General features: G+C 32.0%; 67 protein-coding genes, 1 tRNA gene and 1 pseudogene (1 of these 69 running past the window's edge). 3 read left to right on the top strand and 66 right to left on the bottom strand.

Annotation, left to right across the window (positions count from 1 at the left end; all coding sequences use genetic code 11):
* From KSU54_RS03435 to KSU54_RS03360, 16 genes are all read right to left on the bottom strand, one after another.
* Positions 1-8,767 carry the 5' portion of a SpaA isopeptide-forming pilin-related protein gene (locus tag KSU54_RS03435; protein ID WP_117792130.1) on the bottom strand. Its footprint begins 3,521 nt before the window's first position, so the window shows 8,767 of its 12,288 coding nt (coding positions 1-8,767); it begins with the start codon at positions 8,765-8,767; the stop codon falls past the left edge of the window.
* 22 nt (positions 8,768-8,789) lie between these two features.
* Entirely contained in the window at positions 8,790-9,971 is a 1,182-nt protein-coding gene (locus KSU54_RS03430) for an AfsR/SARP family transcriptional regulator (RefSeq protein WP_008791375.1), read from the bottom strand.
* A 144-nt stretch (positions 9,972-10,115) separates the two neighbouring features.
* Complete coding sequence (locus KSU54_RS03425; RefSeq protein ID WP_003536378.1) at positions 10,116-11,171, bottom strand: type IV pilus twitching motility protein PilT; 1,056 nt, start codon at positions 11,169-11,171, stop codon at positions 10,116-10,118.
* A 1-nt stretch (position 11,172) separates the two neighbouring features.
* The gene (locus tag KSU54_RS03420) at positions 11,173-11,553 is read right to left on the bottom strand and encodes a hypothetical protein (protein ID WP_003536377.1); all 381 of its coding nucleotides are present in this window, start codon (positions 11,551-11,553) and stop codon (positions 11,173-11,175) included.
* On the bottom strand, positions 11,546-11,914 hold the full coding sequence (locus KSU54_RS03415; RefSeq protein ID WP_003536376.1) for a type IV pilus modification PilV family protein: 369 nt from the start codon (positions 11,912-11,914) through the stop codon (positions 11,546-11,548). The genes KSU54_RS03420 and KSU54_RS03415 overlap by 8 nt, the downstream gene beginning before the upstream one ends.
* 9 nt (positions 11,915-11,923) lie before the next feature.
* The gene (locus KSU54_RS03410; RefSeq protein WP_003536375.1) at positions 11,924-12,373 is read right to left on the bottom strand and encodes a DUF4860 domain-containing protein; all 450 of its coding nucleotides are present in this window, start codon (positions 12,371-12,373) and stop codon (positions 11,924-11,926) included.
* Complete coding sequence (locus KSU54_RS03405; protein WP_003536374.1) at positions 12,366-12,665, bottom strand: hypothetical protein; 300 nt, start codon at positions 12,663-12,665, stop codon at positions 12,366-12,368. The genes KSU54_RS03410 and KSU54_RS03405 overlap by 8 nt, the downstream gene beginning before the upstream one ends.
* A 10-nt stretch (positions 12,666-12,675) precedes the next feature.
* Positions 12,676-13,704: a type II secretion system F family protein gene (locus tag KSU54_RS03400; protein WP_003536373.1), complete on the bottom strand. Its 1,029-nt coding sequence runs from the start codon at positions 13,702-13,704 to the stop codon at positions 12,676-12,678.
* 11 nt (positions 13,705-13,715) lie between these two features.
* Complete coding sequence (locus KSU54_RS03395; RefSeq protein ID WP_008791371.1) at positions 13,716-14,621, bottom strand: transglutaminase-like domain-containing protein; 906 nt, start codon at positions 14,619-14,621, stop codon at positions 13,716-13,718.
* 84 nt (positions 14,622-14,705) lie between these two features.
* On the bottom strand, positions 14,706-15,266 hold the full coding sequence (locus tag KSU54_RS03390) for a chromate transporter (RefSeq protein ID WP_008791370.1): 561 nt from the start codon (positions 15,264-15,266) through the stop codon (positions 14,706-14,708).
* Positions 15,263-15,826, bottom strand: coding sequence for a chromate transporter (locus KSU54_RS03385; protein WP_009009190.1), 564 nt, complete (start codon positions 15,824-15,826; stop codon positions 15,263-15,265). The genes KSU54_RS03390 and KSU54_RS03385 overlap by 4 nt, the downstream gene beginning before the upstream one ends.
* A 113-nt stretch (positions 15,827-15,939) precedes the next feature.
* Positions 15,940-17,127, bottom strand: a complete 1,188-nt coding sequence (locus KSU54_RS03380; RefSeq protein WP_003536362.1) for an aspartate aminotransferase family protein — start codon at positions 17,125-17,127, stop codon at positions 15,940-15,942.
* Positions 17,128-17,129: 2 nt separating this feature from the next.
* Positions 17,130-18,260, bottom strand: coding sequence for a M20 metallopeptidase family protein (locus tag KSU54_RS03375; RefSeq protein WP_003536360.1), 1,131 nt, complete (start codon positions 18,258-18,260; stop codon positions 17,130-17,132).
* Positions 18,261-18,270: 10 nt separating this feature from the next.
* Positions 18,271-18,975, bottom strand: coding sequence for a 2,3,4,5-tetrahydropyridine-2,6-dicarboxylate N-acetyltransferase (gene dapD, locus KSU54_RS03370; protein ID WP_003536358.1), 705 nt, complete (start codon positions 18,973-18,975; stop codon positions 18,271-18,273).
* 14 nt (positions 18,976-18,989) lie between these two features.
* Positions 18,990-19,823 (bottom strand): diaminopimelate epimerase, encoded by an 834-nt coding sequence (dapF, locus tag KSU54_RS03365; RefSeq protein ID WP_008791368.1) that lies wholly within the window; start codon positions 19,821-19,823, stop codon positions 18,990-18,992.
* A gap of 99 nt (positions 19,824-19,922) precedes the next feature.
* The gene (locus KSU54_RS03360) at positions 19,923-20,708 is read right to left on the bottom strand and encodes an HAD family hydrolase (protein WP_003536353.1); all 786 of its coding nucleotides are present in this window, start codon (positions 20,706-20,708) and stop codon (positions 19,923-19,925) included.
* 258 nt (positions 20,709-20,966) lie between these two features.
* Here KSU54_RS03360 and nrdD point away from each other — a divergent pair, with 258 nt between their 5' ends.
* Positions 20,967-21,245, top strand: a complete 279-nt coding sequence (nrdD, locus tag KSU54_RS03355; protein ID WP_003536351.1) for an anaerobic ribonucleoside-triphosphate reductase — start codon at positions 20,967-20,969, stop codon at positions 21,243-21,245.
* A 27-nt stretch (positions 21,246-21,272) separates the two neighbouring features.
* On the opposite strand, the gene KSU54_RS03350 is transcribed toward nrdD, so the two are convergent.
* From KSU54_RS03350 to KSU54_RS03325, 6 genes and pseudogenes are all read right to left on the bottom strand, one after another.
* The gene (locus KSU54_RS03350) at positions 21,273-23,135 is read right to left on the bottom strand and encodes an ABC transporter ATP-binding protein (protein WP_003536348.1); all 1,863 of its coding nucleotides are present in this window, start codon (positions 23,133-23,135) and stop codon (positions 21,273-21,275) included.
* Positions 23,128-24,861, bottom strand: coding sequence for an ABC transporter ATP-binding protein (locus KSU54_RS03345; protein WP_003536346.1), 1,734 nt, complete (start codon positions 24,859-24,861; stop codon positions 23,128-23,130). Before KSU54_RS03345 ends, KSU54_RS03350 begins: the two co-directional genes overlap by 8 nt.
* A 55-nt stretch (positions 24,862-24,916) precedes the next feature.
* Complete coding sequence (locus KSU54_RS03340) at positions 24,917-25,345, bottom strand: MarR family winged helix-turn-helix transcriptional regulator (protein WP_117792712.1); 429 nt, start codon at positions 25,343-25,345, stop codon at positions 24,917-24,919.
* A 127-nt stretch (positions 25,346-25,472) separates the two neighbouring features.
* Positions 25,473-26,234 carry a nitroreductase family protein gene (locus KSU54_RS03335; RefSeq protein ID WP_003536342.1) on the bottom strand — a complete coding sequence of 254 codons (762 nt, stop codon included), beginning with the start codon at positions 26,232-26,234 and terminating at the stop codon, positions 25,473-25,475.
* A gap of 63 nt (positions 26,235-26,297) precedes the next feature.
* Positions 26,298-27,893, bottom strand: a complete 1,596-nt coding sequence (locus KSU54_RS03330; protein WP_117792714.1) for an ABC-F family ATP-binding cassette domain-containing protein — start codon at positions 27,891-27,893, stop codon at positions 26,298-26,300.
* Between the two features lie 742 nt (positions 27,894-28,635).
* Positions 28,636-29,088, bottom strand: a pseudogene (locus KSU54_RS03325) (manganese catalase family protein); the annotation flags it as partial.
* Positions 29,089-29,204: 116 nt separating this feature from the next.
* Between KSU54_RS03325 and KSU54_RS03320 the strand changes: the two are divergent.
* The gene (locus KSU54_RS03320) at positions 29,205-29,381 is read left to right on the top strand and encodes a hypothetical protein (RefSeq protein WP_008791816.1); all 177 of its coding nucleotides are present in this window, start codon (positions 29,205-29,207) and stop codon (positions 29,379-29,381) included.
* Between the two features lie 126 nt (positions 29,382-29,507).
* Here the strand turns inward: KSU54_RS03320 and KSU54_RS03315 are convergent, their stop codons facing one another.
* Positions 29,508-29,729, bottom strand: coding sequence for a helix-turn-helix domain-containing protein (locus KSU54_RS03315; RefSeq protein ID WP_009300138.1), 222 nt, complete (start codon positions 29,727-29,729; stop codon positions 29,508-29,510).
* A gap of 434 nt (positions 29,730-30,163) precedes the next feature.
* Here KSU54_RS03315 and KSU54_RS03310 point away from each other — a divergent pair, with 434 nt between their 5' ends.
* Entirely contained in the window at positions 30,164-30,307 is a 144-nt protein-coding gene (locus KSU54_RS03310) for a hypothetical protein (RefSeq protein ID WP_158561497.1), read from the top strand.
* 425 nt (positions 30,308-30,732) lie between these two features.
* Here the strand turns inward: KSU54_RS03310 and KSU54_RS03305 are convergent, their stop codons facing one another.
* The 43 genes from KSU54_RS03305 to KSU54_RS03100 all read right to left on the bottom strand — a co-directional run bounded on the left by KSU54_RS03305 (position 30,733) and on the right by KSU54_RS03100 (position 57,609).
* On the bottom strand, positions 30,733-30,978 hold the full coding sequence (locus KSU54_RS03305) for a hypothetical protein (protein WP_147333304.1): 246 nt from the start codon (positions 30,976-30,978) through the stop codon (positions 30,733-30,735).
* 2 nt (positions 30,979-30,980) lie between these two features.
* A complete protein-coding gene (locus KSU54_RS03300; protein WP_118249480.1) occupies positions 30,981-31,874 on the bottom strand; it encodes an N-acetylmuramoyl-L-alanine amidase in 894 nt (297 codons plus the stop codon).
* 37 nt (positions 31,875-31,911) lie between these two features.
* On the bottom strand, positions 31,912-32,259 hold the full coding sequence (locus KSU54_RS03295; RefSeq protein ID WP_226814468.1) for a hypothetical protein: 348 nt from the start codon (positions 32,257-32,259) through the stop codon (positions 31,912-31,914).
* 25 nt (positions 32,260-32,284) lie between these two features.
* Complete coding sequence (locus KSU54_RS03290) at positions 32,285-32,551, bottom strand: phage holin family protein (RefSeq protein WP_118144155.1); 267 nt, start codon at positions 32,549-32,551, stop codon at positions 32,285-32,287.
* 71 nt (positions 32,552-32,622) lie between these two features.
* A complete protein-coding gene (locus KSU54_RS03285; RefSeq protein WP_009300133.1) occupies positions 32,623-32,976 on the bottom strand; it encodes a hypothetical protein in 354 nt (117 codons plus the stop codon).
* Positions 32,977-32,996: 20 nt separating this feature from the next.
* Complete coding sequence (locus KSU54_RS03280) at positions 32,997-33,962, bottom strand: hypothetical protein (protein ID WP_199414237.1); 966 nt, start codon at positions 33,960-33,962, stop codon at positions 32,997-32,999.
* Entirely contained in the window at positions 33,963-34,625 is a 663-nt protein-coding gene (locus KSU54_RS03275) for a hypothetical protein (protein ID WP_118249234.1), read from the bottom strand.
* A gap of 24 nt (positions 34,626-34,649) precedes the next feature.
* Positions 34,650-34,877, bottom strand: a complete 228-nt coding sequence (locus tag KSU54_RS03270; RefSeq protein ID WP_118249233.1) for a hypothetical protein — start codon at positions 34,875-34,877, stop codon at positions 34,650-34,652.
* A 23-nt stretch (positions 34,878-34,900) separates the two neighbouring features.
* A complete protein-coding gene (locus tag KSU54_RS03265; RefSeq protein WP_118143922.1) occupies positions 34,901-35,617 on the bottom strand; it encodes a hypothetical protein in 717 nt (238 codons plus the stop codon).
* Complete coding sequence (locus KSU54_RS03260; RefSeq protein ID WP_118249232.1) at positions 35,592-36,098, bottom strand: hypothetical protein; 507 nt, start codon at positions 36,096-36,098, stop codon at positions 35,592-35,594. Before KSU54_RS03260 ends, KSU54_RS03265 begins: the two co-directional genes overlap by 26 nt.
* Positions 36,099-36,108: 10 nt before the next feature.
* Positions 36,109-36,618: a hypothetical protein gene (locus KSU54_RS03255; protein ID WP_118249231.1), complete on the bottom strand. Its 510-nt coding sequence runs from the start codon at positions 36,616-36,618 to the stop codon at positions 36,109-36,111.
* A 3-nt stretch (positions 36,619-36,621) separates the two neighbouring features.
* Entirely contained in the window at positions 36,622-37,674 is a 1,053-nt protein-coding gene (locus KSU54_RS03250; RefSeq protein ID WP_158559017.1) for a Gp37-like protein, read from the bottom strand.
* Positions 37,674-38,501 carry a hypothetical protein gene (locus tag KSU54_RS03245; RefSeq protein ID WP_118143926.1) on the bottom strand — a complete coding sequence of 276 codons (828 nt, stop codon included), beginning with the start codon at positions 38,499-38,501 and terminating at the stop codon, positions 37,674-37,676. Before KSU54_RS03245 ends, KSU54_RS03250 begins: the two co-directional genes overlap by 1 nt.
* A gap of 15 nt (positions 38,502-38,516) precedes the next feature.
* Positions 38,517-41,294, bottom strand: coding sequence for a phage tail protein (locus tag KSU54_RS03240; RefSeq protein ID WP_226814469.1), 2,778 nt, complete (start codon positions 41,292-41,294; stop codon positions 38,517-38,519).
* A gap of 20 nt (positions 41,295-41,314) precedes the next feature.
* Entirely contained in the window at positions 41,315-41,908 is a 594-nt protein-coding gene (locus KSU54_RS03235) for a Gp15 family bacteriophage protein (RefSeq protein ID WP_118249230.1), read from the bottom strand.
* Complete coding sequence (locus KSU54_RS03230; protein ID WP_226814470.1) at positions 41,835-42,332, bottom strand: hypothetical protein; 498 nt, start codon at positions 42,330-42,332, stop codon at positions 41,835-41,837. Before KSU54_RS03230 ends, KSU54_RS03235 begins: the two co-directional genes overlap by 74 nt.
* Before the next feature lie 24 nt (positions 42,333-42,356).
* Positions 42,357-42,920, bottom strand: a complete 564-nt coding sequence (locus KSU54_RS03225; RefSeq protein ID WP_118249229.1) for a hypothetical protein — start codon at positions 42,918-42,920, stop codon at positions 42,357-42,359.
* Positions 42,920-43,276 (bottom strand): hypothetical protein, encoded by a 357-nt coding sequence (locus KSU54_RS03220; RefSeq protein ID WP_217751453.1) that lies wholly within the window; start codon positions 43,274-43,276, stop codon positions 42,920-42,922. Before KSU54_RS03220 ends, KSU54_RS03225 begins: the two co-directional genes overlap by 1 nt.
* Complete coding sequence (locus KSU54_RS19110) at positions 43,273-43,398, bottom strand: hypothetical protein (protein WP_264291943.1); 126 nt, start codon at positions 43,396-43,398, stop codon at positions 43,273-43,275. Before KSU54_RS19110 ends, KSU54_RS03220 begins: the two co-directional genes overlap by 4 nt.
* Entirely contained in the window at positions 43,379-43,732 is a 354-nt protein-coding gene (locus tag KSU54_RS03215; RefSeq protein WP_118143930.1) for a minor capsid protein, read from the bottom strand. The genes KSU54_RS19110 and KSU54_RS03215 overlap by 20 nt, the downstream gene beginning before the upstream one ends.
* Positions 43,729-44,127, bottom strand: a complete 399-nt coding sequence (locus KSU54_RS03210; protein WP_118143931.1) for a hypothetical protein — start codon at positions 44,125-44,127, stop codon at positions 43,729-43,731. The genes KSU54_RS03215 and KSU54_RS03210 overlap by 4 nt, the downstream gene beginning before the upstream one ends.
* Complete coding sequence (locus KSU54_RS03205; protein ID WP_118143932.1) at positions 44,120-44,530, bottom strand: hypothetical protein; 411 nt, start codon at positions 44,528-44,530, stop codon at positions 44,120-44,122. The genes KSU54_RS03210 and KSU54_RS03205 overlap by 8 nt, the downstream gene beginning before the upstream one ends.
* 2 nt (positions 44,531-44,532) lie before the next feature.
* The gene (locus KSU54_RS03200; RefSeq protein ID WP_118143933.1) at positions 44,533-44,868 is read right to left on the bottom strand and encodes a hypothetical protein; all 336 of its coding nucleotides are present in this window, start codon (positions 44,866-44,868) and stop codon (positions 44,533-44,535) included.
* A gap of 2 nt (positions 44,869-44,870) precedes the next feature.
* The gene (locus tag KSU54_RS03195; RefSeq protein WP_118143934.1) at positions 44,871-45,761 is read right to left on the bottom strand and encodes a capsid protein; all 891 of its coding nucleotides are present in this window, start codon (positions 45,759-45,761) and stop codon (positions 44,871-44,873) included.
* 29 nt (positions 45,762-45,790) lie between these two features.
* Positions 45,791-46,405: a phage scaffolding protein gene (locus KSU54_RS03190; RefSeq protein ID WP_118249228.1), complete on the bottom strand. Its 615-nt coding sequence runs from the start codon at positions 46,403-46,405 to the stop codon at positions 45,791-45,793.
* Between the two features lie 422 nt (positions 46,406-46,827).
* Positions 46,828-47,076 (bottom strand): crAss001_48 related protein, encoded by a 249-nt coding sequence (locus tag KSU54_RS03185; protein ID WP_118249227.1) that lies wholly within the window; start codon positions 47,074-47,076, stop codon positions 46,828-46,830.
* 1 nt (position 47,077) lies between these two features.
* Entirely contained in the window at positions 47,078-47,347 is a 270-nt protein-coding gene (locus KSU54_RS03180) for a DUF6275 family protein (protein ID WP_118143937.1), read from the bottom strand.
* A 57-nt stretch (positions 47,348-47,404) separates the two neighbouring features.
* Positions 47,405-47,704, bottom strand: coding sequence for a hypothetical protein (locus tag KSU54_RS03175; RefSeq protein ID WP_147351579.1), 300 nt, complete (start codon positions 47,702-47,704; stop codon positions 47,405-47,407).
* Between the two features lie 67 nt (positions 47,705-47,771).
* Positions 47,772-48,026 (bottom strand): hypothetical protein, encoded by a 255-nt coding sequence (locus tag KSU54_RS03170; RefSeq protein ID WP_118143939.1) that lies wholly within the window; start codon positions 48,024-48,026, stop codon positions 47,772-47,774.
* Positions 47,998-49,737 (bottom strand): phage minor capsid protein, encoded by a 1,740-nt coding sequence (locus tag KSU54_RS03165; RefSeq protein ID WP_118249226.1) that lies wholly within the window; start codon positions 49,735-49,737, stop codon positions 47,998-48,000. The genes KSU54_RS03170 and KSU54_RS03165 overlap by 29 nt, the downstream gene beginning before the upstream one ends.
* Positions 49,738-49,744: 7 nt before the next feature.
* A complete protein-coding gene (locus KSU54_RS03160; RefSeq protein WP_147333324.1) occupies positions 49,745-51,145 on the bottom strand; it encodes a phage capsid protein in 1,401 nt (466 codons plus the stop codon).
* 68 nt (positions 51,146-51,213) lie between these two features.
* Positions 51,214-52,572, bottom strand: a complete 1,359-nt coding sequence (locus KSU54_RS03155) for a PBSX family phage terminase large subunit (RefSeq protein ID WP_118249224.1) — start codon at positions 52,570-52,572, stop codon at positions 51,214-51,216.
* Entirely contained in the window at positions 52,562-53,005 is a 444-nt protein-coding gene (locus KSU54_RS03150) for a hypothetical protein (protein WP_118143943.1), read from the bottom strand. The genes KSU54_RS03155 and KSU54_RS03150 overlap by 11 nt, the downstream gene beginning before the upstream one ends.
* Positions 53,006-53,055: 50 nt before the next feature.
* A complete protein-coding gene (locus KSU54_RS03145; RefSeq protein WP_118143944.1) occupies positions 53,056-53,520 on the bottom strand; it encodes a QueT transporter family protein in 465 nt (154 codons plus the stop codon).
* Positions 53,510-54,289: a hypothetical protein gene (locus tag KSU54_RS03140; RefSeq protein WP_118249223.1), complete on the bottom strand. Its 780-nt coding sequence runs from the start codon at positions 54,287-54,289 to the stop codon at positions 53,510-53,512. The genes KSU54_RS03145 and KSU54_RS03140 overlap by 11 nt, the downstream gene beginning before the upstream one ends.
* Positions 54,286-54,798 (bottom strand): ParB N-terminal domain-containing protein, encoded by a 513-nt coding sequence (locus KSU54_RS03135; protein WP_118249222.1) that lies wholly within the window; start codon positions 54,796-54,798, stop codon positions 54,286-54,288. Before KSU54_RS03135 ends, KSU54_RS03140 begins: the two co-directional genes overlap by 4 nt.
* A gap of 92 nt (positions 54,799-54,890) precedes the next feature.
* A tRNA-Ser gene (locus KSU54_RS03130) sits at positions 54,891-54,980 on the bottom strand.
* Between the two features lie 140 nt (positions 54,981-55,120).
* Positions 55,121-55,642 carry a hypothetical protein gene (locus KSU54_RS03125; RefSeq protein WP_118249221.1) on the bottom strand — a complete coding sequence of 174 codons (522 nt, stop codon included), beginning with the start codon at positions 55,640-55,642 and terminating at the stop codon, positions 55,121-55,123.
* A 74-nt stretch (positions 55,643-55,716) separates the two neighbouring features.
* Entirely contained in the window at positions 55,717-56,199 is a 483-nt protein-coding gene (locus KSU54_RS03120) for a hypothetical protein (protein ID WP_199414236.1), read from the bottom strand.
* Positions 56,200-56,214: 15 nt separating this feature from the next.
* The gene (locus KSU54_RS03115; protein WP_118249220.1) at positions 56,215-56,460 is read right to left on the bottom strand and encodes a hypothetical protein; all 246 of its coding nucleotides are present in this window, start codon (positions 56,458-56,460) and stop codon (positions 56,215-56,217) included.
* Positions 56,450-56,935 (bottom strand): hypothetical protein, encoded by a 486-nt coding sequence (locus KSU54_RS03110; protein WP_118249219.1) that lies wholly within the window; start codon positions 56,933-56,935, stop codon positions 56,450-56,452. The genes KSU54_RS03115 and KSU54_RS03110 overlap by 11 nt, the downstream gene beginning before the upstream one ends.
* Before the next feature lie 133 nt (positions 56,936-57,068).
* On the bottom strand, positions 57,069-57,311 hold the full coding sequence (locus tag KSU54_RS03105) for a hypothetical protein (RefSeq protein ID WP_118249218.1): 243 nt from the start codon (positions 57,309-57,311) through the stop codon (positions 57,069-57,071).
* Entirely contained in the window at positions 57,301-57,609 is a 309-nt protein-coding gene (locus KSU54_RS03100; protein WP_118249217.1) for a hypothetical protein, read from the bottom strand. Before KSU54_RS03100 ends, KSU54_RS03105 begins: the two co-directional genes overlap by 11 nt.
* Between the last annotated feature and the right edge of the window lie 62 nt (positions 57,610-57,671).

The following is a 57,671-nucleotide window of genomic DNA, read 5'->3' as shown; positions in this document are numbered from 1 at the left end:
TAGGTAAATCAAAACTAATAATTGGTTGTTCAATAATTTCATTTTCCTTAGTTGATTCATTTTTAACAGTAATTACACTTTCAATAGTTTCACCTGGCTTATAAGTTTTATCCTTCTCACCAGAAACAATTCCTAGTGAAACTCGAGGAGTTACTGATTCTTTTAAAGGATAATATAGATTTACTATATCTGAAACTTTTGTATACTGCGCATTTTGATCATTACCTTCATTATCTTTAAGTGTATAGTTATATGTTACACTTGTTTGGTTTGAAACTCTTCTAACTTCATGAACAGTCGCATCTGAAGGACGTTTATTAAATGTCACATTCACATCAATTCCTGTAGCATTAAAATTCTCTGCAATTAAGTCCTTGCTAACAACATTTGTATATACTACTTTGATTTTTAATGCATTTAAACCTTCTAAACTAATTCCTTGACTATTCGTTGAGACATCAGCAACTAAACTATTATTAGTCATCCATTCATCACTACCAGCTGTTTGATAGTATACTCGAGCTTGAATCTTATTACCATTTTTATCAGTTGCACTATGAACTGTTACAGTATTAACTACATAAGGTGCATCTGGCATATATTCAACCGAATTACCATTAGCATCATAATAATACATTTTAATTAAACTATCTTCCACTTCAACACTTCTTACTGGTACATCATTTTTAGCTTGAGCATATTCTCTCAATAAGAATGTTTCTGTATCCGCAGCATCTAATAATGGTGTTTCAACAGTCTTTGCAGTTAATAAAGTGTTATTATCACCATCAATATACTTTATGATCTTACCATCAATATCCATAATATCAGATTGCTTTTTATTCTTAAATTCAAGATAGTTTTTACTCTGTTCTGATAAAATAACTGTTTCATCTTGGACTGGATATACTTTTACAGATTGTTCGATGTCATGATACTTGTCATCAAGAGTATAACCATCAGGCGCTTTAATTTCTGTAACTACATAAGTTGTACCTTCTTTATTAGCTGGCAGTAATTCTGTTTTAGCTATTCCATCTTCATTTGTAGTAATAATAATTGGTACAAAACCACTATCGTTAGGATTAGTTATTTTAAATACTGCCCCTGCTAAGTTTTCATTAGCATCACTTGTCTTTTTAACAACTATTTTACCCATATTAGAATGGTTGATTATTTTACCATCTGTATTTGGTAAGTATTCTTTTACTGTACTTTGTCCTGATTCAACAGTAACAGGATACACAATAGTATCAAGTTCAAAACCGTCTAAAGTCGCAACTTCTTTTACATAATAATTTCCAGCAGGAACATCAGTCCATATAATTTTACCATCTTTACCAGTAGTTTTTACTGTTTGAACTAAGTCACCAGATTCTTGGTACAATCCAAATTCAACACCTTCTAAGACTTTATTTCCCACATTTGAATAGTTACTGCGATCATCATATTTAGTAATAACCACTTTACCAAGGGCTTGATTAACCACTGTATTTGCATCTTTAGAAGTAACTGTTGTCACTTTGCCGGCTTCAATCGTAAATTCAATTGGCTGCATAATCTCGAAATTGTCTGGCGCAGTGATTTCTACTAACTGATATTTACCAGTTTCAATTACCGAAGATTCAAATTTACCATCTGTATTTTCTATCGTAAATGAATCCAAATAATTCTCATAATCTCCATCTGTATTCTTTTTCATCAATTGGAAAGTAGCTCCACTTAAACCTTTTCCTTCAGGATCAGTTTTAGTAAATGTAAACTTACCAGCTGTTGTCGTATTAATAATAGGACCATGATTTTGAGCATCATCTGTTTTTCCAGCTTCGGTATAAACAATATTTTGTTCTCCTTCAGTTACCTCAACAGCATATACATCATTCATAACTGTTTCATCATAACCATCAGGAACCTTCGTTTCAACAAATAAATATTTTCCTTTTTCTAAATTATCAAAGATGACAATTCCTAAAGTATCACTATTTTTTACTATTCCATTAACCTTTTCATCATCTTGCAGTTTACTATCACCATTTACATCTTTATATAAAGTAAATTCAGCTCCAGCTAATGGGAAACGTGTAGTCTTACTATCATTTGCTCCATAAATAGACCATTCTGATATCTTTTCGATTTTAATACTTCCTAAAGGTTCATTTTCAACTTCAATAGTTGTTACTTCTCCATTAGTTTTGGTTGTAACTTTAATTCGATTAGAATCTTTGATTACATAACCATTTGGTGATATATCTTCTTGTAAATAATAAGTAGTGTTCGGGCGTAAATTATCAAAAACAATTCCTTTATCTTTTTGATACGTTGCAGTAGCAACTAAATTCCCATCCGTTTGAGCATCATATAAACTAAATGTTGTACCGTCTAACTTATCAATTTCTTTTCCAGTATGACTATCTTTTTTAATTACTTTAAGTGATTGTTTCATCATATTAGTAATTTCAATTTTTCCATCAGTACCAGTAACTTTTAGAGCCTCTACTGTGTAAGGACCATAAAGAGTATCATTTAAGAAATAATCGTTATTAGTAGATTTTTCTTTTAGTGTATATTCCCCAGCCGGTAATAATTTTGTTCTAGCAACACCATTTTTATTTGTTTTAATTGTATCGACTAAGATTCCGGATTCATTAAACACTTCAAAAACAACATCAGCTAATTTCTTTGTTTTATCATAATGATCAACTTTCGTAATTTCTAATTTGCCATAAGATGAAGTATTACTGATAACATTATCGGCTTTACCTGATTCATTACCATTTTCGTCAACTTTGACAATCTCTTTTGTAATATCTCCAGGTGTAATGGTAAACTTACCAAGATATGCATAATCCGCAAAACCATTATTTTTATTTGTAGTACCTACAGTAGTTTCTTGTAAGATATAATCACCTGCTTCTAACCACTTTTTACTAGTAACATCAGTTCCATTAACTTTGAACTGAAGCTTACCATTAGATTGTGATACTGCTGTTCCAACTAAATTAGTAGACGATAAATCTAGGGTACCGTCAGCTAATTTAACTGATTTATATACATTAAAGTTTACTCCACTTAAAGCAACCGGATTAGTTAGACCATTAGCATCTAGATAGGTTCCTTGTTTTGTTAATTCAACACTACCCTTTGGTACATTTGTTACAACCAATGGCTTCTTGACAGCATCTGAAACCGTAGTATAAACGCTACCATCTAAACCAGTAACTTTATCTGCTTCGATTGTAAATTCACGTGGTGTTGGATTCAATACATACCCATCAGTGCTAATCAAACTTTCAACCAGCACATAATTTCCAGGTTTCAAATAGTCTGTCAATACAGCATTTTGATTACCATTTGTCGTGATAGTTGAAATTGGTGTATCTTTACTATAATCATGTCCAGCCTCGTCATTTTTAGCATAAATATTGAATGTCGCTTTTATATAAGTATTTGAATTAGTACTAGACACCTTATTCAATGCTAATTTACCATAATTACTAGTATTAACAATCACATTAGAAGCATCTGCTTGATCTGAATAGAGATCCGTATTATCGGTATCAAAACCTAAATTAACTAAATATTTAGTAGTATCTGGTGCAACGACATGCTCTGGTAATGAAGTTATATCTTCTTCAACTACATATAATCCAGCTGGAGAAGGAGCTGTCATAAAGCTGCCTGTTTTCCCTGAAGAAATAGTACCAGTTGTATAAGTTACTTCTTCTCCCGTTTTAATATACCACTTATCACCTATTTTAAATGCATCAGCAACGCTTTCATTCGATTCTACAACTGGATATACTTTGAAATTAATTCCTGTTAATGCTGATTGTTCACCTGCAAATTTTAAAACTTTACTAACCCAGATCTGACGATATTTATAATTTATAAATGTAACCGTTTCATTAGTATCAGCATCCTTTAAAAAATACACCTTACCATTGACTTCAACAGTCACTTTACGAATATCTGTGTTTTTATTATAGCCAGCTGGCTGTTTTAATTCAGTAACATAATAAGTTTGAGTAGAATCAATATTTTCAAACTTGAAGTACTTATCAGTAGATACAGCTGTACTTACCAAATCATATTCTGCCCATTTTTCTGAATCAGCAATTACCTCATCTATTTCAGTTTGACTTAACTTATTCAATCTATCTGCACCAGTTTCAGTACTAAACAATCCCATGGTAGCACCAGCAAGTAATTTTTCTGCCTCATCGTATTTATAACCGATTGGATTAGTCAATAAATAGTTCTGTACTTCGATTTCGCTAATATGTTGTGCTTTGATTTCACCAACATACCACCATTCGTGGATTATTCCATAATAGTCTGGAGCTCTTACTTCTTGTAATACTACTTCTTTACCTGGATCAAGGAAAACTGAATAACCAACCCCAGGATCTTTTGAGGATTTACCATTTGCATCATATAAAACAGCTGTTCCCGAAATAATCTTTGTTGAAATCCCACTATCACTTACAGTATATTTTTTACCATCATTAGCAGTAATTGTTTGGCTTCCATTGCTATCAACGTAATAAATTTTAAACTCTGCTCCATCTAATAGAACTGTCTTATCTTCATTTGTTTTAGTTAATTTTATTTTTCCTTTTTTAGGTGTGTTTTCAAATGTAACATGCGTTGTTTTACCAGCCTCAAGTTCAACTACTTTTGGTGGTTGTTGTTCATAATCATTTTGCTGCTCAGCAGTTAAATTTTCTTCAACAATATAGAATCCCGGCTCTAATCCTGAAACCGTCTTCTCTACAACATCACTTTCAATCGTTGCTAAAGCATTACCATCTTTAACATACCATTTATCATCTTTACTAATTGCGCCATCTTCATCTGATGATACTTCTTTTGCTTTATAGACACTAAATTTTATTCCTGCTAGCGGTTCACTAACATCTTTATTATCCTTATCTAACCATTTAGCTGTTTTAACTAAACCAAGGCTGCTGTATGGCACATTTTCAATTGGATTTTCAACATAAACTTTATTTGTTTTACCTTCAACAATCTCAAATTCATGTGGAGTTGGATCAATTGTATAGTTTCCAACCACAGCTTTTTCAATTAATACATATTTCCCCGGTGCTAAGAATTCACTAGTAACCACATTACCATCAGCTTTTGTCGTAAGTACATACACTGGATCACCAGTATAAGTTCCTGTTTCATTCCATTTATAAACATTAAATGTCGCTGCTACTCCAGTATCACTGTCAACTGAGCTGACCTTTTTAACTGCCACCTTACCTTTGATCAAACGGTTGACTACATCAACATTTGATACTAATTTATCATCAGTATTTGAGCCAGGCTTTACAGTTACGACCTTTGCATTACCACCTTCAACTTCAAATTCTGATTTAACATTTTTTTCAACAACCCAATATTCTCCAGCATCTACTATTTTTGAAGTAGCGATACCATCATTATTAGTTGTAACTGTTAAAAGCGTCTTATTAGTATCAGCAATTTTACGGTCCTCATCAATATTCGTACTTAACTTAGGAAAATATTCAAACGTTATATTTCCCGCTGGTTTAGCGATAGTTTCATCAATATTAAATGAAGTCTTTGTAATTGTAAACTTACCTTTAGGAACATTTGCAACAATCTCTTTGCTCTCATAAACTAATGAATTATTTGTATCATTAACTTGTGGTGCGGTAAATGAATATTCAGTCGTATTTAATGTATATCCATCCGGTGCTTTGGTTTCAACGTAATAATATGTTGCTCCAGGTGTTAATCCAGTAAAGATTACATACCCTTGACCATTAGATTCAATTCCTTCATCAATTACCTTTTTATCAGCATCTAATAATTTAAATTCCGCTTTATATAAGCCAGTATTATGATCTAAAGATGACACTTTTCTAATCATATATCCAACTAACGGATCGTTAGAAACAGTTTTACTAGTTTCTTTATTATTTTCAATCTTAAAATCAATATTTTTCGTATTAACAGCATAGCCAGTTAACTTCGAAGTTTCCTTTAAGTAGTATTCACCAGCTTCTAAAAACTTAGTTTTAGCTTTACCATCACTATCTGTTTTAATTGTATCAACTTTAGTATCATCATCTTTACGGTAAACATCAAATGTTACATTGGCAAGTGGCTCCTTTGTTTTAGAATCTATTTTAGTCACTTCTAAATATCCTAATGTAGTTGATTCATTCATGATCTCTTTAGTAGCTGTTTTTCCAGATTGAATTTCGACTGTAATTACATCTGTTAATTGATTATAGCCACTAGGCGCTTCAAATTCTTTTAAATAATATGTTCCAGCAGCTAACTCAACTTTATTAGAATTTGAACTACTTGAAACCGAATTGTTAGATTCAATTACAATTGGATTACCCGCATCATCTTTTACAAGGCTATCATCTGTAACATTTTTATTTGTATAAACATGGAATTTAGCTCCAGCTAAATTAACCGTAATAGTTGGATAATCTTTTAATGATCCTTTTTTCAAGATTTGTAAATATCCTAATTCTTCATTTTTTACTGTAACTTCATTTAATGTTTGCGTTTTTAATTCTGTCACATAATAATTTTCATCAAGTTTATAATGATTAGGTGCTTTAGTTTCTTGATATACATAAAAACCTTTAACTAAAGCTTTTGATTCCTCATTACCATTTAAAGTAAAACTGTCCACACTACTGAAATCTTCAGACTCAATAGCTATATTAGCGGTTTCTTTAGATTCAAAAGGCCCATAAACAGTAAACTCAGCACCATTTAATTTTTTTGTTTCTGTCAATGCATCAACTTTATTAATAATTAATTTACCTTTGTTCGAACTATTTACAACATATGGCACCCCAGTATTGTGATCTTGTAACATTAAAGATGGATAGTTTACTTTATTTGCTTCAACTTTAACGTCCCATTTATAAACATCCGGTTTATCATATTCTGCACTTGAAAAATCTTCCTCAACAGTATAATCACCTGCAATAATTCCTTCAAATAAGACTAATCCTTTATCATTTGAAACAGTTTCATATTTATCTCCAGTTACTTTATTGGTCAAAATAAATTTTACTCCCACAAGCGGTCCATGCTGGCTATTCGTTGCACTTGTTCCCACTTTATTAAATGCAACATAACCAAATCCTTGAGCAGTTGTAAGATTATTTATTTCTAATTTTCCATTTTCAATTTTCTTACCATCCAAATAAACTACAGCTTTATTATTTTCATTTTTAACTTCAATTTTATAAATCGTTTCACCATTAGCACTATCAACACCATCTCCAATAAATGGTAAATTGCCAACAGTTTCTTTCAAATAATATGTTCCTTCAGAAATTTTAGCAAAATTTACTTTACCATCCTTATCAATAACTTTGCTATTGCCAACTGTGTTACCATCAATATCAGTCGCAGCATTTTGACACGCTTCATCAGTATACAGTCCAAACGCTATACGTGAATCAGTATTTTGATAATAACAATCTTGTTTTTCTTGATCAAAAATAAATTTATTATCACCAACAATACTGTTGTCACCATTAACAGTAACATATTTGGTAATATCCAAATTTGTTGTTGGCGCATTTTCATCTACCCAGCCAACATTTACAGGAGCATTAGCACTTACATACTTAGGCGTATTTTCTCCCAAAGGAAGATATTTCAACTCAACCTTATTATCCAAAATAAACGGAATATCATCTTTTTCATTTGGTAAGACACGATAAGCATCTTTGCTATAATTCGCATTAATCGTATAAGTAGTTAGCATTGCAGCACCATCTGGTACATAATTAGTATCATCCGGGTTGCTTTCGTAAGTACTTATATAATAAATTTTAATTGCTTTTACAGTACCATTTTCATTTAAAACTAATTCATAATCTTTATCAGCACCTTCTTCTAGTACTTTATCTCCCACTTTGATAGAGATATTAGCAGCTCCCCCATCTTCACGTCCTGCTGGAGCAACCGGTAAAGTATCCACTAATTCAAATGTCGTACAGTTAAGCCGACCATAATTATTACCTAAATCCGTAAGATTACTACCTGGAGCGGCAGTTACTTTGTAATCGACACTATAATAGTCTTTCCCATCTATTGATTTAATCGTGTAATTATTACCATCTGCTTGCTGAATAACATTTTTCCCTACAGTCCATTCTTGACTGGCTTTTGCGGTAACTGAAGCATCAGGTACAGAGACTGGGTTAATTGTATAACTTCCATTTTCATTAACCATAGAACCTGTCATTTTCATATCAACAAACTTAGCAGTTGTGCCATTCTTAGTTGTCATATTCTTAAAATGCATTTTTAAATATAACGTACCTGATTGTCCAGCCGCCAATTCTTTACTTTTAATTGATAGAATATTTTTCCCTAGTGATGTTCTTTGTTCAATTGAATCAAAACCAGTATTACTAATATCTGTTGTTTCATCGAACTCAATATCGTTTGGCAACGTGATACTCAACGTACACTCAGTATACTTGGAAGCATCTGTACTTGCTGAAACAGCATAATAAATTGCCAAAAAGAATGAATCTCCTGAATCAGCTTGTGAAACATCAACATCCTGTCCATTGACTTTTTCTACGATTCGTGAGTTAAATGTAATGTTCGCATCAGCATTACCATCAACCGCATTAATTATGGTTCCATTTGACATCACCCCAATTAACATAGCCAATACTAACGATAAAATTCCAAACTGTTTAACCATTTTGGTTTTCTTGAGTTTTTTCATTAAATTACCCATTCTCTAATTCTCCCCCTTTTATTTATCTGATTTTCTTCAAATCATTTGTTAAAATAATCTCATCGTGTTTCTTCTTTTCATTATAACGATTAGTAATGCGATCAACCGCTATTTTTGCGCCATCTAAATCCGGTGAGGCAAGAATCAATGAATATTGTGTCATATTAAACTTTGAATAAACATCATTTTTTCTCAAACTATTTGAAATCACTTCTCTTAAAATATCTGCTTCTTGGCGAATCGCCTTTTCGTCTAAACAACCACTTGTATCAACGATCGTAAGTAAAGTTAAAATTCGTGCTTTCATCGAACGTCTTGCTGAACGAACATTGATTTGATAAATATTTTTAAAAACGTCAAAATCACAATAAAATGTATTATCATTGTTATCATCAACTGTTAGACTCTTTTCCAATTCTTCAACATCAATTTGTGTCGCAGGAGAAGTATCTAGAATCATTTCATAAATTTCTTTCAGTCGCTGTGACACTTCAATTCCATATTTACTATAGTAATAATCTACGATTTGACGATAAAATGATAATGCAAGATCTGTTTTACCTGTCTTATAATAAGCATAAAGCTTCATTTCATATAATCGTGTATCCATTATTTTTTGACTGTTTTGGTGATTACAAATTTGTAAAACCTGTTCATATAAGTTATTGTTAGCTAAAATCGTTAAAGTTTTTAAAATTGCCTCTAAACAATTACGTTCTAACAAATTATTTATTTCTAAGATCCAGTCATTATAATTAAACTCTGGTAAAACCTCTCCATGATATTTGTTGATCATTTCTAAACAGCGTTCATGCTTGCGGTAAGGATCATCTTCCTGTTCAACACGACGACAAAGTTTCAACATCTCCTCATAATCAACTCGACATTCAACTTCAGGATTCCAATAATAACTTCGTCCCTTAGATTTAATACAATCAACTTCTTTAAAAAACTGTTTCATTTCCTTTCGAGCTCGATAAATCAGATTTCTTAATGCTCCTTCCGGTTTATCAGCATTTCCATCTGGCCAAAGAAAATCAATCAGTTGTGGATTAGTTATATTAGCATTTCGATTAAGAATTAAATATACAATCAACAACTCAACTTGGGCACTTCGTTTCTTTTCTTGAGGAAATTCATTTTCCCCATCAGTGATATGCAGTCTACCTAAGGTCTTGATTTTTAATACTAATTTTTTATCCATAAAAATCACTCCCTTGTTTACATGTTTCAACATCATAATTATACTATATTCCAATTATGATATTTTCTTATTCAAAAAAATAAATCGTCTTTTTTCAAGACTTTAAATAAAATATAACCGTTTTGTAACCAAAATAATATATAATTAAAATTTTCTTTCAATCAAATTCGGATTTGATGCATACATGACTGCTGTCTCTTTTGTAATCTTATTTTGTTTATATAAATCAACGATCGCATCATCCATAGTAACCATACCAATTTGGCGATTAGTAGATATAGCATTATCAATTTGGTGCGTTTTACCATCACGAATCAATGTTCTAATTGCTTGATTACAAATCATGATTTCAAATACGGGTATCATTTTACCATCAATACCTGGTACTAATTGTTGGGAGATGACTGCATTAAGTACCATTGCCAGCTGAACTCGAATTTGCTGCTGCTGTGAAGGAGGAAACACATCAATCATTCGATCAATCGTATTAGCAGCACCAACTGTATGCAAACTTGAAAAAACCAAATGCCCCGTCTCAGCTGCCGTAACTGCAATATCAATAGTTTCTAAGTCACGCATTTCACCAACTAAAATAACTTCTGGCGCCTCCCGTAAAGCTGCTCTTAACGCAGAAACATAGTCATGGGTATCGTGATAAACTTCTCGTTGTGAAACGATACTTTTGTCATGACTATGCAAATATTCAATAGGATCTTCAATTGTAATAATGTGTGTATTTCGATTACGATTGATCTGATCAATAATACAGGCTAATGTCGTAGATTTACCGCTTCCTGCCGGGCCGGTTACTAAGACCATTCCTTTCTTTTGATTAGCTAGGTCAGTAATTACTTTTGGAATATGCATTACTTCAGGATCAGGAAGTTGAAAACTAACAACACGTAATACTGCGGCACAAGAGTTTCTTTGACGATAAGCATTGACCCGAAACCGCCCTACATTAGGAATAGAAAAAGAAAAATCATCATCGCCACTTCTCATAAATTCTTCAATTCCAGCGTTATTAGCAATTTCATAAATATCACGAATCATCCGCTCAGTATCATGTGGTGTCAAACGTTCATCGCTATATTTTGAAATTCTCCCATCTATCTTAATAGCACAAGGCGAACCTGCAACAATAAAGATATCAGAAGCCCCTTTAGTTACTACTTCTTCTAATAATTTTTTTATTTCCATTTTATTCCTCCAGATTAATTGTTTTTAAACTAATTATTTTGAGACTATCATTTTCTTGCACAAATGACAGCTGTAAAACTTGAGAATCATTTATTTTATCTTCAAGCATATATAAATCATCTTCTTTTTGATACTCGATTTGAAGATTTTCTAAACTATATTCTAAATTTTGACTATCTAATTGATAATATTTGGTTAACAGCCGTGACTCACTTTCGTAATATTGACTAGTAATATTAGCTTGGCGAACGCTTGACTCATAATAAGAATTAGCTCGCAAATATGATAATATTGCCAGTACACACATAACTAAAATCACAAAAATCATAAAAATTGATGGCGCCCCAATTCCCAAACGCATTGAAGTATGTTTCTTATTCATCGTGATTACCTCCTAATACAAAAGGCAATTCACTGATAACTTCGTTTTTATTCTTTATCATTATTTTTCCTTGAGTAATCATATCTCTATCTATTTCAATAAAAATATTATCTTTTTGATAATGATTCTCATCGATTTTTTCTACTTCCAATAATTGTTCTAAATCAGCCTGCGGATAAGCTTGCATTCTTTCAATCATACTTTGCGCCTCAATTAATGCATTTTGCAAATTAGTCCCTTGTACTTGTTTATTTTTAGCTTGCACTATAAATGAGGCACATACTGTTGTTGAAGCAGCAAAAAAGAGGATAACTATGATTAATTCCATTAAAAACGAAAATGACTGTACTTTTGATTTCATACTTTCCTCCTATCCATGTAAATAAATTGAAATACTTTTGCTAACTTGATCACGTGTAACTGTAAATTTAAATAAACGGTCTTTTTGTTCTATTTTAAAATCATCTAATGCAAATAACTTACTACCCTCTTGTAACCCCGCATGATAGTCATTACTTGTATATAATTCCTTGAGATAACCATCTTGACAATAAATATAAGTAACCGTCTTAGCAGTTTTAATTTCTAAACATTGCGTATTATCTATTTCAACAATTTTAGTCGAATCGTCACTATCATTTGCTTTTAACTTCGTGTTTAAATAAGCCAAAGGCACAATTAAATCATCTTCTTGTTGACACGTATCATTAATAACTTGATATCCTTTTATTTCATAAGTAACAATAAAGAAAGACCCAATTACAAAAAGCAAGAACAATGACAGCGAAAATAATACATGTATATTACGATGTTTATTCATAGTTCTTCTCCTTTTTAAATACCTTGATTCGTGGTTGTAAATTATCTCCTTCATAATAATAAATAACCTGATAATCTTCATCATTTAAAAGCAACCCATAATTTTCCTTCAAATACTCAATATCTTTAGGATATTTGCCTTCAATACTATAACATTTTAAACTAAGTTGATTAATTGTATCACTAACCCGTTTTAGATCCTCATTTGATGAATATGTTGAAGTAGAATTGAAAGCATAAATGCTTACCATGATTATAACTATCAGTAAGATTATCTTTAACATATTTTTCATAAATAACCTCCTATAAAGAGGACATGATACTAATTAATGGCAACATTACCGACATCAAGACTATTCCCACTACTAAAGATAACAAAGTTACAATCGTTGGTTCTATGATATTTAAAAATTGGTCTATCGCACGACTAACTTCTTCTTGAAAACTATTTGATAATTGTTTCATGATTATATCAACCTGTCCAGTTTTAAAACCGACCTGAATCATATTTAACTGCATTCCTTGATAAATTTGATATTTTTTGATAACTTCAACGAAACTATCACCATTTATGAGATCTTCATTGCATTTTTCTAAATTAGCCCTAAGCTGTTTATCATCAACTAATTTTGGTACAAACTTCATTGCCTCTTGTAAATCATAACCACTAGAAATAAACAATGACAAAGCATAAGTAATTTGAGCTTTATTTAATGCTCTTGACAATTTCCTTGTTAAAAAAGATTTCTGCACTACGTTTGACAAGACATTTACATGGGTAACGCGCTGATATAAATATCCAGCAATAATTACTATCACCAGCACTAACAAGACCGCAAAACATATCAATGAAAAAATTTGACCAAATTCCATAAAACTATTAGCATACGATGATAAATCACTGCCTAGTCCATTTAAAACATCTTTAAAAATTGGTAATACTTTAAATACAATGATTCCTACAACCACCACCATCATAATAATTAAAATGATTGGATAAGTTAAAGCCTGTTTCAGTTTATTTGTTATATCATCAATTCGAGCATAATATTCACTTAATGATTGCATAACATCATCTAAATTACCGCTCGTTTCACCCACTTTGACTAAATTAACCATATAGTCATCAAAAGCTTTAGTTAGATCGATTGCTTCACTAAAACTTACTTGTTCATCTAAATATTTAGCAACTTCTTGAAGAACCCCTTTAATGTTTTTATCATCCATTTCTTCATATACCATCGTAACCCCTTGATTAAGACTAAATCCCGATTCTAAGATCATTGCCATCTGGTTACAAAACATATATTTTTCACTCATCGTCAATTTCATCGTTTTTCTCCTTAATAACGTGCTGTTTCAACGTATTTTCCCTCATAATCATACTTAGTGCTTGCGAAAGTCGGATCCATAATCGTCCATGTATCTTTATCCATAAAAATATCCGGATTGACCCAACCCTGCCCTTTAACATAAACTTCTAACCAAGAATGATATTCATCTTTATCAGTCCCCCCACAAATCAGTCGGGCTGGAATATGATTGATTCTTAACATTGCCGTCATCATTGAAGCATAATCAAAACATATGCCCTTTTTATTGTTAATTATTTCATCTAAATTTGGAATCAAATACTGCTGTTTTGCTAAAGCTACTTTATCATCGTCATAGTTTATATAATTAGCCACAAATTCATAGACTTTTTTTATTCGTTTTAAATCATTATCTTCATCCTTCACTTCATCAATAGCTAACGTCGTAATCGCATCACCCGGTTTATAATTAACCAAGATATTAGGATATAAAAAGGGGAGCAGTTCGTTATCTAAAATAACATCAACTTCCACACTTTTTTTAATTGCATATTGGGTACCCTCAATATTTTCTAAAATTTTAATCAAATATTTTCCATTTCCCAACTGGAGTGGATAACTCACTCCTTGTTCATCCGTTAAATCATAATTTAGTTTTTGTTCATCTTTACTAATTTGAATTTTTATTCGTTTACTAACACCTGGTTTTAAAAAGGCCATTACATATCCTTGATTAGTATTAGAATAATCAACCTTCGCTACATCACTATCTAAAACCAGTGCCCCTGATGCTTCAGGATAAAGAATCTCATCAACTGTATAACTTTTTGATGTTGGATAATCACTTGGGTATTCTTGATTACTGTTATTATCACTTGAACATCCAGTAAGAAGACATGATAATACAGTGACTACCACTAGTATTCGCTTGTACATTACCATTATCCTCCTTAATTTTAATTATACACCGAAATATCTGGGATTGAAAAGAAAAAGGCAAAAAGAAAAACTCTCTCTACCTTAACTAATTCCTATATAATATAAACCAATCTGTATGATTCCAGCTATTACCATCACTGTAATCGGGTTCATTTTCTGTTTCCTTAATAAAACCAGAGCAACTATAAATATGGCTACAGAACCAAATTTCAAATTTGCAAAGTTTACTGTATCTCCAAAAAAACAGCTAACAATAATCAATAGTCCTGAAACTGCAATCAGCGACACTACAGCCGGACGAATATATTTTAAAATATTTTGAATAATTGACATTTGCTGATATTTTAAATAAATATAAGCAATCAGCGATACAATAATACATGAAGGTAAAATGCATCCCAATGTCGCTACTATAGCCCCATAAAAACTATCTATCTTTAATCCAACAAATGTTGCCGCATTAATTGCAATCGGTCCAGGTGTCATCTGGGATATCGTTATTAAATCTGTTAACTCATTCATCGTCAACCAATGATATAAATCAACTACTTGATGCTGAATCAGCGGTAAAGCAGCATATCCTCCTCCAAAACTAAATGCACCAATTTGAAGAAAACTGAAAAACAAAGTTAAAAGTTTCATTGTCTTTCCCTCCATCTGCTTACCATATTTTGTATAATTCCAATAAATCCACAACTTAAGATTACGTAAATAACATTTACATTAAAAAGATATGTTGCAATAAAAGCACATACCATAATTATAATTGGTAAGATTTCTTTTTCTTTAACAACCCCTACTGCCATATCATAAGCAACTGAAGCAATTACTGCCCCAACTCCAGCCTGCATTCCAGAAAGCATTAAGGCAATTATCTCATTGCTTTTAAAAATTTCATAAAACACTGACACTAATGATAAAATTACAAACGGTGGCAAAATCGTCGCTAAAATAGAAACTATCGCACCTTTGATTCCCGCTAATTTAAAACCAACTACAATTGCACCATTTACCGCAATTGCCCCTGGGGCAGATTGGGCAATGGCAATCAAGTCAAGCATTTCTTTTTCATCGATCCAGTTGAACTCATCAACATATTTTTTCTTCATCAATGTCACAATTACATAGCCACCGCCAAATGTAAAAGCACTTAAATAAAGATTTGTTACAAAAAGCTTCAACAACATTCCTTTTTTCATCATATCACCTTCCCTATAGTATAGTGCTAAATTATGATGATGTAAAACAAAAGATAACATTACTATTGCAATGTTATCTTAAACAATTCCTTTTTTCTATCTTTTAAAAGTAAAGATTAACTATTAATTTCATCTATAACTTCAGTAAATATACTAATCATCTCATCAACATCTTTTTCTTCAATGATGAATGGCGGCAACATTCTAATTACATTTGTTCCCGCAGTAATCAACACTAGACCTTTATCGAGAGCTTTTTGAATATATGGTTTGACTGGATGATCAAATTCTAAGCCAAGCATTAGTCCTAAACCGCGACGTTCCTTAATAAAATCATATTTTTCAACTAGTTCATCTAATTTAGTAATCAAATATTCACTGACATCTTGAACATGATCAAGCATTTGCGTTTCTTCTAAAATCTTAAAGACTGTCTTACAAGCTTTTCCAGCCATAGGGTTACCACCATAAGTAGATCCATGATCACCAGGTTTTAAAGCATCTCCGATTTTTTTATTTGCTACAAACGCTCCCATTGGGAAACCAGCCCCAATTCCTTTAGCTAGACAAACAATATCAGGCATGATTCCATATTGGAAATATGTCATGATCGTTCCTGTTCGTCCCATCCCACATTGAACTTCATCAAGAATCATTACAATCTCATGCTTATCACATAATTGTCGAATTCCCTTCATAAATTCTTGGGTGCAAACATGGATCCCCCCTTCCCCTTGAACAGGTTCTAAAATAATCGCAGCTGTTCTTGGGGTGATTAACTTAGCCACTGAATCCAAATCATTAATATCGCCATATTTTACACCCGTAATTAATGGTCCAAATGCAGTTTGATATGCAGGAGTTCCTGTTAATGTAACCGCTCCTGTAGAACGGCCATGAAAAGAATGATTCAAACTAATAATTTCACTATCAGCCTTTCCATGTTTTTCATAATAATATTTACGCGCTAACTTCAACGCCCCTTCGGTCGCTTCTGTCCCACTATTAGTAAAAAATACTTGATCAAGTTGTGTTGCTTTAATTACCGCTTCAGCAGCCTCAATTGTTTCAACACTATTAAAATAATTTGATATGTGCATTAAACGGTGCATCTGTTGACACATTGCATCTGTATACAGCTGATAATCATAGCCAAATGAATTAACACCTATTCCAGAATAAAAATCCAAATACTTTTTACCGTTTGTATCATATAAATAAACTCCATTACCGTGATCAAAAGTAACATCAAATCTACCATAAGCTTTCATAAAAGCATTATTAGCTCTATCAAAATAATCCATTTTTAGTCCCCCAATTTAATCTTATCTGCTAGACGATAATATAATTCTACTGCCTGCATCAAGACTTCTTCATCAAAATTAAATGTTTCTGTGTGTAAACCGCTAAAATATTTTGGTGTTTTAGTTCCTACATAAAAGAATATTCCTGGTACCTCTTTTTGATAGAAAGAAAAATCTTCAGCTAACATTAACGGCTCTTTTAATTCCTCATAATTCTCATCAGTTAATCTAACAAATTGCCGATATAGATCATAATCATTTAAAACCGGTGGATACATTGGCGGGCAACTAAATTCAATGGTACAGCCATAAGTTTGCTCCATCCCTTGATTAATTGCCTCCATCGTATCTGTAATTTTTTTAAAAACTGTCTCGCTGTAAGTTCTAACTGTTCCTTTAAAAGTTGTTTGATCAGCAACGATATTTCGCACAGTTCCCCCCTGAATTTCTCCAATATTAATTACGCAGCTTTCAACAGGTGCTATTACTCGAGAAATAATACTTTGATATTGACAAATTATTTGACTAGCAATCATGATTGAATCAATTCCTAAATGATATAACCCTGCATGAGCACTTTTGCCAGTTATTGTCACATCAAGTTCACCATTTTGAGCCATCAATGGTCCCGGTCGACAAGCAATCTTTCCTGCTTCGATTGTCGGCATTAAATGTAAACCAAATATTGCTCTTACATTATACTGCTTTAAAATCCCAGCTTCAACAATTAACTTTGCACCACCTGGTGATTCTTCTGCCGGCTGAAATATCAATAAGATATTATGCTTCCACTTTAAAGGCTGCTCTTTTAGTTTTTTAGCTAATCCAAGTAAAGCAGCCATATGACCATCATGACCACATGCGTGCATATAACCATTATGACATGATGTAAAACTACAATTAGTTTGTTCGGATATTTTCAATGCATCCATATCACTACGAAAAGCCAAGGTTTTATCTTGATGATTATCAAGATAAACAAGAACCCCTGTATCCAAGATTGAAATTGGTTCATATCCCATCTTAGTTAATTCATCTTTAAGATATTTTGAAGTCTTAAATTCTTGTAAACCTAGCTCAGGGATTTGATGTAATTCCTGACGCCATCTTTTAATTTCATTTAAAGCGTCCATAACTGATCTCCTAAATTTTTCTTAAATCATCCATTAACTGAGTTTTACCTTCAGTTGTTTCATCTTTTTGTTCTTTAATAATTCGAGCTGGATTTCCAACTACCACAGCCCCTGCCGGAACATCACTTGTAACAATCGAACCAGCACCAACAACTGCACCTTTACCAATGTGTACTCCTTCAATAACTACAGCATTAGCTCCAATCAATACATCATCTTCTAATATTACTGGTGAAGCACTAGGTGGTTCAATAACTCCAGCTAAAACTGCTCCAGCACCAACATGACAACGTTTCCCAACTTCTACACGACCACCTAAAACAGCTCCCATATCGATCATAGTTCCTTCACCAATCTTGACTCCAATATTTATAACTGCACCCATCATAATTACAGCATTATCGCCAATCGTTACATGTTCGCGAATAAAACATCCAGGTTCAATACGAGCATTAATATTAGTCATATCTAACATTGGAATTGCACTATTACGACGATCTTGTTCTAAATAAGAATCAACAATAACCTCTTTATTTACCTCCATATAAGCTTTAATAGCCTCTAAATCACCAATACATACTTTACTATCTTCTCCACCAAACATTTTAAATTCAGTTGCTTCTGGTAAGTTTTTCCCTTTTAAATAAACTTTTACCGGTGTTTGTTTTTTTGCATCACCAATATATTTAATTATCTCTTCTGCACTATTTAACATATCTATCTCCTTTTCTATATCTCTATTGTTCCATTAAAAACATTTGCTGCAGGTCCAGACATCATGATCGTTTCATCTACATATTCAATTTCCAAACAACCACCTAATAATTCCACTGTTACCTTACTATCCGTATAATGATTTAAATAGCATGCATACATAACTGCACAAGCACCAGTACCACAAGCCATAGTTTCACCCGAACCGCGTTCCCAAACACGCATCTTAACATAACTTTTGTTAATGATTTGAACAAATTCAGTATTAACAGATGCAGGAAACAATTGATGGTGCTCAAATTTAGGACCTATTGTTTTTAAATCCAAAGTATCTAAATCAGAAACAAAAGTCACAGTATGAGGATTCCCCATTGAAATAGTAGTTAAACGATATTCTCGCCCACCAATTTCTACCGGTTCATCAATCATTTTCTCTTTAGCATATGTACAAGGAATATCTTGACAAGTTAGGACGGGTTTGCCCATATTAACCTTTGCTCCAATACACTCATCGCCATCAAATAATAATTCTACTGTTCGTAATCCTGATTTAGTTTCAATTTTCAATACATGTTTATCACTCAATTTATGATCATAGATAAATTTAGCAAAACAGCGGATTCCATTTCCACACATCATTGCTTCACTTCCATCTAGATTAAACATTCGCATTTTAAAATCATACTGATCCGATGGTAAAATCACGATCATTCCATCACTTCCAATACCGAAATGACGATCACTTATTTTCATGATAAATTCTTTATCCATGGGAATCTCCTGATTTATTCCATCAAAGTAAATATAATCGTTACCAATGCCTTCCATTTTTGTAAAATGCAGCTGCATAATTCCCCTCCTTTTCATGTATTTACAAGATTTTATCAAATTGACTAATATTTTTCAATTCCAAGATTATATTTATTTAAAAAAGAACCTTTGCACATTTTAAAGGTTCTCTTCAGCCAATATTTCCATTACTTTCAAATACGCTCCATCAGCTTCAACCGGCTGACAAATTGTCCCATATTGATATAGTTCAGGAGCCGCATTTTCCATCACATAAGGATGCCCCACCATATTAAAAATTTCCACATCATTAAATCCATCACCAAAAAAATATGTGTTTTCTGTTTCAATTTCTAAGCGTGTTAAAATTGCCTTTAGCCCACTTGCTTTAGAATGGTACTTATTTCTAATTTCAATCAGATCATAATCATCCTCAAAAGCTAAATTAAAACAGCCAAATTGTTCAATAATCTCATTTTGTTTTTTCTTTTGACAATGAATATATAATTTAAATACCTGATCATCATATTTTTCATAATTAATTTTGTTCATATCAAAGTTAGCTTTTTTTAGAAATGGTGCAATTACCCCATCTTTTTGTAAATAAGCCCCATCTTTAAACAATAAACCATACTCTAAAGTTAATGATCGTGCTAATGAAATAGTTCGTTCAACATCACCATGATCTAAAGGCTCTTTAATAATCTCTTCACCATTTAAAATAACATGCGCTCCATCACTTAAAAGATATCCATCAAATTCAAATCCTCGAAGAGGTACTGTGATCAAAGGTAACAATCGTCCTGAAGCAATCATTACTAAAAAACCATGTTCGCGTAATTTTTGAAAAGCTTCAAACATTTGTTTAGTTGGCTTATCGATTCCCTGGCGCCAGTCAATTAATGTTCCATCCATGTCAAATAAAATTAATTTTTTCTTTTTCATTTTATCACCAGCGTCATTATAACAGTTATCTTCTCAATAAGGAATTAACATTTGTCATATTATTTCATGTTAAATATTAATAAATCAAACATATATTATAATGGTGATAGTATGAGATACATGTTTAAACGAGTTAATCGCGTATTAACTATTATTCTTTCAACTCTTATTTTCATGATAATTTGTTATTGGTGGTAATAGTGCATATTTAATGCTAGTAAAAATAGAAACCGTTATAATGATATTGAGGTGATAACCATGGAAGACATTAATAACGTTGCAGTTGAAGTTAAAAACGGTGAAATGGACGAAGAAGAAATAATTGCTTATATCAAATACTTAGAAAAAAAGTTTCCTGATGAAACACTTAAATCATTATCAATTAAAATTGACGGTGATGAGGTTGATTTAGATTATACTTTTTATCCTTTGGGTTTTGAAAGAATCCGTCGAATCACTGGATATTTAGTAGGTACTTTAGATCGGTTCAATGATGCTAAAGCTGCTGAAGAAAAAGATCGGGTCAAACATGCATAAAAAAGCAGCTCAAATCGAGCTGCTTTTTTAATCTAATTCTAAGCCACCAGTGTATAACTGATAATAAGTTCCTTTTTCTTTAATCAATTTATCATGGTCACCACGTTCAATGATCCTTCCTTGATCAAGTACCATGATGGCATCAGAATTTTTAATTGTTGATAAACGATGAGCAATAACAAAAACTGTTCGTCCTTCCATCAGTTTATCCATTCCACTTTGAACAATACTTTCTGTTCTCGTATCAATACTTGATGTTGCTTCATCTAAGATCAATACCGGTGGATTAGCAACCGCAGCCCGAGCAATAGCTAGCAGCTGACATTGTCCTTGTGATAAACTTGAACCATCACCACTCAAAATAGTTTGATACCCATGTTCTAAATGCATAATAAATTCATGAGCATTGGCTAGTTTTGCAGCTTCTATACACTCCTCATCAGTAGCATCAAGTTTACCATAACGAATATTATCCATTACTGTACCAGTAAATAAATGTGTATCTTGCAAAACGATTCCTAACGATCTTCTCAAATCTGCCTTTTTAATTAATTTAATATCAATTCCATCATAAGTTATTGAACCTTTTTGAATATCATAAAAACGGTTGATCAAATTCGTAATAGTTGTTTTACCAGCTCCTGTAGCTCCAACAAAAGCAAGCTTTTCACCAGGTTTAGCAAATAAATTCATATCATACAAAATTGTCTTATTTTCATTATATCCAAATGTAACATCATGAAAACGAACATCACCAGCTAAACGGACATATTCGATTGAACCGTCTGGTCGCTTATGCTCCCAAGCCCAAAGTCCAGTACGTTCTTTAACTGGAGATAATGTACCATCAGCATTTTCTTTAGCATTAACTAAAGAAACATGACCAAGATCATCTTCAACCTCTTCATCCATTAATGCAAAGATTCTTTCTGCACCTGCCAATGCCATCAACACCATATTTATTTGTTGAGAAATTTGTCCAATTGGCTGATTAAAAGAGCGGTTTAATTGTAGAAAGGCAGCTAATGTCCCTACCGTTAAATCCATATAGCCATTAATCGCAAGAACACCACCTACAACCGCAACTAACACATAACTTACGTATCCTAAGTTTCCAATTAACGGCATTAAAATATTAGCATATTTATTTGCTTGATATGCACTTTCAAATAATTCTTCATTGACTTTATCAAAATCAAATTTAGCTTCTTCTTCATGAGTGAAGACTTTAACAACTTTTTGTCCTTCCATCATTTCTTCAATAAAACCATTAACTTTACCTAAATTAGTTTGTTGAGCAAAGAAATACCGCCCACTACGATTAGTTACATGTTTAGAAACTAATAACATTACACAAACCATCAAAACACTAATTATCGTCATTGGAATAGACATTACAATCATTGAAACAAGAACACAAACGATCGTTGTTGCTGAAACAATAACCTGAGGTACACTTTGCGAAATCATCTGTCTTAAAGTATCAGTATCATTAGTATAGATTGACATGATATCCCCATGGTTATGAGTATCAAAATAACGAATCGGTAATTTTTCCATATGTTCAAACATCGTATCACGAATTTCTTTTAACGATCCCTGAGTCACTTTAATTAAGAGCTTATTATAACTAAAAGTAGCAATTACTCCTACTGCATAAATTGCAATCATTTTCAAAATCGCATTCGTTAACGGTCCAAAATCAGGATTTGCCATATTAATATATGGTGTAATATAATCATCGATTAAGCTTTTGATAAAGATTGTTCCCATAACACTAGCAATACTACTAACAATGATTAATAACAATATTGCAAAGCAGGTCTTTTTATGTCTTTTAACAACAAATTTAAACAATCTTTTCATTGTTTTTCCCCGACTATTACTCACTTAAAGTTCCTCCCTTCTTTTGTGTTTCATAAATTTCTTTATAAATTGCACTAGACTCCAATAGTTCATCATTAGTACCCATAGCACTGATCTGACCATCATCTAAAACAATGATTAAATCAGCATCTTCAACTGAACTAATTCTTTGAGCAATAATTAATTTTGTTGTTCCAGGGATAACTTTTTTAAACGCACTACGAATCAATGCATCTGTTTTAGTATCAACTGCACTAGTTGAATCATCTAAAATTAAAATTTTGGGTTTCTTTAGCAATGCACGAGCAATACACAATCTTTGCTTTTGCCCTCCAGAAACATTAGTTCCGCCTTGTTCTATATAGGTATCATATTTATCTGGGAAACGTTGAATAAACTCATCTGCCTGAGCTAATTTACAAGCCTCCACAATTTCTTCATCACTAGCTTCTTTATTACCCCAGCGTAAGTTTTCTTTAATTGTTCCAGAAAACAAAACATTTTTTTGTAATACCATTGCAACTTCATTTCGCAATGTTTCCAAATCGTATTTTCTAACATCTTTACCGCCAACTAAAACTTCTCCTTTAGTTACATCATATAACCGTGGAATAAGCTGAACAAAAGTTGATTTAGCACTACCGGTTCCACCAATAATCCCGATTGTTTGTCCAGATTTAATATGAACATTGATATCACGTAAATTAATTTCTTCTTGATCATCAAAATATGAGAAATTAACATTATTAAAATCAATTGAACCATCTTTAATTTCATAATCAGGCTCAGCAGGATTATGCAGCGTTGATTTTTCATTGATTACTTCACTAATACGTTGGGCTGAAGCAATTGACATAACTACCATGACAAATACCATTGAAAACATCATTAAACTCATTAAAATCATCATTACATAGGTAAATAAACTAGTTAATTCTCCAGTAGTAAGATTTCCCCCGACAATTAAGTGTGCTCCAAACCAAGAAATTCCAATAATACATCCATATACAGTTAACTGCATTAGCGGCATATTAAAAACTAAATAGTTTTCTGCCTTTACAAATAGTTTATAAATCAAAGTTGATGTCTTTTTAAATTTCTCGTCTTCATGTTCTTCACGAACATAAGCTTTAACAACCCGAATTCCATTAACATTTTCTTGAACTGAAGCGTTTAAATCATCATATGTGTTGAATACTCTTTTAAAATACGGATGAGCTCTAGTCATAAAGAAAACTAAAAGAACTCCTAAAAAGATAATTGCCACTAAAAAAACCATAGCAATCTGAGCATTGATCGTAAAAGCCATGATCATGGCACTAACCATCATCAATGGGGCACGGATACAAGCTCTTATTAACATTTGAAAAGCATTTTGGACATTAGTAACATCCGTCATCATTCTTGTAACCAATCCAGCAGTTGAATATTTATCAATATTAGCAAAAGAAAAATCTTGAATATTGTAATACATTGCCTTTCTTAGATTTTTAGCAAAACCTGTTGAGGCCTTAGCGGCATATTTACCAGCCAAACCTCCTGCCGCTAAAGAAATAAAGGAAGCGAGCAATGTAATGATTCCTAATTTAACAACCATATTCATATCTCTAACTTCTATTCCCTTATCAATGATCATCGCCATTAAAAGTGGAATTACAACTTCCAAAATAACTTCAACCACAACAAGTACAGGTGTTAAGATCGTATCTTTTTTATACTCTTTTATTTGGGCTAAAAGTGTTTTTAACATTTATATACCTCCCTAAAAATTAAATAGCGTGCTATGAATAACAGTAAAATAAATATTAAGAATTACTTCTTAATATCTTAATCAAATAACTTTGTAAATTGTCTATTTCTTCTTTTGATAATGATTCAACTAATTTTTCATCAGACTGTTGGAAAACAATCCGTAGCTGTTTATCCAGTTCTAAGGCCTTTTCAGTTACTTCAATATTTTTAGCACGAGCATCATGACGACACGGTACCCGGTTAATTAATCCCTTTACTTCTAAACGATTCAAAATTCCAGTAACTGTAGGATTAGAAATATCTAATTCTTTTTCAATATCTTTTTGATTCACACTAATTCCTTTGTCGTGAGATTTAAACAAATAAATTAATGTAAATGTCTGTGAAGCAGTTAATCCAAATTTACTAAATTGTTTATTTAAATGCTGTTCATGTAAATAAAAAACTTGTTTGATTAAAAATCCAATTTTTTTATTTGGCATTTTACCACCTCCAAAATAAATAGCACGCTATATATTATATGCAAATATTAGCAAATGTCAACTATCTTTCAATAATTATTTATCATCTTTATAAGAGCTGATAAACGATAAAAAGCTAAGAATCATCTTAGCTTTCTTCATCCTCTTTTCCCCATTGTTCAATCCATAATTTAGATGAACGAGACATTTCTTCAATAAACGGATCAGTCCATTTGCGATTATAAATATCATCGACAAAACTTCGTCCCCCACTGCTGCGATTAGCTAAAACTGCTCGATCATCAAACATTTTTACTAACTTTTCATCATCAAATTTTTCATAACGATCAACACTAACAACATATTTAGAATCAAAACGAGCAGGCTTAGTTCGATGTTGCTGCTGTTCTGTCGGATAACCCATTACAAGCATCCCCACTGGAGCTGTATATTGAGGTAAATTTAATAATTCACGATGTACTTCATACTGCTCAATGATATCACCGATAAAACAACTTCCTATTCCTAAACTTTCAGCTGCAACAACGGCATTTTGAGCTGCAATCAAAGTATCACTAAATGCTAATAAAAAATCACCATATGATGGCGAACGCATCTGTTCTTCACCATGATAATATTTAAATGCATCATACCATTTTTGATAATCAGCAACAAAGATTAAAACTAGGGGTGCTTTTGCAATAAACGGCTGATTATCACACGTCTTCGCTAATTTTTCTTTAATAGCCTGATCTTGTATATCAATAATCGAATATAATGTCATATTCCCTGCAGTCGGAGCCTGAATGGCTGCATTAAAAATTAATTGTTTTTCTTTAGCCTCAATTGGTTTATCTTGATATACACGAACCGATTTACGCTCAAATAACTGCTTAATTGTATTATTCATAATTTTCCTCCTGAAATCCCTATTGTCTATATTATACACAAAAGAAAAGTAGATACCTAGTATCTACTTGTTATTTTCTTTATATTCTAAATATTCATCATATGTTGATAAACGATCTAAAATACCATTTTCATTAAATTCAATAATTCGATCAGCAATTGTTTGAACAAACTGATGGTCATGGCTGGTAAATAAAATATTCTCCTTAAAATTAATAAGTCCTTGGTTTAGGGCTTGAATTGATTCCAAATCAAGGTGATTAGTTGGTTCATCTAAAACTAAAACATTAGCTTCGGCCATCATCATCTTAGCCAGCATACAACGAACCTTTTCGCCTCCTGATAATACCGAAGCTTTTTTTAGCGCTTCTTCACCAGAAAACAACATTCTTCCTAGCCAGCCCCGAAGATCTTGCTCATATTCATCTTTAACCGAGAATTGACGCAACCAGTCTACTAAAGTTAAATCACAGTTATTAAAAAACTCGGAATTATCTTTAGGAAAATATGATTGTGACGTCGTTACTCCCCATTGGAAAGTTCCTTCATCCGGTTCAATTTCACCCATAATGATTTTAAAGAATGTCTCTGTTGCTTTAACATCGCCGACGAAAGCTACTTTTTCTTTAGGATTAATTGAGAAACTAACATTATTTAATAATTTAATACCATCAACTGTTTTTGATAATCCTTCTACTTTTAAAACAATATTTCCAACTTCTCGACCTGGTTTAAAAGCGATAAACGGATAACGACGAAGAGAAGGCTTAATATCAACCATTTCTAAGTTATCTAATAATTTTTTTCTTGAAGTTGCCTGCTTAGCTTTAGAAGCATTAGCACTGAACCGCGCAATGAATTCTTCCAATTCTTTTTTCTTAGCCTCTGCCTTTTTATTTACTTCTTTAGCTTGTTGTAATTGTAATTGGCTATATTCATACCAAAAATCGTAATTACCAACATATAATTGAATTCGCGAGTAATCAATATCAGCAATATGTGTACAAACTTTGTTTAAGAAATAACGGTCATGGCTGACAACAATAACAGTATTTTTAAAATTCAATAAGAAGTTTTCTAACCAGCGAATACTGTCTAGATCAAGGTGGTTAGTTGGTTCATCTAATAATAAAACATCAGGATTCCCAAATAATGCCTGAGCAAGCAAAACTTTTACTTTTCGGTTTCCATCTAATTCTTTCATTTTTAAATTATGTAACTCTTCACCAATCCCTAAACCATTAAGCATGATTTCTGCATCTACTTCGGCATTCCATCCATCCATTTCTGCGAATTCACCTTCAAGTTCAGCTAACTTGATTCCGTCTTCATCATTGAAATCAGGTTTAGAATATAATACTTCTTTTTCTTGCATAATTTCATAAAGACGTTTATTACCCATGATAACAGTTTCTACAACACCATTTTCATCATAAGCAAAATGATCTTGCTTCAAGACCGATAAACGTTTATGTGGTTCTAAAATTACTTCACCTTTATTAGGCTCAATTTCTCCAGCTAAAATTTTTAAAAAAGTACTCTTACCAGCTCCATTAGCACCGATGATTCCATAACAATTACCATCAGTGAATTTAACACTTACATTTTCAAACAAGGCACGATCACCATATTGTAAAGATACATTTTGTGTAGATATCATTAATTAAACTCCTTTTTACTAAGTCACATTATTATGTCATAAAGCAATGATTAAATCAATATAATTTATCATAAGATTGTTCAAATCAAGCTAATTATAACAATATTAGTATCTATCTTCATCATTATTTATTTTCCATAACAAAAAATAATTTAAATCTCCCATCTAAAATCAATATCAATATTTTAATGATGTAAAAAAAGCCGAGCTAATAAAATCCTTTGCCCAACTGAATTTATTACAACGAAAATCGAACAAATAATAGAATAGAAGAATAAATTCAGTGATCTATTGTCCCTCCCATTGAACCGTATGTACGGGTCTCGTATACGGCTCTACATTTATATCGCTATCACAAACTCTTAAGATAGTAATCGAGGGGATTGACTAAACCTAGTTTGTCTCTTTTCTTTATACCTAAAACTTTTGATGATATTGTAAAATTTACGACATTCATCGCACTTCTTCTATACCATCCTAATCTTGTATTCACACATTTATATATTTCTTCTTCACTAAACCCGCATCGACATGCCTTGTTTAGCTTCATTAAATTTCTATTCGTAACCTCGAAGATTTTGTTACACTACTTCTTTCACCCATAACATCGCTGTTAATGACTTGCGGTTCACTATACTTGGCGGTAAATACCCGTGGTTGGGCTTTCACCAACTAGATGTATGCCATGCGCGGCACACTTAAAAAAACAATACAATGAAGTATCTCATTGTATTGTTTTAATTTACTTTTTATTGCATTTACCATTTCTAAATGCTGGATTATAGGCATAGTAATTATCACTGTTTAAATGCCCTTTAACGATCTCCAACGCTTCAGCAAATCTTTGATAATGAATAATTTCACGTTCTCTTAAGAAACGAATCGGTTTTTTTATTTCCTCATCATCAACAAGAGCTAAAATGTTATCATAAGTTGTACGTGCTTTTTGCTCTGCCGCCATGTCCTCCGTTAAATCAGTAATTGGATCGCCTTTAGATTGGAAATAGGCCGCTGTAAAAGGTACATTACTTGCACCTTGTGGATAAATTCCCAAAGTATGATCAACAAAATATTTATCATAACCTTGTGCTTTTATTTGATCAATTGTTAAATCTGTAGTTAATTGATATAAAATTGCACTGATCATTTCAACATGGGCTAATTCTTCAGTACCAAAAAGATATACATAATATTTTAGTTTTTTATTTCCTTAAATTATACCATATATATAATAAGGATAGAATAATACTAGTCGATATAACTTGAATTATTAATAAGAGAATTACTATAATATATTTTGAGGTGTTAAATATGAATTTAAAGGACAGAAAACTGCAAGAAGCAAAAACAAAATTAAAGGTACTGGAAGAAAAACTGAAATTCTTGGAATTTTCCAATTTACAAGATAAAGAAGAAAAAATAATAGACTGTAAACATGCAATAGAAAAACAAAAACGTATAATACGAAATGTCGAAAGTTATTATTAAAAGATACAGTGTCATATTTTATGGCATTGTTTTTTTATTTTTAATAAAAAATTTCCGAAAAATAAAAAAAAGACTGATCATTTACGACCAGACTTGAACGATATACATTTATATGTATATTCCTGCCTATAAATCTTCCTTACTAAATTCAATTATTACTTTGTCGTTTTCATCAACAATTGCAAGCCTATTCCCTGTCATTTCAGCTAGCTCAATTAAATCCTTTGCCGTGTATGAGCCTCTTTTCATTTTGTTACTTAGACTACTCTTGCTCATTGACATATGATTAGCGTAATCGGTTTGATTGAATCCAAACAATGCCAATAAAGATATTATTTTTTTATTCATTCCATATCACCTCATTAGTATTTTATCACATGAATATAGTTCATTCAATAGTGAAAATAATTCATATAAAAGTGTATTTAAGCGTTGACAAAGTTCACGTTTTAGTGTATTATATAAGTGTAGAAAGGAGATAGGATATGAAGAAACAAAAAAAGAGTTCCAAACCAATCGTCAAACAAGTCTTGGAACTCCTCAAGTTAATACTAGAGATAATAACTCTAATATTAGCAATCATAAAGAGTTTGGGGAAATGACTTCCCCTCTCTCTTAAAGATTATATCATATCTTTCTCATAAACGAAAGGAGCGATAATCATGAAACACTATGAAAAGATTAAAATGATACTTAACATTATAGTTATAGTATTGTTAGTAATTTTATTAATGACTTGGCTTTAATATCGCTATATAATAAGAAAAATGGAGGAAATTAAAATGGATGCAAGATTAAATGGCTTTCCTTTCCCATTAGCCTTGCTAGACAAAGAGCACAAAAGAGTTATCTCCTCACCAGAGCCTTGTGCTCTTTTATTTAATAATTCATTATACTTGCATATTTTGTATAAAACAGTAAAATGAATGGCGTACAGATAATATTTTTGTACAATAGAATATTGTTCCTTTCCCATTAACAATATTCATAGTTATACTAAGAGTACAAGTTCACCTCTCCCGTTTTTGGGCTTGTACTCTTTTTGTATAAAGTTTATTGAAAATAATAATAAATTATTATATACTTTTAATAAGCATAGTACGCATTCCAAAATTATGCTAAAAACACAGCGTTCCATTCCCATGTCGCTGTGTTTTTCTTTATACAAAAAAACCTAGATCACTACGACCTAGGTTTTCTTTTTATATATTTATTATTGATATATATTTTTTTACCATATCCAGAAGTGATTATGCTATGAGATAGCCCCTTATGTATAAGGGTGTATTCTATTCGGGTATTTAATTTGCTACCGTGAACATCTTCAGCACCGTGTTTTAGATAAACTTTATTAATAAGCATAAACACCCATCTGATTTTGAAGTTCTTCGGACAATTCGTAATATTTTTTATACTGTCCTTTATAATAATCTCTATCTCCTTGAGTATCTTGTAATTCTTGTTTTGTTAATTCTAACCTAACCTCTAAATTACGTTTCTGATAGTCCTTATAAAGAGTAGTGAAACTTAGACCAAATACAGTTAGAAAGAGAATAAAAATAGTAGCATTGATAGTGTCGAATTTCTTTTTAAACATAATTACATCTTAGTTCCTTTTAAAAGCCAATTCCATGTATTTTTACCAACAATACCATCTTGGCTTAATCCACGGTTACGTTGGAAAACTTTTACAGCGTTATAAGTTGCTGTTCCAAAAATACCATCTACCCCTAGACTAAAGCCAACACTATTTAATCGTTCTTGAATTAAGCGTGTAACGTTTCCTTTTGCACCTTTTTTAACCGTAGGACAAGCATTTAGTGTCTTAGGTCCTTTTAATCCATCTACTGTTAAACCTCGCTTAAATTGGTAATTTAACTCTTGTTGTAAACGTGCTACCCATTCATCATAACCGCTTGGTTTGACCGGTTCAGATGGTTGGGGTGTTGGAACTTCTGTTGAACTTGTCACTTCGCCTATAATTCCCTTAACAATTGCATTTGCCATAGCATCTAAATTATAGCGGTTTACATCTTCTTGATTATCACAGAAGAACGTTTCGATTAACAACGCTGTGTTTTTAGTATGTTTTAAATAGTACAGATCATTACGCACTTTTACACCCCGATTAGTATATCCCAATTCTGAAATTGAATTAACAATATTCTTTGCGTACTGTTCGGCTTTACCTCCCAATTTATATACTAATACTTCTGTGCCTTTTGCTGACCCATTGTAACAATTTAAGTGAATAGATACATCTAAATCAACTGTATGTGCATTTGCTTTGTTACAAATGTCTTTTAATACTTCGGTTGCACTTCCACCATTTTCGCAAGTACAGTCATAAACAGTATGCCCTAATGCTCTTAATTTAGCAATAACCGCATCCTTAATTTCTCTATCTACGATACTTTCGTTTACAATTCCTACTGCTCCACTTCCTTTTTTACCAGCTGGGGCATGTCCTCCATGAATATTAAATACTGCCATTTTATTTTCCTCCTTAATTTAACTTAAAAGAGCGGAATCACTCCGCTCCGTTTTCTACTCTTAATGGAAGCTGCTGCACTTTGTTATATAATCTTTCTGCTGTTCCATTACCGCCTAAAGCCCTGTAGGGGTTATAAAGGTAATCCAGTTCCTTTAGATCATCAGCAGTAACATAACTGATTATCAGCAAACGCTCACAAAACCTCACGATACGTTCATGCAACATTGCACATAGTGCCTCTTCCATAACAATTTGTCTTTTAATCTGGTCTAATTTCTCCTGCTCTCTTTTTTCTTCGAGTTTTTTTCGACTTTTCTTACTGTCTCTGGAATTAGTTACAAGATAACCAACTGCAGCAGTTAAAACAATGGACCATGTACTCATTAAAAATTCTTGCATCAGGATCTACTTACTCCTCTTTTTTATTTTCAATTACTCGAGTAAAAGCCTGATGCAATCCGGTACTAGCTAAACCGCATACTGCACCGGCTACAACTGTTTCTACTGTTACATTTCCGGATACGATGCAGTTTAATGCAGCACCCTCGAAAAACACAACTGTAGGAATCCATTTATTATCAACATCTTTTATCCATTTTTTAACAACATATCCAGTTGCTAGACATCCGGCCATTACGACCGGAACAAAATAATTTGAAATAAAACCTAAATCCATATTTTACCTTCTTTCTGGACGAATTTTCATGCCATCCCGAGGCAATATAAAAAGACACATACTTCAGTGTCCTAATAACCAATTACTCTTAAAATATGTTCTTCCACAGCATCAACCGATGCTCCGTTAATAACCTGTGTACGACCTGTAAGAGTCACGTTTCTGCCACTAAAAGTCATTTGGCAGCGATAGACAGTAGTAACTCCGTTTATGGATTGTGTGCGTTCTAAATGCAGCTTACTGTCTTTAGATGGAATCATTGTATCCGAACACTGCCCCAAAGTAGGATGCGGACGCCACACAACTTCTATATAATCATAATTGATGTAATCATCATTTAAAGTAAAATTGCTTGTTGTATCACCGTTATATAAAACAGTTCCCAACAAAATTTTTTTACCAGTTGAATCTATAAGTTTACCCATATTCCCTCCTGTTTTTTAAATCATCCAACACTATCATCATAAAACACAGCTTTTTCAAGTACAGATAAAATTTCATTTATAGCAGTTTCAATAGTTTTTCCACTAGCTAACTTTATTTCACTTGCACTAGTAATAACTGAACCTGGGATACCTAAATTAGTGATATCCGCTTTTTGTACTGCAACAGCACTTATAACATGTCCATATTTATCAACTGTAATCTTATATAAACCACTAGTATATGATGAACTATTATTTGGATGCGTATATACCGTATCTGTAAATTTAGCATTAGCTGGAACCGCAGTTTTTACAGTTAATCCATTTACAGTATCTGCACTAGTAGCTTTAGGAACTTTTGTAGTTCCTGCAATAATAGCATTTACTTTATCTGTTGTGGACTTACCTTTATCACCACTGTAAGCAGTGCTTGAAGTTTCGCCTAATGCCAACGATGGACTAATTTCTACATATGCAGTACCACCCCATCTATAGGTAATGTTTGTTGTTTTATCAATATAAATTTTTCCGGTTTCACCAGTTGATGGAAAACCTGCTTTATTAGTATACTCTAAAACATCATCCACATAACTAGGTAACTGTGAACTGGGTACCATTCCATTTGCATCCAATGAAGCGACACCGTTCGCAACTCCTTTTAATGATGCATTTAATTTATTGTTCCATAATGTTTTTTCAGCATCAGTCACAAATCTATGTGTGCCATCTTGCTCAATTATAGATGCACTATGCATGCTTGGATGTACATATACCGTGTCTTGCGTTTGAAACGTTGAAGACGTTCCATCAGCTTTAGTAACTGTAATACTACGCCCATTTGCTGCAATATTTTTCACTGTTTCGCTTTTTAATGCAAATTTATCTTTTATTTTAGATAATGTATATTTCAATGCTGTAGTAGAAATCGTTTTTTCCACTACAGCAGCTGAAACACTCCTGAATAATCTCTTTATTAAATCGCTCATTTACCCAAATACAGCTGTGATAATTTCATCAATATCAGAAGTCGTTGCGTATTCAGGAGTATAGACAGTATCTGTAAACTTTGCATTTTCCGGTACATTTGTTGCAACCGTATGCCCGCTAACTGTTGCAGCATCTGTAGCCTTTGGTACTACTGTACTACCATTTTTAATTTTAGCGATTTCATCTGCATTGGCTTTACCTTTGTTCCCGGCATATGCAGTAGAAGCAGTTTCACCTAAAGCTAAGTCGCTGCCAATACCCACATACGCTGAACCACTCCATCTATACGTTTTATTAGTTGCAATATCTACATAAATTTTATCACTCTCTGCAGTGATTTTTGTTGTATGTTCTGCTTCTTTATAAAACGCTCCATCCGTATGAAGATAACCTTCAACAACATCATCTACATAGCTAGGTAATTGAGAAGCAGGAACCTTACCATCTTCTCCCAACCCTGCAACACCGTTAGCTGCTCCTTTTTGTGATGCCGGAATAGCTTGTACATCTGTAGCGTTAATCGTAATATTTCCTGACAACGGTTTACCATTTACGGTTGTTGTTGTATCAACCTTACTACTTAATTTTGTTGAGATTTTACCCCACATTTTTTTAGCAAAATCATTTAATAAATCTACATTAATTATTTTATTATTAGCCATAATTCTTATTCTCCTATTCTTTTTTTATTCTAAACCATTAATAATGCTATCGATATCTTCAGTAGATCCCATTTCATAGCTTCCTGCCTGTTCGGCAACTTCATCAATTTTTTCAGCAACACTCTTAAATGTACCATCCTGATTTTCTTCATTTTTAAATTGAACAGCACTAGCTTCAACTAATGGGAACTTGCCACCATTTTTTTGTGTAATACCACTAATAAGAGTGGTACTTCCTTTATAATCCGCCATAAATTAATTACCTCTCTTTCTAATTATTTAGCAGTTACTGTAGTATTTCCTAAATTTGCGTTATCCGATTTATAAATATCATAGTTTTCTTTATATCCACTTGCATTTGTAAATTCGATTGTAGCAACTTTTGAAAATCCACCATCAAAGCCCCCAACATTAAATGAGACATCACCATAGCGTGTAGGAACAGCATAAAAAATAAACTGTCCTTCACCAGCATTCACAGTAAACACCTTTCCTTTAGAACCTTGTAAAGCCTTAGTTAATCCTAAAACGAACGTATTATCGTAAGTATCTTGACTAGAACTTGCACCCCAATAAATACCATTCAAGAAGCTTAGTGAGGTAGTTTTAGTGCTAACTGCACCCTTTTCGTCCTCTGCTTTTAAAGTCCATGTTTTATTGGTTTTAATATTTTGCTCCAATAATTGCTTTGATGTATCAGTTGGTTCTAATGACTCATCGTCCAACGTTAGAACTTTTGCCTTTTTATTCAAAGACCAGCTTAATAAAATATCTGTTACTGTAGAACCAATTTCTACTGTATTTTTATTATTTGTAAAACTGTTAATTACAATTGCTTTGTAGTTAAATTCATCTTGCGTCACAAAATTTTCTTTAATATACTCTAACGCATGTTGAAGTCCATTTGTACCCACCGGTTTTTCATCAGTAATTACATCAGCTAAAACAAGTGTATCATCAGCCAAATTAGTTGACGTTTTTTTCTTGGCCATTTTCAAATACCTCCTCTAATATCTCGTCAATTTCACTGTTTGTTACAAAATTAATTGTAAATTTTTCTAAATATTCTTTAAGTTTTAATAATTCTTCATATAGCGATAATATATTCGGATCTATTGTAATCTCAGTAATTTCCTGATCAAAAATCGTCTCTTCTATTTCAAGTTTAAACTCTGAAAATGATTTTGTTTTTTCACCAAAATTATACCTTGCAATTATTTGACACGTATATACTCCCGCCTCTTTTGTTAATGCTGTTGATATTATAAATAAGTTTTCCATCATTGGAATCTCTTGTAATATTCCATCTTTTAAAACTTTTAAATAATATTTCCACCCCGGAGCTTTAAATAACTCCTCGTTAACAAATTTTATTGCCATTGCACCATCATCATATTTTCTACCTGCGTAAAAAATATTTCGACTGCATGCATGTGTTTGCTCATCACTCAAATAAATCTCTATCAGTTTCACCTTATCACCTCTATTCATAATAGAAAACGGCTGAATTAAAACTATAAACACTTTGAGCAACTTTATCTACACCACTGATATTTATTCCATTTAAATGGACTCGATAGAGTTCAAGTTGTCGAATTGAACCACCATTTTCAAGATCATTTTTAGTCAGCTTAGGTACTGTTTCTATTGTTCCCGGTGTTCCTTTTACAACTTTTATTTCATGAGTCTCACCATTTGAAGATATACGAAACTCTGCAACTATACAATCACACCGTTTTGTATTTTGAGTACCGTTATCAATTGTCAGGTCTTCATACATCCCTGGCTTAATACGTAAAAAATGTCCTTGATTTATCAGCAAGCCATCGGACAATCTTATTTTATTATTACTGATGATAGTTGCTTTTAACTTGTTACCTTTTTCAAAAATACCTTCCTGTCCATATAATGCATCAAATAAATATGCATCTATTGCAGCAGTAACATTTTTTCCAGTTAATGTAATTGGTTCAACCGCATCGCTATTTGCCATACTTTACTCACCTACCTTATATTCAATATCGTAATCAGAATAATTTTGATAAAACGTGCATTTTAAAATTTTTTGAACAATTGATGTCCTTAAACTAATACCCGTTATATATTCTTTTGCCCCAACAATATCGCCTATTTCTACATCTAAATTTTCAAATTTAATTTCAATTGAGTTGTTTGTTTGGGCCTCTTTTAACTTTGTTTTAGTCCCATCTATTAACTCCTGAACACTTTCTACACTTGAAAAATCATAAATCATCGTATTTAAATCTTTGGTAATCTTAGATACATCATCTATTTCATTAAGTTCAAAGTATTCATCATTGATTTTAAAAACATGAACAACTTGCCTTTCCTGAAGATCACCTTTTCCAAGACCGATACAATGGTTATATTGATAGGTATCTCTTTTTGCAATTATTTGAAGTCCATAGTCATTATCAAACTGAAGTTTGGGGCTATAATCATATATTGGAACTACTGAAAGCTCTATCTTTCCATTTTTCCAAATTAAACTCAGTTTAGCTCCAACCGCTAAAAGCATTGTTTCAAAAGTTTGTAAAGTGTTTGAATATCGTGAAGCGTAGTTCAATTGAAACCCGCTATTTTCTTCAGAGACAATAAAAAAATCATTAAGATTTTTATTTATCCTCAATGATTTTTCAGTATTATCTATGTAATTAAAAAATAATGTAGATGAACCAATATATTCCTTTATACATTTATTTGCTTCACCATTAAAGAAGTAATACTCATCTTTACGATTTTTTGGCTGTATATAATCACCTTTTAATAACGCTCGGGGGCATATTCCGCCGATAATTATTTCACCTGATTCTGTATCTATCTCAAGGCTCTTGACAACTCCGCCATACTCGGTATTTTCACAATAAATTAAACTTTCATATGTTAGATTTGGATCTCGTTCTTCTTGAGAAATAGTTATTTGAAAATCATTACTCCCTTTGTCATATGTACCTATTTCAAGATCAATACTACAGTTTCTTAAAAAACCAATTTCAATTCCTTTGGAATCAGTATAAACGAAATCCATTAAAACATACCCTCCCATTTCGGCTCAGTTCGAGCATTATAGACAACAATATCAAAGGAAAACGTATTATTCCATAATACAGTAGCTGTCCCGGGCTTTACCTTTTCAAAAATTTGACTTTCTTTATTTCGATCATTGAAGCAATTTATCTCTTCACCCTGAACATTGATTTTTTTAACAGTTCGATTAAGCGTATTTATCTCTAATCTTTCATTTTCCTCAAGCGTTGTAAAAACTTGATAAAGGTTATCACCGATTTTAACAGCTGGATCAGTAACAGGTCCATATATCCTAATTAAAATATTATTATCTACAACACCTTCATTAGAAACTGTCATTTGTCCACCGGGGTCACCATATCGATAAGGATACTTATATGTATACTTTTTACTGTCAGTTTCTCTCGAAGTATTTGTATGATAAAAATGTTGTTCATCTTCTTTAATCCACTGCACCTCATCAGCAACTATAGAAAATTCTACTTTAGCATATGGCAACACATAAGATTCGAGATCTTTATCATTTTTAAATATGTTACATTCTAAATAGTAATCATTAAAATATAGCCTTCCTTTAACATTTTTAGATATATCAATATTAAAAATATCAGTAACATTATTAAGTGCTGTGTAGAATTCTTCGTAATTATTTGAGTTAACATCTATTTTAATTTTTTTGGTTTCAACATCACGATAGAAGTTCTTAACTCTACGGTTTTCCTTGTTGTATGACCATTCAAAGCTAAAGAAATCCGTCTCTTCAATTCTATAAGGGGAATTGAGTAAATCTATTTTAGTGTTCTCACTATTAATATAATAAACTTTCATACAACTCTCCTTTCATCAAATCACTCTTCCTAGTTCACGCTGATTCAGCTTTATTGCTAGACCGCTATTTTTCATAGCTTTTGCATTTGCATCAGCCATACGATCATAATCTATTTCTAATGATTCGCTTACATTAGTCTCAAAAGCAGTTTGACGTGCATTATCAACGTCGGTTTCTAATTTAACACCTGCTGATACATCGTCAAGATTAAAATTCATGATACCACTTAATTCATCTACAATACCAATTGCCTCACTTTTCATTGACTTTAACGATTTAGGCATTGCTAATTCAAACCCAACTGCAATACCGGGTGGAAGGAATTTCCCTATTACATCCCGCATAACTCGTGAAGGTGATTTTATGCCAAAAAAGCCTTTAATTCCGTCAACGATTCCGTCACAAAAACTACCAATTTTATCAAGTATCCAGTCTTTAACGTTTTTAATTCCTTCCCACAAACCTTTAACTAAATTACTACCAATTTCAGCCATTTTCCCCGGTATTTCTTTTACTTTATCTACAATTCCAGTTACTAATTTTTGAGCTGCTTCTTTACCTTTAGAAGCTAAATTAACACCCCATTCTACTACTTTTGAAACTGAACTTGTAAGCCAGTTCCATATTCGGCTTGGTAATTGACTAAACCAAGTTACAATACCTTCAATTGTTTGTGATACCCACGCTACTGAGGTATTAAACATATTAGTACCCCATTGGATAATATTTGTAATTACAAGTTGCAACCACTCCCATATCCGACTTGGTAATTGACTAAACCATGTAATAATACCGTTAATAAAATTGGGAATATCAACAGTAACAAAGGATATTAAATTGGCACCCCACTGCAGAAACATACCAATTATATAGCCTATCATATATCCAATGAAATATGGTATCTGCTGAAAAAATTCAATAGCACTTTCGATCCATGATGGTATTGTTTCTGTAAAAAAATCAACAATGCCAGTCCACATATTAGAAAAGAATTCAACAACTTGTTCAGAAAACTCACTTACATATGATATAAAATTGTTAAATGCTTCAGGAACAGTTTCGGTAAAAAATGAAGCAATTGAATCAATTACATTTCCAACCGTTGTTTTAATACTTTCCCATATTCCGATCCAAAAATTTCTAAAATCTTCAGACGTATTCCATAAATAAATAAAACCAGCTACTAATGCTGCAATTGCTGCAACAATAAGTCCAATTGGACTTAACCCTAGTGCTGCAAAAAAACCTTCCGAAGCAATTTTGGCTTTTAATGTTGCTGCTGCAACCGCTAATGTAGCAATTTTATATCCACCAAATGCTACTGCAAGAATTGTAATAATACCAGCCAATCCGCTAAAGTGATCGATAGCAAAAGTTGCTATGTTAATAAATGTTTCCCCTAACGGTGCCAATTGGTCCTTTAACTGACGAATTTTACCTTCAAGTTCCTGCATAGGAGTAGTTGTATCATTAGCAAACTGCTGTCCTTTTCCTGATACATCATCGAATGTATCTCCTACACTGCTTAAGGCTTTTGCAAATGTTAGATTCGCATCTTCTCCCATAGTACCAAATGCAGTAGCGGACATTGTAAGTGCTTGTTGCTGATTATCACATTTTGTAATATCACTAACAATACTGTCTATTACTTGCTTTTGAGTAGCACCACCATTTTGCCACTCTTTAAATGTTTTTTGTGTTTCCTTATTGAAAGAACCAATAGCATCTCCTATTGTTCCATCTGCTAACCTAGTGGTTACCTCATTAATTGCATCATTTACTTTATCTAAGTTATACGCTCCGCTATCAGCACCATTTTTTAGTAATTGAAAGTAGTCTTTAGCACTGTATCCAGCTTGGCTAAACTTTCCAGAGTACTCGGAAATATTATCTCCAAGCTCATCGGTCCAGTCCAAGCCTTCTTGTGTACCGGCTATAATGTAATCCATTGCTTCTTGAGCACTAAGACCAAAGTTTTTCATCAACCCCTTAGCACCCCGAAGTGTTTCATTCATATCCACTCCAAAAGTATCTTCAAGGATTATCGCTTGCTGTGTAATTGCATTTAGTGTTCCATCATCAAGATTACCAAGATTACGCTTAATCTTAATAACTGCATCAGCAACACGGTCCATTGACTCTCCGACACCGGCTTCATAAACGTCTTTAATAACTTGGCCACTTGCCTTTGCTTCAGCCTCAGTCTCACCTAACGCACCTCTAACACGAGATAATGCATTTTCTAAATCAGTATAACTTTGTACCCCTATTTCAACACCTTGTTTTACAGCTGCACCTATTGCTAAAGCTCCTGCTATATTAGAAGCAAAAGAAGTAACCTTTCCTTCCATTTCACTAAGTTTTTGTTCAAATTCATTAGTGTTTGGTTCGGGAATATCAATAGGCTTTTTTACAAGATTTTTAATTTTTTCAAAAACATCACTGACTTTATCCTTTAAAGTTGCTTTACCATTAACTTGAGTATTTTTTTCAGCAGTTCTTGCTTCACTAGTAATTTTATCAACGTCAGCCATAAATTTTGATGTATCAATCTTAGCCTCACCATTGATTTTAGAATTACTTTCTGCTTCATTAGCAAAAGATTTTACATCGCTGGAAGCTTCATCAAGTTTCTTTTCTAATTTAGATGTATCTGCATCTACATCTGGTTTAATTTCTTCTTGTGATACGTTTTTAGCAAATTTATCTATCTTTTTTTCAGTCTTATCGATTTTTTTATCAACTTCTTTATCATTGATTTCTAAATCAATTACGACTTTTCCATCTGCCACAATATCACCTACCTATACATTTATTTTTTTATTCCTAACTGTTTGAATAACTCCGCTTCAATTTCCTCCTGAGTTCTGACAAACGGATCTTTTTGCTGATCAATTGCATAATGATTTTGCAGTTCTTTCATTCTAGCCCGTTCATTTTTATCTTTGATTTTTGACAAATCTGTTACTCTATACCCAACAACCTGAACAAACTTAGTTGTATCGGTAAGACCATCAAGCATTGCTTTAAATTCCCACCAGTGCATATTGCAAGTAAAAAGATTTATTTTATACTGCTGTCTAAAGGCTGCATAAATAAGGTCCATATCATAATCAAAAAGAAACCCGATTTTATCACTAGGTTTCTTTTTAGACTTTACTTTTTTATTACAGTTGTAGAATTCAAGTAATGCTTGAATAGTTTCTTCTATATTAAGATTTAAATCACACCAGTATGGGGAAATTACAGTATCAAACAGCATCGAAATTTTATAGTTTGCATCAATATGAGGATCATTTAAAACACAAGAAAATTTGATCCATGATCTAAAGTCAGTTTTTATTGCAATCTTTTTTTGATTTATTGTTATATTTTTTTGAAGGTCTTTTTTGTCTAGAATTAACATAGTTCTTCATCCCATACTTTTTATTTGCATATTCCATCTGCTTATTGATGTTACTCATTTCTTTAGAAATTTCTGTTAGATTATTTAATTCCTCTTTAAGTTTATTTTGTTTAACTTGTTGTTTTTCGGTAGTAGCTGCTTTCTCAAAATGCTCTTGCAATTCCTCTGCAAGAGCAACAATTACATAATATGGTTTCATATCATCAATTTTAAAAAGTTGTTTATATGCTCCCTCGCCTAACAAAATATCTATACATTCTTTACAATCATCAATAAATTCATCAGTAATATTTCTATTACCCCTATATTTTTTTAACATATAATCAATAGCCTGATGATTTGAAATATCATCAGCATTAACCGTAAAAACATTTTCATAAATCTCTACATCAAACGTGTTTTCTTGTAATTCAATTTTCAACATATTCAACAAACCCTTTCATAATTTTTATTTACCAGTTGATACAGATGATGCTTTGGATAAAGCTGAAGTAAATTTACCCGTTGTATAATCATAGTCACCTTCAGTAAACTCTCCTGATGTAATATTGTATTGCCCGTGTTTTGTTTCACCTTTTTGAGCAAAAGTTCCTTCCAAGGCGATTTTACCCCCACCTTCTCCAGAACCAGGATTAGATGGCTGAATTTCATAAATTCTTGAATGTGCGCTAAAATTACCGCTCGATCCTTCTACCGGCGCCCAAGTTTCAACTTCATATTCAGTAAACTGAGCTCCGATAATTTCTTTTTTTCCTACTTCATAAACATGGCGAACAAATTCATTATTAGGAATAAGTTCACCGACATAACTAACACTTGGGTTATATGCCATCATATTTTTATGAGCTGTCTTTTCATTAATATATTGTCCATCATCAGTACTTGGCTCAGATGCCTGTGTCCAGTCAGTTATACCAGTACCTGCTAATACCGGTTTTGAAACACCTTCCCATTCAACATAATGTAAATTTTCATGACGATTTACTACTTTATCTTTTAAAACAATTGTCATTATTCAAATGCTCCTTTCTTGTAATAAGTAAGCTGATACATTGCTGTAAAGACTGTCATTCCATTTTCTAATGTTGTTGATCCTGGATTAACAACCATTTCAAGTCTTTGTGGCACAATGTCATCAGGAAAAGAAATACTTATAAAATTATTATGCATTTCTTCTTCGAATTTTTTTGCGAGTATATCTAAAGGCTCAGTAATTCTAAGTAGAGCATCTTCAGTTCTCGCACTTGATAAATAATTAATATAAAAAGGCAATACCGCAGTATAGCCTCCGATTATATTTTCATTCAGCTTTTCAGCACGATTAGAAACTCTTTGTACCATAATTTGATCGCTCTTGCTGCTCGTCATAAATTCAAGCTTCCACATGCTTTTTTAATATTAGGAATTTCCAATTTTTTCATAAAGCCATAAATACATTCAAAAACGCGATTGTATTCCTCAAATGTTAATTTATTTCTTTTTATTTCCATAAGTTTCACCTACTAATTTTATCCAGTTCTTAATATTCACTGCCTTAGATGCTTCAAGCCACTCATGAGTTGCTTTCGGATGTTGTGATTTATTAAAATTCATTTCAGAACCCTTATAAATCTTACCAGCATAATCAGTATCATAAACAACACTATACATATCATGGTTAAGACCGGGAGTATCCTTTAAATGTGTATGATTTAAATTTGACATCGGAACATATGGATCTGTATCTCTTATCACCGCATTTTTTAAAGTACGATAACTTTCTTCACGTTCTTTTCTTAAGCCTTTTTTTATAGCGTTGAAATCAACATCAATAGTAATTTTCATGATGCATATACCTCAATAAACTGCACCTCTTTACTATTGAGCGTACGAGAAAATGAAAATTTATTAATTGAATATACATTCATAGTTTCCCTTAATGTGTCAAAATCACTTTCTGTTACATTTCCAATAACAAAATAATCTTCATTACTGATTGTGAAGGTATTTTTTTCTCTTTTAAAATAAATTTCATCAACATATTTCATACCGCCACAATCACTTAAATCTATCGTTAATAAAACGTTATCAGCATCACTAATACCCTTATTGCTCTGCTTGATTCCATAACTCTCATCAAACGCAACGTACTTCAATTCAACGGTAATAAATGATTCATCATCTATTTTGTGGATAAGTGTTGCTGTAAACGGTCTTAATATTCTAGGAGAGCTAATCATACCGCTTAGCTCTCCTACACATCAAACCATTGCTGTGTAATCCGCATCTAATGATGTTGATTGCTAACGGAGAAAAGGGAATCCCATTAAATTTTATTCCCCTATCAGCATTATAATTGTAGGTAAATCCATCTTTGCTAACACTTGTTAAATCAAGTTCACTAGAACCGCTAAGCACTTTAATACCACCATTAAAAGCTAAATAATCAATTTGATAACAAACTGCCTTTTTGATATCTTTTATACAATAATATTCAATGTCCGGTTTCAAAGCCCATGGTGCAATAAATTGTTCTGCATACTGTTTAGCCATATCTACCGCTACACTTACAAGTTCTTCAAACTCGACTTGACATAATTTGCCCTTGAACACACTTGAATAATATTTATATGTAACTTCCATTGTTATTTAGATGCTGATTTTGAATTTTTGCTAGTTGACTGATTTTTTTCAAATTCAGCAATTTTAGCATTTAATGTTTCAATCTCAGCCTCTTTATCAGCAACTGAACTTTCAAGGGTCTTTACTTTATTCAATGCCTCTTGCAGCGTACTATCTTTAGTTTTAACTTCTTTTTTTAAAGCTGCATATTCACGCTTATAGTCAGTTAAGGTAATTGGATCCCCTTTAGTAAGTACATTACCGCATTTATCAATATAATCATATCCTTGAGCAACATAGTCTTCTACCTTATGCTCCTCAATTGTTAATTGTCTATTTCCTTTTAATACAATAGCCATAACTATTCCTCCACAACGAATTGAATTCCATCAATTTTTTTCTTTAATACAAATACATCTTCATGAGATTCTTCGTAATATACATACTTTCCTTCACTGCCAGCACTAGGTTCATCCAATTTAACAAATTCATAATTGATTGGTGTGATTACAGCTAACGGATGAACAAGGAACATTTTAATTTGTTTTGCACTACTTCCAGGCTTAGCCCCTTCAGTAAAATCATAAACAGTTTTCATTATACTGCTTGGTACTTCAGTAATTGTAACTCGATCTAAGTTTGCAATAGTACGGTTTAAAGCACTTGCTGAGTTACCAATAACAATTTGACGCGCCAATTCCTTAGCTTGCTTTAACATTGTATTATATACTGGCGTGATATATAAAATACGTCCTTCTACTGGAACCCTAGACTCAGCCATTTCTTCCATCATTTTATCAAAAATGGTTAAGATATTATCAACAGTGATTTCATCAGTTAATGCACTTTTACCATTTTCAGTATAATCAGAATAAATTTTAGAAACACAATAACAATCCATTTCTGGAAACTTATTCTCTTCATTAAAAGTACGAGTAATATTTCCAATTGAAGCTACTAAATTTGTTTGATCAATATCTTTTGGATGTACTAACGTTGACCATTTTCTTTCATTGCTTAATGTTAATGCATTCCATTTATTGTTATAGTTTCGTTTTGCAGTTGCAATAGTATCCCTATTTGCATCAACACGCCCTGTTGTTTCTAATGTAGGAATCTCAATTGTACGAGCATTAACCCATCTATATCGCCCGTTGTTTGGTGTTGAAAACAACGCCCCAAAATATAATGTATATGGCCACCCTTGTTCTAACGCTTGTTGGTAGCTTTCTGCATAGTTTAATTGATCCATTTTATTTCCTCCTAAATAATTTTTATTTACTAATTTTCTTTTGGTTTTGCTCTAACCCCATTAAAGCTAAAGCCAAACCCAGAAGCTTGATCCTTCTTATCATTGTTAATTTGTGTGTTTGAACTTCTGGAAAAAGTAGGTAAAGAAACGTTACTAGTTTCCTCTTTAACAAAGGCTCCTGAATCGCTTTCTTGTAACGTTTTTATATACTCATCTGCTCCAATAAACTTACCTTCTTTTAATTCAAAGTTTTGTTCATTGAATTGAGCCATAATTCCACGCTTAGCACTTTCACTAGTAAATTTCATACCTGAAAAATAACTATCCATTGCATGACTTCTTTCTTGTGCAATTAATTTCTCATTTAAGTTTTTAGTGTCAGTTTCATATTTTTGTTTCCATTCATCAGCTGACTTTTGAATTTTTTCGATATCCATATCCTTATCTTTATAAGAAGCAATAGTTTTATTAGCCTCATCTAAAGAAGATTTTGTAGATTCATATTGAGTTTTATATTTTTCACTTTCCTTTGAATACTTTTCTACATCTTTACGATATTTCTCAATATCTCTACCATTTTCGTCCATAATTTTATTTACTTGTTCTTCAGTTAACCCTAAATTTGTTAAAAATTCTCTTTTCATACCTTTATTTCCTTTCGTCACTACGCTTTTTGTACGTTGGTTGCATCAACTTGTGGGGTCGCAGATTTACGAGTTGCCCGCCTCAAAATTTGCTTTCAGACATAAAAAAAGCAATCAGTAACGATTGCCATATTTACGCTTGTTTTTCATAAGTGTTTTTGTTTTTGAATTTGATTTAATAATTTTAGATGCATATGTCTCGCATGGACATTCAGTTCCGCATATCATACATCTATAATAATCTTTTCTAATATGTAAACCACGGTTCATATCATCATAATGAATCGTCTTATAGTGATATGGTACATGCCAGTGATTTTTTAAACCTTGCCCAATTTAACCACTCCTTTACAATAAGTTACATAATAAAAGGACTATTCCTAGTCCTGCATAAATATCTTATTTTTGTACAACTATATATTCTATTTTAAAGCAATCCCTTCGATTTCTGCTCTAATTTTTAAACAACGAATATAGTTACCCATATATTTCTTTTGCTCTTTCAATAATTCTAATGAACATTTTGGCGTAAATGTCAATGTACCAGCTTCATATTTGACTGTAATCGCGTCCAATTTATCATATCTGATTTTAGTTTGTTGATATTCAGCTATAAACCTTTCTTTATAATCTTTGCTATTCATCATTTCAATTGTATCTTTTAATTCCATATTATCCTCCTAATTTAATGCATCTATTTTCCCATTTTTTATAGGCATCAAAATAGAGCTCATTCTTATCACCGTTATATGTGCATTCATAATACATACCATCAAAAATATTTGTACTTAGCAATGCTTTGTTGTTTTGAAGTGTTTTGCATGACCACACAACAAATACATCATCTTTTGTGATTTGCTTTTTATCTGTTTTATCAAGATGCTCATTAGTATATTTAACTACCTCATCTATACACAGTTTAATAAATTTTTTACTATCCATTTTTATTCCTTTCTATTTTCAGTAAAATAAAAACCGACTTTTTGTCGGCCTAAATTGTTATTTACTATGACTCTCTTTTAAGATTTCAAATATAGATTTACCATCTTTTCTTGATGATTTTTTATTTTCTTCAAACTCATCATCACTTTCACGCAAAGCTTCATTCAACTCTTTTTTATTCCATGCCCCAACAGGATCTTCAATTGGTTTCCTATCTGCAAAAAGATTTTTTTCAAGTTCTTCCATAGATTCTTCTAACTCTTCCATAGACATCTTTTCAATCATAGGGTCAAATTCTTCACCATTATTCTCAGTCCACTCATACTTACTTGTTTTCTTATACTCTTTTTCTTCCATTTTTTCTTCTAGCTCTTTAGTCATTGTATCTTCGAGATTACCTATAATTTCAATTGTTATTTTTTAATCATTTTCCTTTTGTGACTTCATTGGACAATCCGTCCTTCTCATTTCCAAAAAGTTTTTTTCTTAATTCTTCCATTTTTTCTTCTAGCTCTTCAGGAGTTAAATCGTCATATTGATGTGCTGTATCATCTCCATCATATTCAGTCCATTCATAGTCTCCGTTTCTAATTTTTTCAGCAATCTCTTCCTCTGTAACAGGAACAACTGTTACCTGAATTCCTTCAACATCATTTTTTTTCAATTCTTTTTCTTCCATAATTCCATCCTGCTTCCTCTGAGATTCGTTTTAAAGTTAAATGTCTAATATCATTTTCACTTGCATCAGGATATTGACTTGCTATCCAATTACGTTTTGCATTAAAATAACTTCTTAATTCCTGACGTGCTTCTTCAGTTGATAAGTCAATTCTAGCATCTTTTGGAATTGAAAAAAAGTAAGTTTCACCATCGCTGTTGACAACTAACATTTCACCAATTGCTTTGTTGTTATTACAACTAATAATATCTCCAACAGAGGGAGGGGATTTTTTAGGGTGATTGTGTACCATTGTAAGACTATTTTCATCTGCCTCAGAAATAATCTTATACATTTCTTTACTAGGATTCACATGTGACTTGTTGCTGGAAGTTGATAAATTTCCAATTTGTTGTCCTGTTTTTTTATTTGAAATAGCCATATATTCATATCCATCTTTTAAAGAAAGACTATCTATTTTTGCAAATGTTTCAATAATTTTTTCTTCTTTTTCTTTTGAATAATCAAAGATTTTAGGAGCACCATCATATTTAATGTTATTAGCTTTTTTAATTAATTTTTCATTTGAATTTTCTCCAAAAAGAGGACGTTTAATGACTTTCTCTCTTGGATAAGCCTTTTTAAGAATATTATTAATTCCATGTTCTTTCTTGAATTGGATATTGCTTTCTTTAATGAATTGAGAACGTTTATTCTGCCAATATTTAATTTTTTTAGACTCTTTTGTGCTATCAACACCGCATTCATCTAAAACATTTTTTCTTTTTTTCCATTTACGAATTTGACGTTCATAATAGCGCTGCTTCTGCTCAAGCTCATACTGCTCATTATTACGATTCAATTCAAATTCTTCATCATTAACTAAATTATTCTCATACTCATAATTAGTTACTTCGTAAAATGAATGTCGACAATTTGCACCGCCTAATCCATCAACTTTACCATAGCCTGTAGAACTCTTAAATTTTTTTAATCCCTTTACCGGTTTATCTAAATAAAAAAACTGACCTTGCCATCTAGCATGATCAGGACGGGCGCCACCGTGTGATGATGTTTTAACAATATTTATTCCAAACTTTTCACAATTAGCTATTTTAATTTTTAATGATGTCTGGTTTACCCCACTAGTAACAGCCCTTCGGACTGCAGCATCCATTGAAGTATTGTTTTTTGTATAACCTATAACCTCAATGCCATTTTGTACTAATTTTTTAATTGAACTTTCTATTGCATTTTCAGCATCTTGACCGGCAATAATTTTTGAATATGCATCATCACATGCTTTTATAAACTGTTTGTTAGCACATTTATTCGAGATATTGCATAAATTCTTTAATTCATTTTGTGTACTTTTAATTCCTTTATTTAAATCTTTTTTTCCATTTATTAATATATTTTTCTTTTTTAACTTATCATCAGTCTTTTTTAAACGGTTGTAGACATTTTCAATTGTTAACGTCACTCCGTTTACTACCGCATTTTTTACCATGTCTAGAGACGTTTTTTTAGTTTTACCAAATTCAGTACCACTATACTTATTAAACTCTGCTATAGCCTTGTTTTTCCATTTTGGATAATCATTTCCAATATTCTCGATATTTGATAAATTACGAAGTCTTAACCCCATCCAAACAAGAAGCACGGTTTCCAGTGTGCTAAATTCATTAGACACTTCATCGCCAGATTCTTCCAAATACTTATCAGTAAGCATTTATCATTTATTCCTCGTCATCATATTCAAGACCATTGCTAGATGATTCAGCTACTTCAGCTTTAGCTTGTTGCTCGGTTAATCCTTGCCACTTCATTTTATACTTCCATTCTGGCATAAGCCCAATATTAACTTCTTGAAGATCAATATTTCTTTGCTTCTCACTGTCAACAAGCACACTGTCTCCCCAGTCATTATTTAAGGATATATTCATTGAATTTGCTTTTCCTAATCCTACTGCATAAATATTCATAATATAAGCGATATGTTCAAATACATTATCAAGCTCATTTTGAATTGCGGTTACTGTATTGTATTTACGTTGTTTTGAACTTTTGATTTCCTCTGCTGTTTTTTCTATAGCTTGTGGATCAGATAAATCTCCATAACTTAAACCGCAGTTGAATTCTATACGCTTTAAAATATTGTTAAACCCTCTTGCGTAGCTTTCATCACGTAAAGTTGGTGCGAATACATCTATAAATTTATTGCTCCCGCCATTACCAACATTACTGGAAGTATCATAATCATAAGTACGATACAAGCGGTCCTTCCCATTTGGTAGTACCGGTTTATTTGTACCTCTTTCAATATCAAACAAGTCCGCAGAGGCATCAATAGCTAATTCTCCGCCTTGATACTCCCATAAATAACGTGAATACTGCTTTTCTGCTTCTTTTATCAAGTCAATTGCATTTTCATAACAGGGAGTACCCAAAGGTGAAGTAAAGTCAACCGTATTTATTCCTGGTGCTTTAAAATATGCAAACAGAGGTCTATCAACATTCCCAATTTCATAATGCGGTTCTAAATCCATCCATTCAGAAACACTATGTAAGTCAATTTGATTTCCAAGATCACTATACTGGTTGAAGTTTACCTCATGATTATCAGCTTTTCTTACAAAAGCATAATTATCAAAAGTATGTAGACCATTTTCATATTTTTGATATTCCAGTCTGGAGTATATGAATTTTCCTTTTGAAATCTGTTCTAGAAAAACTGCTGCGGTAATTTCTTTACGATTATTAAACTCTACAGGAAAAAACATGTCAGCACGTATATAATCAACTATAATTTGATTGTTGCTTATGTATGGCTTTAATGCAATTCCACCCTCACCAAGTCCCCACTGAAGCCAATCGTTAATATCTTTTATTAAATACTGATACTGTTTATCAATGAAATCATTACCTGAAATCGAAGAAACAAGTTCATTAGTTGAGGTATCTGTAAGTTCTTTACAAACAGCATTTGCAATATTCAAAGAAAATACTCCCTCTTTTTTATTGATCCACGGTGCTTCACCGCTCAATATCTTTTCCCACAATTCAATAGAATTACTCATAGTACTCGATACTGCTATTTCAATATTTAAATATTTTTCAATATCTTTAGTCGGAAACATTACACTTTTAATCCTTTCTATAACATTTTTTATTGCGTTAAACACTGTATTTACTCACCACCATCGTCCTATTTTTCATTTCCAATATCAGGAGGTAGAAAACGTCTTATATATTTCCACAATCCCATGATGTAGTATCGCATTGCATCCATAGTATGATCCTTTTCTTTTAACGGTTTTTCTTGTCCCTTTTCGATACTTTTTTCATCGTAAGAATAATTAACAATTTCATCGATAAGCTTTTCTTGCTTATAGCTAAAAATAATCTTATTAAATGCCATAACCTTTTGAACCCGCCCAATACCTAATTCAACCGCATTAGGCGCATTTTTAAGTTTAATAAATGGACATATACGTTTGATTTCTTCAGCCAATCCTCTAGCTGAAGGATCAATAAAGACATTAGTAGGATACTGACCATATTCTCTATTAATCATTTCACACATTTTTTTAAAAGCCTTCGCATAATCACTTGGCGTCATTTGCTTACCACTTTCTCGTCCTGAATGATAAAACTCTTCTAATCCATAAACTTTTTCACTAGTACGATCCAAACCAAAAAATTCGAAAACTGTTGCATTTAATTGACCATAGTCTACTGCTGCATCTATTCGATCGATCTTATTTTTTTCATTATCTGTCAAATCGCGATTAAGAATATGTGATTCCTTATCAAACATATAATATATAATTTCATCAAGCCCGATTGAAATTCCTAGCCAAATCCATTTATACATTCGTTCATCAGATTTTAGCATTTCCATAGCTGATTGGATTAGCTTCTTCCCTAACCATTCTTCTGGAACATCTCGATAATCTGTATGTATATGAATACAATCATCGCGCAGCTCCATTTTCTTTACCCATTCAAGGATTGGAGCATTAGGGTTTTTAGGCGGGTTAAAGTAATACTCCATACAAAATTCTTTATCATTACCACGAACAAAAGTTGCTTCAATATTTGCTATTTCATCTTCTCCATGTCCACGTTCAAAAAACTCTGTAAGTTCATCTAAAATAACTAATTTAATTGGTTTGTCTTCATCAATAATACCTTTAGTATCATCGATACTATCATTACCAGTAAAATAAATTGTGTTACCATTTTTCTTATAAGTTATTTGCATTGGACTTTTAGTTATTTTAAAATTTTTTTTGCTAATACCAAGTCTCTTAATAGCTCTTAAAAACTCTTTATATACTGTTTTATAAAGTTTGTTATGGAACTTACGCATTACAACAACTGAACAATTATCATCACTGATAATTTTATAAATACCATGGATACCTCCATAACTCGATTTTGTGCCTGCGCGTCCACTAGAATAAATCTTATGCGTGGTTACTGTATCATTGAAAGTCTCATAAAACTTAGGGATAATCAAATTAGAAATTTTTACTTGCCTTTTTTTTGACCTAGATGTCATTGATAATTTCTACTCCATCATCGTTTTCATCAAATGAGTTTTTTAATTTTCTATTTATTTCTAATTGCTCCTGCATGATCTTTAAACGTTCTTTTTCTAATTTGAGTTTTTGTCGCTCTAACTCTGTTGTTGCAGTAGCGCCGGTAATTTCTTTAATAAAGTGCATTGCCTTAACATCACCGCTAACTGCTTTCTGAAAAGCAACAGTAAGCATCAACATTTGATTATCAGCGTCTTCTATATCTACCCCTAGCTGGTTTAATTTCGACATGTTTTCCGGTAAAACTGGCAAAGATAAAAGCAGGTCCATTGCCTGCTTCATTTTTTTCTTTCTTCTACGTGTTTTTACGCTTGCTTTTCCTCCTCTTGAACCAGCTTCTCTAGCCGTTTCTTTTGTAAAAGGGACTAGGTTTTTTTTGCTTGTTTCATTCATATCTCATAATAAATTAGCAAGCGGTGATACAATATAATAACCATATTATCTTAAGCCTCATTTACATATTTTAATAGTTTGTTACATAGAGGAATTCCTATCAAAAACAGTACCATACCGCTTATACCAACACTTAAAAAAGAATATAAAAAGGGAACATTTAAAACATATAATAGTTCTAGCCCTACAAAAGTTCCGCTTAATAAAGCATAAATAATACTGTTTAAGTAAATATTCTTTACAACTTTAGCAAATACATAAAACTGTAATATTTGAATGCAAGCACCTGTTATAATATCAATTATTCCTAATGAACTTGACAAGTTAGCAACTATCACGCCAAGAACAAGACCTTTGGCCAATCTTTTATCTAATATGCCAAAAGGAAGCAGCAAGGTAGCTACTCTAAATTGAAGCGGTCCAAAGCTGACTGCGTTTAATGTATAACATAAAGTTACATATGCTGCACATATAATACTATTTAAAGCTATTCCTCTTATTTTTTTATTTTTCATAAAGTCCTCCTTTTATTTTTTGGAAAGTACACCATATTTCCATATTGTGATCATCTATTATTTTTAAATCTTTAATTCTTTTGCCACTTCTTTTTAGTTTTTTTGAATATATACATCCATTTTTTAAATAATACGAAGTACCAAATCTACTCCCACTACAAACCGAACTACTATCAACAGTATCGAATTTAACAGTTGGATTATTTAGATTTTTTAACCTTGTATATCCCAAACCGTGAATTTTAGCTCCACAACTATGCGCTATGCTAATCATTTGGTTTAAAATCTTCTCATTTTTAACCCATTTACATTCTTGAGTTAATCCACTAGCACCAATTGCAACATAGTTATAGTCTTTACACATCTCTCTCCACCTTTTTAAACCTAAACATTTATGAAAAACTGGTATGCTTTTTTTATTTGTTCTTGCTTCTAAATAAGCTGTCATTTTATATGTTTCTTCAATCCCGATAATTGTATAAAGATCCAGCTCAAAGAAATATTTGATATCATATTTATTAATAAAATCAATATAACTGTCTAAATATGATTTCATATCTTCGTTTTTATTGGAATTCATAAAAGTAAATGCTCCACTGTCCAACAAAAACATTTTGCAATCTTCACTTAGATAGTATTTCATTAATTCTTCTTTTCTAGAAAAATTTCTTAAATACCAATAGGACTGTAAAACAAAAGCCGGTTTAGAATTATTGATAACTTCAGGACTTGAAAACAAGTAACCAGAACCTGCTAAGAAAATTTTCATGCTATATCAACATTTTCATATCCAAGCGACATTAATTTGTCCTTGCACTCATTTGCTTCATCTTCTGTGGTAAATGTTAATTTTACAATGAATTTTTTTGTTTTAGTATCCTGGGTTAAATATTCCATTTGTTTTTCAAGCTCATCATCTAATATATCCACATTAAGGAAACCAAAATCGCTCATATTAATACATGCAATATTATCAAGTTCTATATCCAGTAACTCAAAATCCCATGTAGCGAATTCACTAACTTTATTATCAGCCAGCCTAAACGCTTTTATCTGTTCCTCGGTTAAATCATCAGCCACAATGCAGGGAACTTCGGCAAGTTTTAATTTTACAGCTGCTTTTAGTCGTGTATGGCCAGCAACAATCACATTATTTTTATCTATAATGATCGGAACTTTAAATCCAAACTGTTTTATCGATTCTGCAACCGGACCGACTGCATCATCATTGTTTCTAGGATTGTTTTTATACGCTTTAATTTCGCTTGTTTTAAACATTTTAATACTAATACTAATAAATATCCCTCCTCGGTTAAATCACGCTTAAAACGAAAATAAAAAAGCACCTCAAAGGTGCTGAATTATTTAATTGGCGTCGATAGTAAGATTCGAACTTACGCATGGATCTTCCATCTAACTGTTTAGCAAACAGCCCTCTTAAGCCACTTGAGTATATCGACATTGGGAAAGGTGGTTTATAGGATTGTTTCATTTAAACCACGATATCATAATAACACCTTGTAGTACTAGAATTCTACCTTAAAAGTACATTAGTTTTACATTTAAACCACCTTAAAAGTACTGTGAAAGTACCTTAATTTTACTTTTCTTTTTTTCTTTTATTATTTTCTTTTCTAACATAATTATTAAACTGCTTATTAAGATCATCTAAATTTGGAATGTTTTCTAAATCTAAATACTTCGATAATTCTAAGCATATTTTAGGTATTTCGATGATATATGAAGACTCACTAATATAACGTTCATGTAACCGTTCAATCATATCTCCATAGCCTTTTGAATTGATATATATATTAACAATTGTTCTTTGACCGCTTTTGAGCAAATAAAGAACCGGAGTGAATCTATCCAGTTCCTCGTTAAACAGCTCCAGGCGCTTATTTATTAATTCTCTGCGCATCATCATGCTGGTTATTTGTTCATCTTTTGGTTTTGAGTACCCTCCTGGCATTTCCTTGCTGAATTTAACCGACTGCGGAGTCGGAATGTCCTCGCACTCAATTTCCAGTGAAAATTTTTCTTGATTAAGTGTTCTTATTGCTTTTAGATATGTTTTCACTTTTTCTATAGTTTCTTTTTCTTCAATGCTGTACTTAGCCATTCCTTATCCTCCCCAAATCGTTTTTTATTATTATTTTTTATTAACGTATTCATCAAAATTCATATGATTTTTTATCAGTTTTCTATTTCTAGATTAGCACATTGCACTGGAAGGAAACGGTTTTCTTCAAACGGACTATCTGATATAGTACCATCAATATATTTTCTATGAATTGCATTTTTAGAAATTAATCTGATTTGGCAAATAAGTTTTTCAATATCATCCCACACCCACATATTAGGTTTTAAATCTTCAAACTTGTATGGTTTGTTTAAATAGATATTTTGCAATTCCTTTTCGCTTTTAACTCCAAAATGTTCACACAAATTTCTCATTGTCATTTTCATACAGTGCGTTTCATACCTATAATCATGAACATCATCAAGAATTTTTGAGTATTTTTCTTTAAGTTCAAAATGATCATCAATTAGCATATTATATAATCCAATATTTTCAATTTCTCGTTCAGTTACATCATCATCTAAAAAATCAAATAGAGAGAAAAATCGTTGTGAAAGTTCAAAATATCTTTCCTTATATTCTTCCTTACTAAGCATCTTCTTTCACTCCCATTAATTTATCTTGTATAATTTATCTTGTATAATTTCTAGTTTTTTTATAGCAATATCTATATGACCCATTGCCAAAACATCCAATAAATCAATTACTGTTTGAATATCATCAACTTCTTCTTTTATTACGTCTAAAACCTCAAAATGTTCATCGATTAATTGGTTTAAGACGTTCCAATCCTTTTTAATAATTCCTGTATCTACTGCATTTTCTAATGCTATTTCACATTCTTCTTTACTCAACATTTTCTTTCAACCACTCTTTCCATTCCTTAAAGTTCATACCTACTTGCCCCATGCCTCTTACATAAGATAAGTTTTCTAATTCTTCACACGCTTTATCTAGCGCTTTTTCTAAATCTTCGCAATGATTAATCAATTGAACTAACTCAAACACATTATCATCGTTTAAGGGGTTAAGGATATGATAAGATAAATTCTGCAAAGCAGATACCGCACGTTCTCTGTTAAATGTATATTTATTTAGGACAACAGCGTGTTCAATATGTTTTGATACTATACCTCTAAGAAAAGGTAATCTGTACGATGCATATTTAACATAATTATTTATTTCATCAAGCCTTACGCAATCGAAGTATTCACCTTTTAGAGAGTACACAAACACCTCGTACATTCCACGTTTTTGGCACTCCTTACAAGTACACAAACTTAATTCTACAATTTTGTAATCTGTAGTGATTCCATATAATTTATTTTTCATCAAATCCACCTCTTTCCACATTTTTTGCACTCATAAACAAACTTGTCTATTTCCATATCTAAAAAAATAGAACACATTTCTTCACCACAATTGGGGCACTTTAATTTAAAGAATTCTTTTATTTTCTTAAACATCAAATCCACCCCGATTCCTTACATTGTTGGTTAATTGCTTTAAGCATATCCATATACATTATTGTGCTACCTTGTGGTTGATTGTCATTATATTCTTCGTATTCTTCTATAATAATTCGTTTAAATATCATATCGAAAGTAAGTATTGTAATATATCCCCCATCATCTCTTTTATAGGATAAACATAGTGCGTTTTTAATTAGTTCAAATCTTGCTTCCTCGAACATTTCTTTAGCGGTCATCAATATCACTCCAATCTAAAACTTGTCGACACTCTAAGCAACATTTGTTTTTTATTTGATAGTCATAATCAAAATTATAAGGCAGAGGCACTCCGCAATTAGGATAATTATAAAAAAACTTCTTCTTTATCCCATTTTTCCTCTGGCTCACAATGAATTCAGGTACCGCTTTATCAACTAATTCTTGCAAAGTATCAAAATCTTCACTATATAAATTTTTATATGCTTCATAACCAATTTGTCTAACAAGTGTATTAACTATATTAGATTTTGCTTCCTGATATTTTGAATCACTCATACTTCCACCTCATTATTTTATATTTCCAACTCTTAACGGGTTATAAAATTGGTTTGCAATTT

Source organism: Erysipelatoclostridium sp. MSK.23.31 (genome assembly GCF_019125875.1).
Lineage (GTDB): Bacteria > Bacillota_I > Bacilli_A > Erysipelotrichales > Coprobacillaceae > Thomasclavelia > Thomasclavelia ramosa.
Note: the sequence above shows the minus strand (reverse complement) of the source record. Positions and strands in the feature narration are given on the sequence as shown.

Bases quoted from the DNA above. Each gene is read 5' to 3' on its own strand.
- KSU54_RS03420 (WP_003536377.1), bottom strand. From the start codon at position 11,553: ATGAATAAGAAACATACTTCAATGCGTTTGGGAATTGGGGCGCCATCA.
- KSU54_RS03195 (WP_118143934.1), bottom strand. From the start codon at position 45,761: ATGGATCAATTAAACTATGCAGAAAGCTACCAACAAGCGTTAGAACAA.
- KSU54_RS03410 (WP_003536375.1), bottom strand. From the start codon at position 12,373: ATGAATAAACATCGTAATATACATGTATTATTTTCGCTGTCATTGTTC.
- KSU54_RS03395 (WP_008791371.1), bottom strand. From the start codon at position 14,621: ATGTACAAGCGAATACTAGTGGTAGTCACTGTATTATCATGTCTTCTT.
- KSU54_RS03230 (WP_226814470.1), bottom strand. From the start codon at position 42,332: ATGTTGAAAATTGAATTACAAGAAAACACGTTTGATGTAGAGATTTAT.
- KSU54_RS03345 (WP_003536346.1), bottom strand. From the start codon at position 24,861: ATGTTAAAAACACTTTTAGCCCAAATAAAAGAGTATAAAAAAGATACG.
- KSU54_RS03155 (WP_118249224.1), bottom strand. From the start codon at position 52,572: ATGACATCTAGGTCAAAAAAAAGGCAAGTAAAAATTTCTAATTTGATT.
- KSU54_RS03375 (WP_003536360.1), bottom strand. From the start codon at position 18,260: ATGGACGCTTTAAATGAAATTAAAAGATGGCGTCAGGAATTACATCAA.
- KSU54_RS19110 (WP_264291943.1), bottom strand. From the start codon at position 43,398: ATGGAAATAAAAAGAAATAAATTAACATTTGAGGAATACAATCGCGTT.
- dapF (WP_008791368.1), bottom strand. From the start codon at position 19,823: ATGCAGCTGCATTTTACAAAAATGGAAGGCATTGGTAACGATTATATT.
- KSU54_RS03270 (WP_118249233.1), bottom strand. From the start codon at position 34,877: ATGGCGGATTATAAAGGAAGTACCACTCTTATTAGTGGTATTACACAA.
- KSU54_RS03110 (WP_118249219.1), bottom strand. From the start codon at position 56,935: ATGAAAAATAAATTATATGGAATCACTACAGATTACAAAATTGTAGAA.
- KSU54_RS03380 (WP_003536362.1), bottom strand. From the start codon at position 17,127: ATGGATTATTTTGATAGAGCTAATAATGCTTTTATGAAAGCTTATGGT.
- KSU54_RS03290 (WP_118144155.1), bottom strand. From the start codon at position 32,551: ATGGATTTAGGTTTTATTTCAAATTATTTTGTTCCGGTCGTAATGGCC.
- KSU54_RS03205 (WP_118143932.1), bottom strand. From the start codon at position 44,530: ATGGAAGTTACATATAAATATTATTCAAGTGTGTTCAAGGGCAAATTA.
- KSU54_RS03390 (WP_008791370.1), bottom strand. From the start codon at position 15,266: ATGAAACTTTTAACTTTGTTTTTCAGTTTTCTTCAAATTGGTGCATTT.
- KSU54_RS03430 (WP_008791375.1), bottom strand. From the start codon at position 9,971: ATGGATAAAAAATTAGTATTAAAAATCAAGACCTTAGGTAGACTGCAT.
- KSU54_RS03335 (WP_003536342.1), bottom strand. From the start codon at position 26,234: ATGAATAATACAATTAAGCAGTTATTTGAGCGTAAATCGGTTCGTGTA.
- KSU54_RS03300 (WP_118249480.1), bottom strand. From the start codon at position 31,874: ATGGCAGTATTTAATATTCATGGAGGACATGCCCCAGCTGGTAAAAAA.
- KSU54_RS03305 (WP_147333304.1), bottom strand. From the start codon at position 30,978: ATGTTTAAAAAGAAATTCGACACTATCAATGCTACTATTTTTATTCTC.
- KSU54_RS03200 (WP_118143933.1), bottom strand. From the start codon at position 44,868: ATGGCTATTGTATTAAAAGGAAATAGACAATTAACAATTGAGGAGCAT.
- KSU54_RS03340 (WP_117792712.1), bottom strand. From the start codon at position 25,345: ATGCCAAATAAAAAAATTGGATTTTTAATCAAACAAGTTTTTTATTTA.
- KSU54_RS03165 (WP_118249226.1), bottom strand. From the start codon at position 49,737: ATGCTTACTGATAAGTATTTGGAAGAATCTGGCGATGAAGTGTCTAAT.
- KSU54_RS03250 (WP_158559017.1), bottom strand. From the start codon at position 37,674: ATGGATTTCGTTTATACTGATTCCAAAGGAATTGAAATTGGTTTTTTA.
- KSU54_RS03400 (WP_003536373.1), bottom strand. From the start codon at position 13,704: ATGAAATTGACGATGAGTGAAAAATATATGTTTTGTAACCAGATGGCA.
- KSU54_RS03295 (WP_226814468.1), bottom strand. From the start codon at position 32,259: ATGAGTACATGGTCCATTGTTTTAACTGCTGCAGTTGGTTATCTTGTA.
- dapD (WP_003536358.1), bottom strand. From the start codon at position 18,975: ATGTTAAATAGTGCAGAAGAGATAATTAAATATATTGGTGATGCAAAA.
- KSU54_RS03180 (WP_118143937.1), bottom strand. From the start codon at position 47,347: ATGGATAGTAAAAAATTTATTAAACTGTGTATAGATGAGGTAGTTAAA.
- KSU54_RS03135 (WP_118249222.1), bottom strand. From the start codon at position 54,798: ATGTTTAAAACAAGCGAAATTAAAGCGTATAAAAACAATCCTAGAAAC.
- KSU54_RS03120 (WP_199414236.1), bottom strand. From the start codon at position 56,199: ATGCTTAGTAAGGAAGAATATAAGGAAAGATATTTTGAACTTTCACAA.
- KSU54_RS03320 (WP_008791816.1), top strand. From the start codon at position 29,205: ATGAATTTAAAGGACAGAAAACTGCAAGAAGCAAAAACAAAATTAAAG.
- KSU54_RS03405 (WP_003536374.1), bottom strand. From the start codon at position 12,665: ATGAAAAATATGTTAAAGATAATCTTACTGATAGTTATAATCATGGTA.
- KSU54_RS03215 (WP_118143930.1), bottom strand. From the start codon at position 43,732: ATGAAAATTACTATTGATGTTGATTTCAACGCTATAAAAAAAGGCTTA.
- KSU54_RS03280 (WP_199414237.1), bottom strand. From the start codon at position 33,962: ATGAGCGATTTAATAAAGAGATTATTCAGGAGTGTTTCAGCTGCTGTA.
- KSU54_RS03275 (WP_118249234.1), bottom strand. From the start codon at position 34,625: ATGGCTAATAATAAAATAATTAATGTAGATTTATTAAATGATTTTGCT.
- KSU54_RS03330 (WP_117792714.1), bottom strand. From the start codon at position 27,893: ATGATATCTACACAAAATGTATCTTTACAATATGGTGATCGTGCCTTG.
- KSU54_RS03385 (WP_009009190.1), bottom strand. From the start codon at position 15,826: ATGATGAAAAAAGGAATGTTGTTGAAGCTTTTTGTAACAAATCTTTAT.
- KSU54_RS03105 (WP_118249218.1), bottom strand. From the start codon at position 57,311: ATGACCGCTAAAGAAATGTTCGAGGAAGCAAGATTTGAACTAATTAAA.
- KSU54_RS03210 (WP_118143931.1), bottom strand. From the start codon at position 44,127: ATGATTAGCTCTCCTAGAATATTAAGACCGTTTACAGCAACACTTATC.
- KSU54_RS03220 (WP_217751453.1), bottom strand. From the start codon at position 43,276: ATGACGAGCAGCAAGAGCGATCAAATTATGGTACAAAGAGTTTCTAAT.
- KSU54_RS03425 (WP_003536378.1), bottom strand. From the start codon at position 11,171: ATGGAAATAAAAAAATTATTAGAAGAAGTAGTAACTAAAGGGGCTTCT.
- KSU54_RS03265 (WP_118143922.1), bottom strand. From the start codon at position 35,617: ATGGCCAAGAAAAAAACGTCAACTAATTTGGCTGATGATACACTTGTT.
- KSU54_RS03175 (WP_147351579.1), bottom strand. From the start codon at position 47,704: ATGGAAGAAAAAGAGTATAAGAAAACAAGTAAGTATGAGTGGACTGAG.
- KSU54_RS03310 (WP_158561497.1), top strand. From the start codon at position 30,164: ATGGATGCAAGATTAAATGGCTTTCCTTTCCCATTAGCCTTGCTAGAC.
- KSU54_RS03255 (WP_118249231.1), bottom strand. From the start codon at position 36,618: ATGGCAAATAGCGATGCGGTTGAACCAATTACATTAACTGGAAAAAAT.
- KSU54_RS03360 (WP_003536353.1), bottom strand. From the start codon at position 20,708: ATGAAAAAGAAAAAATTAATTTTATTTGACATGGATGGAACATTAATT.
- KSU54_RS03315 (WP_009300138.1), bottom strand. From the start codon at position 29,729: ATGAATAAAAAAATAATATCTTTATTGGCATTGTTTGGATTCAATCAA.
- KSU54_RS03140 (WP_118249223.1), bottom strand. From the start codon at position 54,289: ATGAAAATTTTCTTAGCAGGTTCTGGTTACTTGTTTTCAAGTCCTGAA.
- KSU54_RS03285 (WP_009300133.1), bottom strand. From the start codon at position 32,976: ATGGGTAAACTTATAGATTCAACTGGTAAAAAAATTTTGTTGGGAACT.
- KSU54_RS03115 (WP_118249220.1), bottom strand. From the start codon at position 56,460: ATGTTGAGTAAAGAAGAATGTGAAATAGCATTAGAAAATGCAGTAGAT.
- KSU54_RS03170 (WP_118143939.1), bottom strand. From the start codon at position 48,026: ATGGAAGAAAAAGAATTGAAAAAAAATGATGTTGAAGGAATTCAGGTA.
- KSU54_RS03190 (WP_118249228.1), bottom strand. From the start codon at position 46,405: ATGAAAAGAGAATTTTTAACAAATTTAGGGTTAACTGAAGAACAAGTA.
- KSU54_RS03225 (WP_118249229.1), bottom strand. From the start codon at position 42,920: ATGACAATTGTTTTAAAAGATAAAGTAGTAAATCGTCATGAAAATTTA.
- KSU54_RS03150 (WP_118143943.1), bottom strand. From the start codon at position 53,005: ATGAATGAAACAAGCAAAAAAAACCTAGTCCCTTTTACAAAAGAAACG.
- KSU54_RS03245 (WP_118143926.1), bottom strand. From the start codon at position 38,501: ATGAAAGTTTATTATATTAATAGTGAGAACACTAAAATAGATTTACTC.
- KSU54_RS03100 (WP_118249217.1), bottom strand. From the start codon at position 57,609: ATGAGTGATTCAAAATATCAGGAAGCAAAATCTAATATAGTTAATACA.
- nrdD (WP_003536351.1), top strand. From the start codon at position 20,967: ATGGAAGACATTAATAACGTTGCAGTTGAAGTTAAAAACGGTGAAATG.
- KSU54_RS03415 (WP_003536376.1), bottom strand. From the start codon at position 11,914: ATGAAATCAAAAGTACAGTCATTTTCGTTTTTAATGGAATTAATCATA.
- KSU54_RS03160 (WP_147333324.1), bottom strand. From the start codon at position 51,145: ATGTTTCCGACTAAAGATATTGAAAAATATTTAAATATTGAAATAGCA.
- KSU54_RS03235 (WP_118249230.1), bottom strand. From the start codon at position 41,908: ATGTTAATTCTAGACAAAAAAGACCTTCAAAAAAATATAACAATAAAT.
- KSU54_RS03185 (WP_118249227.1), bottom strand. From the start codon at position 47,076: ATGGAATTAAAAGATACAATTGAAATGATGAATAGCAAAGATTATAAA.
- KSU54_RS03125 (WP_118249221.1), bottom strand. From the start codon at position 55,642: ATGGCTAAGTACAGCATTGAAGAAAAAGAAACTATAGAAAAAGTGAAA.
- KSU54_RS03145 (WP_118143944.1), bottom strand. From the start codon at position 53,520: ATGAAAAATAAAAAAATAAGAGGAATAGCTTTAAATAGTATTATATGT.